The sequence below is a fragment of the Jatrophihabitans sp. genome (assembly GCF_036388195.1).
GTDB lineage: Bacteria > Actinomycetota > Actinomycetes > Mycobacteriales > Jatrophihabitantaceae > Jatrophihabitans_A.
Window position 1 is genome coordinate 1 of the sequence record NZ_DASVSG010000164.1, and the last position, 57671, is coordinate 57671.

A 57671-nucleotide genomic window follows, 5' to 3' on the forward strand; every position below is an offset into this window, starting at 1 on the left:
CCGAGGTCGATCAGGTCGGTCAACGCCGCGACCCGCTCCCAGCGCGGCAGCCGCGATTCGAAGTACCGGCCGAGGGTGACCTCCAGCAGGTCCGCAGCGGTGGTGATGCCCGGCTCCAGCCAGCCCCGGACCGGATCGACCGAGGCGTTGACGTCCGCCGCGGTCAGCAGCACCGCCTCCTGAGCGTCGGCCGAGCTCAGGCACACCGCCGAGATGTCGGGGTACTGGCGCAGGAACACCGCCACCCCGGCGGGCTCGCCGGCCAGCGGGGTCAGCCCGGCGGTGAACACCGCGACGCTGTTGCCGAGGGCGCTGCACTGGGCCACCGGAGACATCTCCGCCGACTGCCACTGCTTCCAGGCCGGCGCGTAGTCCACCACGACCTGCCGGTCGAAGCGCAGCTCCAGCTGGCGCAGCACCGCGGCCACCGGGTCCTCGTCCGGCACGACGGCGCGCGCCGGATCGGTCAGCCCCAGCCGGATCGCGACCGGATCGCTGTCCAGCGGCGGCAGCTCTGGCGCCCGGTCGGCCAGCGCCGCCACGATCGCGAACTGCTCGCTCAGCCGCCGCCGCTGATCGCCGGACAGGCCCGAGGTGTCGGGCTCCGGACCGCGTCCCCGGAGGAACAGCAGGTAGCTGTCGACCAGATCGCTGGCCAGGTCGTCGAACTCAGCTGCGTCCATGGCTCGTCTCCTTTCCGCCTGCCGCCGCGCGCTGGCGCTTCACGCACCGCCGCAGCGCGTCCAGCGCGCGCGAGCGCTGCCGGCTCACCGCCTGATGGGACGTGCCGGCCGTCAGCGCCCAGTCCGACAGCGTCTGGTTGCCCATCACCGTCGCCCGGACCACCGCCCGCTGATCGACGGTGAGGTACTCCAGGCACCGTTCCACCAGCTGGTGCAGCGCCTCCTCCTCGGCGGCGGCCAGGATCTCCCGCTTGTCCGGCAGGCTCGCGGCCACCTCCAGCGCGTCCAGGCTGGAGATGCGCTGGCGCTCCCGGAGGATCCGGCGGCCCTCGTCGATGCCGCGCCGGTAGGCGATCGTCTTCGCCAGCCCGACCGGCGAGGTCATCGCCGCCGGGTCGCCCCGCAGCAACTCCACGAACGCGGTGTAGACGACGTCGGAGACCCGGTGCTCGTCGGGCGGCTTGGCGAGCACCCGCTGGATGCCGCGACGGGCGCTCTGGTGCATGCCTTCGCGCAGCGACTCGTACAGGCTGCGGACGTCGCCATAGCCTGTCTGCCACCGCTCCACGAGCTCCTCGAGCTCGCGCGCATCGCTGTCCATCACGAATAGGTCGCCCGGACCCGGCAGGATGCAACCCCCTGGCGTGCGCTGGTGCGCGGGGCGCTGTTCGACGGCGCCGCCGGAGGGCAGGGGGCAGCAGCGGACAGCTCGCTCGGCTGCTGCAGGTCGGCGTCCATCGTGCTGCTGATCTAATCACGCGGCTCGTTCCGCGCGCGGCCAGTGCCGGGTCGGCCCGGTGCCGGCCCGCGGGCGTGCGAGGCTGGTCAGGACTGGCGGAGATGGGGGAGGACCGGATGAGCGCGACGGTCGAGGCGATAGTCCTGGTGGGCGGCAAGGGCACCCGGCTGCGGCCGCTGACGCTGTCGGCGCCCAAGCCGATGCTGCCGACCGCGGGCGTGCCGTTCCTGACCCACCTGCTGTCGCGGATCAAGGCCGCCGGGATCAGCCACGTCATCCTGGGCACCAGCTACCAGGCCGAGGTGTTCTCCGAGCACTTCGGCGACGGCGCGGCGCTGGGCCTGGAACTGGACTACGTGGTGGAGACCGAGCCGCTGGGCACCGGAGGCGCGATCGGCAACGTCCGCCACCTGCTGCGCGGCGACACCGCGATGATCTTCAACGGCGACATCCTGACCGGCTGCGACCTGACCGGCCTGCTCGACCACCATCGCCGCACCGGCGCCGACGTCACCCTGCACCTGACCACGGTGCCCGACCCGCGTGCCTTCGGCTGCGTGCCCACCGATGCCGACGGCCGGGTCACCGCGTTCCTGGAGAAGGACCCGAACCCGGTCACCGACCAGATCAACGCCGGCACCTACGTGTTCTCCCGCGCCGTGATCGACACCATTCCGGCCGGCCGGCCGGTGTCGGTGGAGCAGGAGACCTTCCCCGGCCTGCTCGCGGCCGGGACGCTGGTGGCCGGGTACCTCGACACCAGCTACTGGCGCGACCTGGGCAAGCCAGCGGACTTCGTCGCCGGATCGGCGGACCTGGTCCGGGGGATCGCGCCGACCGAGGCGCTGCCCGGGCTCACCGGCGAGGCGCTGGTGCTGCCCGGCGCGAAGGTGGCCGACGGGGCGATCCTGACCGGTGGCTGCACGGTCGGGCGGGACTGCGTGATCGAGGCCGGCGCGGTGATCGACGGCTCGGTGCTCTTCGACGGCGTCCGGGTGGCCGGTGGCGCGTCGGTGCGGGCCAGCATCGTCGGCCGGAACGCGTCGGTCGGAGCCGGCACGGTGCTGGACTCGGTGGTGATCGGCGACCGGGTGGTGCTGGGCGCCGGCATCGAGCTGCTGGCCGGCGCCCGGGTCTGGCCGGACGTCCGGCTGCCCGACGGCAGTGTGCGCTTCTCGGCCGAGGGTTAGGGCGGCGGGTTAACCTGCCTGCGTGAACAGCACACCCGCGGCCGAGCTGCGCTGGCAACCGTCCGCGCCGGTCGACCTGGTCCGGACGCTCCGGCCGCTGTGCCACGGCGCCGGCGACCCGGTCGCGCGGTTCGTCGACGGGACGTTCTGGTGGGCCTGCCGTACTCCCGAGGGCCCCGGCCGGCTCGCGATCAGCTCCGACGGCGGGCAGGTGCTGGCCCGGGCCTGGGGCGAGGGCGCGGACTGGCTGCTGGCCGCGGCGCCGGGCCTGGTCGGCGATGGGGACGACTGGTCGGAGCTGGACGTCAGCGGCCATCCGGTGCTGCGGCAGGTCCACCGGGACCGCCCCGGGGTCCGGCTGACCCGGACCGGCCGGGTGCTGGACTCGCTGGTGCCGGCCTGCCTGGAGCAGCGGGTCACCGGCGAGGAGGCGTTCCGGGCCTGGCGGCTGCTGACCCGGGCCTACGGGGAGCCCGCTCCGGGACCGGACGAGCCGCGGCTGTGGCTGCCGGCCGAGCCAGCCCGGCTGCTGGCGGTGCCGGTCTGGGACTGGCACCGGTTCGGGGTGGACGCCAAGCGCTATCAGGCGGTCCGGGCCGCGGCGACGGTGGCCCACCGGCTGGAGGAGTGCGTGGAGCTGGCGGCGAGCCAGGGGCTGGAGGCCGCCCGGCGCCGGCTGGCGCTGGTGCCCGGCGTCGGGCCGTGGACGGTGGCCGAGACCACGGTGCGCGCCCTCGGCGATCCGGACGCGGTCAGCGTCGGGGACTTCCACCTGTCCAACATCGTGGGTTTCGCGCTGACCGGGGCCGCGCGTACCGACGACGCCACCATGCTGGAGCTGCTCGCGCCGTGGGCGGGGCAGCGGGCCCGGGTGATCCGGCTGATCCGGCTCAGCGGCCTGACGCCGCCCAAGTACGGGCCCCGGTTCAGCCCGATGGACATGTCCCGGATCTGACGTCAGTCGGCGTATCAGACAGCGGACAGCCGGTCAGGATCACGGCAAACGAAAAGGCAAGGAGCTGAACCACTCCCTGCCACTTTCAACATATAGCGCACCGGGGGGCTTGCGGCAAGGCCCCGGTGGCGCCACAGAATCGCCCGGCACAGATCGGAGCTGATGACGTGACCCCCCTGACCACCAGCGCGTTCGACCTTCCCGACCACCTCGCCGCCAAGGCGGACCCGGCCCTGATCGGCGACGACGAGCAGCACTTCGCGGCGCTCGCGGCCAGCCTGGAGCAGACGATCGCCGACCTGTCCGGCCGCCTGGACGCCGAACGCAAGGCCCCCGGCGGCAGCGGGCAGCAGGCGCTGGACCGGGACCTGGAGATCCACCGGCTGACCGCCCGGCTGCGCGCCCTGCGCCGCTTCGGCCTGGACCTGTGCCTCGGGCGCATGGTGAGCGCGGACGACCCCGAGCCGGTGTACGTCGGACGGCTCGGCCTCACCGACAGCGCGGGCCGCCGGCTGCTGGTGGACTGGCGCTCCCCGGCGGCCGAGCCGTTCTTCGGCGCCACCCATGCCAACCCGATGGGCCTGGCAAGCCGCCGCCGGTACCGCTGGAGCGGGGGGAGGATCAGCGACTACTGGGACGAGGTGTTCACCCCCGGCGGGTTGGCAGGGCACGCCGCGCTGGATGACCAGTCCGCCTTCATCGCCAGCCTGGGCAGCAGCCGGTCGCCCCGGATGCGCGACGTGCTCGCCACCATCCAGGCCGACCAGGACGCCATCATCCGCGCGGGTTCGGCCGGCGCGCTGATCGTCGACGGCGGGCCGGGCACCGGCAAGACCGTGGTCGCGCTGCACCGCGCTGCCTACCTGCTCTACTCCGACCCCCGGCTGCGCTCGGCCGGCGGTCACTCCACCGGCGGGGTGCTGATCGTCGGCCCGCACCAGCCCTACCTGGACTACGTCGCCGACGTCCTGCCCAGTCTCGGCGAGGAGGGCGTGCGGCTGGGCACCCTGCGCGATCTGGTCGCCGAGGGCGCGACGGCGGCGATCGAGACCGACCCGGAGGTGGCGCGCCTGAAGTCCTCGGCGGACCTGGTGAGGGCGATCGAGGCGGCCGTCCGGTTCTACGAGGAGCCGCCCGCCACCCCGCTGACGGTGGAGACCGACTGGGCCGACGTCCGGCTGAGCGCCGACGACTGGGCGGAGGCGTTCGAGGCGGCCGAGCCGGGCACCGCGCACAACGAGGCGCGGGAGCAGGTCTTCGGAGCACTGCTCACGATCCTGGTGGACAGGCACGACGACGTCCCGGAGGAGCAGCTGCGCAGATCGCTGCTGCGCAACCGCGAGCTGCTCACCGCCTTCAACCGCGCATGGCCGCTGATCGACGCCGCCGACCTCGTCGCGGATCTGTGGTCGGTGCCCGCCTACCTGCGTACCTGCGCTCCCTGGCTCAGCCGCGAGGATGTCCAGGCGCTGCAGCGAAAGGACGCCCAGGCCTGGACGGTGTCGGACCTGCCGCTGCTGGACGCCGCCCGGCAGCGGCTCGGCGATCCGCAGGCAGCCCGGCGCTCGCGGCGACGGCAGGCCGAGATCGCTGCCCAGCGAGCGACGATGTCCCGGGTGATCGATGACCTGATCGCTGCCGACGACTCCGAGCTGCTCCTGATGACCACGCTGCGCCACCAGGACCTGCGGGACGCCCTGATCGACCAGGACGCGTTGCCCAAGGCAGGTCCGGACCTGCTCGCCGGCCCGTTCGCGCACGTCATCGTGGACGAGGCGCAGGAGCTGACCGACGCCGAGTGGCAGATGCTGCTGCTGCGCTGCCCGTCCCGGAGCTTCACCGTCGTCGGCGACCGCGCCCAGGCCCGGCACGGGTTCGCCGAGTCGTGGCAGGAACGGCTGCAGCGGATCGGGTTCGACCAGATCAACCTGGCGTCCCTGAGCATCAACTACCGGACGCCGGAGGAGGTGATGGCCGAGGCCGAGCCGGTCATCCGCGCCGTGCTCCCGGACGCCAACGTGCCGACCTCGATCCGCAGCACCGGGGTGCCCGTTAGGCACGGCTCGGTCTCGGAGCTGGGCTCGATCCTGGGCAGCTGGCTGGCCGCGCATGGTGAGGGAATCGCCTGTGTCATCAGCGCTTCCGCGATCGACGACGGCCTGCTCGCTGGGTCATCCCGGGTGCGGTCGTTGACTCCGGAGCTGTCGAAGGGGCTCGAGTTCGACCTGGTCGTCCTGATCGAGTCCCAGGGCTCCGCGACGGCCGCTCCGGACATCGAGGCGGCGGTCGACCGCTACGTGGCGATGACCCGAGCCACCCAGCAGCTCGTCCTGCTCACCAGCCCCTAGCCGAAGGCGTCGAGCACCGCGTCCGAGAGCTCGGGCCAGGCCTTGATCGCCCAGCTGCCGAAGCTGCGGTCGGTGAGGGCGACCAGCGCCAGCCCGGCCTGCGGGTCGACCCAGAACATCGTGCCGCTGCGGCCGAAATGGCCGTAGGTGGCGGGGGAGTTGCGGGGCGAGGTCCAGTGCGGGTGCTTGTCGCCGCGGATCTCGAAGCCCAGCCCCCAGTCGTTCGGACGCTGGCCGCCGTAACCGGGCAGGACGCCGAGCAGCCCGGGGAACTGGACGCTCCGGGCGTCGGCCAGGGTGTCGGCGTGCAGCAGCCCGCTGGGCCTCAGCAGCTCCGCCAGCAGCGCCTGCAGGTCCTCGACCGACGCGATGCCCTGGCTGGCCGGGGACCCTGCCAGCTCGGCGGTCTCCATCCGCAGCGGCTCGAACACCGCCTCGGCGAGGTAGCTGCCGAAGTCGATGCCGGTCGCGCCGGTCACCAGCTGGCCGATCAGGTCGTAGCCGACGTTGGAGTAGATCCGCCGGCCACCGACGTCGGCCCCCCGGCGCAGCCGCTCCGCGGCCAGGCCGGAGGCGTGCGAGAGCAGGTGGCGCAGGGTCATCGAGCCCAGCTCGGCGGCCAGCTCGTCGCCCAGCGCGGCGGGCGCGTACTCGGGCACCGGGCGGTCCAGCTCGATCGCGCCCTCCTCGACGGCGACCAGGGCGGCCAGCGCGGCCAGCGGCTTGGTCACCGAGGCGAGCGGGAATCGCCGTGCGGTGTCGCCCACCTCTGCCAGCACGCCGGCCGGGCCGAGCACCGCCGCGGCGGCATGCGGCACCGGCCAGTCCAGTACCTGTTGCAACGGATTCACCGGCTGCTCGCCACCCGGCGGACCGCCCGCTCGACGAAGACCGGCAGCTCGGGGGAGATGCCGGCCGGCAGGTCGTCCACCGCGAACCAGCGCAGGTCATCGGACTCGGCGCTGATCACCGGCTCGGCCCCGGCCGGCGCCCGCCCGACGAACTGGACGTCGTAGTGCCGGGTCGGCAGCCCCAGCGAGCAGGTGATGGCGTGCACGTCCAGATTGACCGGCAGCGGGTCCAGCGTGAGGCCGGCGATCCCGCTCTCCTCGACCGCCTCGCGGGCGGCGGCGGCCAGCAGCGACTCATCGGTGTCTTCCACATGCCCGCCCAGCTGCACCCAGGCGCCGACCCGGGGATGCAGGGTGAGCAGCACCCGCCGGCCCTCGGAGTCCAGCAGCAGCGTGCTGGCGGTGATGTGGCCGGGCACGCAGGCGAGCCGGGTGGCGTCCGGACGGGCCGCCAGCAGTCCGTAGAAGCCCTCCCGGATCGCGGCCTGGCCGGTACCGTCGGCCGGGTCCAGCGGCATCGCCGCCAGGGTGGCCAGCACGTCGGCGTGCAGCCCCGAGACGTCCGGCTGGCATGCATCGCCTTCCCCGGGGCCTTGGCCGCCGGCTTGGGCACGGCCGAGCGCCAGCGCCTCCGCGGTGCCCATCCGGAACAGGTCCCCGTCGGCGCCCCGGATCAGCGCGGTCGAGCCCCGGCCGTCGTCGGAGTAGGCCAGCCCGCGCACCACCGCGACCGGGATGTCGGAGAGCTTGCCCTTCACCAGGTCCGCGGCCGCGGCCAGCTCGTCGGCCACCGCCACCTCGGTGACCTCCAGCAGGTTGCCGTGCCGGTCCCGCGCGCCGCGGTCGTCGCGGACCGCGGTCAGGCCCGCGACGCCGATCGCGACATCGGTGATGCCGTGGCGCCAGGGCCGTCCCATCGAGTCCGAGATCACCACCGCGACGCTCAGGCCGGCGCGCTCGGCGAGCACGTCGCGCAGCCGGCGGGCCGAGCCGTCCGGGTCCAGCGGCAGCAGCGCGATCTCGCCGCCGGCCACGTTGGAGGCATCGACGCCGGCCGCGGCCATCACCAGTCCGTGCCGGGTCTCGACGATCCGCAGCGGGCCGCGGCGGGCGATCACCCGCACCGTCTCGTCCGCGATCGCCTGCTGCCGGGCCGCCTCCCGCTCCGCCGGGCCGCCGGACGTGCTGATCAGCCGGCCCTCGACCTTGGACACCGCCTTGGAGGTGATCACCAGGATGTCGCCGTCGGCGAGCCACGGGGCGCAGCGCAGGATCTCGGCGGCCAGGTCATCGCCGGGGCGCAGCTCGGGCAGCCCCTGCACCGCCAGCAGCTCGATTCCGGCTGGTGTGCTCACCGGCCCGCCAGCGTCACCGCGTCGGCGACCATGGCCGCGGTCGCCTCCGGGCTGGTCATCAGCAGGTCCCGGGCCAGCACCGCGACGCCGGGCAGCTCGGCGGTGTCGCCGGTGTGCACCAGCCAGCCGTCGAGCACCCCGCCCGCCGACCGGGCGCCGTACAGGCCGGCCACCCCGGCGGCCGAGGTCTCCACGCCGAGCACCGGCAGGCAGGCGCCGGCCATCCCGCGCACCGGCGCGCCGCCGATGATCGGGGACAGCCCGATCACCGGAGCGGTCCCGTCCCGCAGCGCCTCAGCGATGCCCGGGACCGCCAGGATGGTGTTGATCGAGACCACCGGATTGGACGGCGCGATCAGCACCAGGTCGGCCTCGGCGATCGCCGCCAGCACGCCGGCCGCCGGCCGGGCCGCGTCCAGCCCGACCTGGACGAACTCCAGCGCCGGGATCGCTGCCCGGTGCCGGACCCACCACTCCTGGAAGTGGATCGCCCGCCGGCCGCCGGAATCGGCGATCACCACGTGCGTCTCGCACCGCTCGTCAGTCATCGGCAGCAGCCGGACACCGGTCTGCCAGCGCTGGCACAGCGCCGCGGTGACGTCGGAGAGCGGGTAGCCGGCGGCCAGCATCTGGGTGCGTACCAGGTGGGTGGCGATGTCGAGGTCACCGAGGTTGAACCAGGTCGGCTCGGCCCCGTACTCGGCCAGCTCGTCCATGATCCGCCAGCTCTCGCCCTGCCGGCCCCAGCCGCGCTCGGTGTCCACCGCGCCGGCCAGGGTGTACATCACGCTGTCGAGGTCCGGGCAGATCCGCAGCCCGTGCAGGGTGACGTCGTCGCCGGTGTTGACGATCGCGGTGGCCTCGGAGCCGGGCCGGTCGGCCAGGTACGCCCGGACGCCCTGCAGGAACCGGGCGCCGCCGACCCCGCCTGCCAACACCGTGATGCGCACTCCAGGAACCTATTTCATCCGGCGACGGCCCTGCTCAGCGGGACAGCCGTTCAGCGGGACGGCCGTTCAGCGGGACGGCCGTTCAGCGGGACAGCCGTTCAGCGGGACGGGCGTTCAGGGGGACGGGCGTTCAGCCGGACAGGAACGGGACGGCGTTGGCCCGGCGCATCGCGGCCAGGGCGGCGTCGACGGCCACCAGGGTGGCATCGCCGCCGTGTCCGGCGCTGCGCAGGTGCGGCTCCAGCCAGGACTGCGCCACCCGCCGGCTGCGCCGGGGAGCGGGCCGGCCCGCGCCCGCGCCGTGCCCACCGGCCAGCAGCACCAGCAACGCCTGCTCCAGGCTGTCCGGAGCCTGCCTGACCGTCAGCTGCTCGATCACCCGCTGCTGCCGCAGCACGAGGGAGCCGGCGTCGGCATCGACGAGCCGGCGCGCCTCCGACCGCCACCGGCCGTCGGCGATCAGCGCGGCGGTCGCCGCGTTGCGGTCGGCGTCGACGTGGCCGTACCAGCGCCGCCACAGGGTGGGCCGGCGTCCGGCGACCGCCCGGTGCAGGGCATCGGCCAGCGGGCTGCCGGTGTCGGACTCGCCGACCACCTGCGGCCAGCGCACCCCGACCAGCCGGCCGCTGGCAGCGAGGTCGGTGAACAGCGCTGCCCGCACGGCGATGCCGACCTGGTGCGGGTGCCGGATCCGGCCGCTGACAGGGTTGAGCGCCAGCCGGCACACCTCGAGCGCCAGCTGCTCGGTGTCGTTGGGCAGCCCGGTCACTCGGACCCCTCGCAGCCAGGTGATGTCGGCATGCCGATCAGCTTAGGACGGCGCCCGGCGGCAGCGCCGGTGGTTAGGCTCTACAGGCGTGACGCAGCACCAGCCCTCCGAATCCGCCCTCCGCCGGGCGCTGCGGCGAGCCCGGGACGGCGCTGCGCTCGACGTCACCGAGGCCGCGGTGCTGATGGCGGCGCGGAACGGGCAGCTGACCGAGCTGATGGCGATCGCCGCCGGGGTGCGCGACGCGGGCCTGCTGGCCGCCGGGCGTCCGGGCGTGATCACCTACTCCCGCAAGGTGTTCGTACCGCTCACCCGGCTGTGCCGGGACCGCTGCCACTACTGCACGTTCGCCACCGTGCCGCACCGGCTGCCGGCTGCCTACCTGGAGATCGACGAGGTCCTCGCGATCGCCGAGCAGGGCGCCGCGCTGGGCTGCAAGGAGGCGCTGTTCACCCTCGGCGACCGTCCCGAGGACCGCTGGCCGCAGGCGCGCGAATGGCTGGACGAGCGGGGCTACGACTCGACCCTGGACTACGTCCGGGCAGCGGCGATCGCGGTGCTCGAACGCACCGGGCTGCTGCCGCACCTCAATCCCGGGGTGCTCAGCTGGGACGAGCTGCAGCGGCTCAAGCCGGTGGCCCCGAGCATGGGGATGATGCTGGAGACCACCGCCCGCCGGCTGTTCACCGAGCCCGGCGCGCCGCACTTCGGCAGTCCCGACAAGGACCCCGAGGTACGGCTGCGGGTGCTGACCGACGCCGGCCGGCTCAATGTCGCCTTCACCACCGGCATCCTGGTGGGCATCGGCGAGACCCGACTCGAGCGGGCCGAGTCGCTGTTCGCGATCCGGGCCAGCGCCCGGGAGTTCGGCGCGATCCAAGAGGTGATCGTGCAGAACTTCCGCGCCAAGGACGACACCGCGATGCGCAACGACCCGGACCTGGACCTGGACGAGTACCTGGCCACCCTGGCGGTGTCCCGGCTGGTGTTCGGGCCGAAGCTGCGGGTGCAGGCCCCGCCCAACCTGGTGGACCTGACCGAGTGCCTCCTGCTGCTCGACGCCGGGGTGGACGACTTCGGCGGCATCTCGCCGCTGACCCCGGACCACGTCAATCCGGAGCGGCCGTGGCCCGAGCTCGACAAGCTCACCGACCTGCTGGCCGGGCGGGGCCTGGCGCTCACCGAGCGGCTGACCACGCACCCGTCCTACGTGCTGGCCGGGGCGCCGTGGCTGGACCCGCGGGTGCTGCCGCACGTCCGGGCGCTGGCCGATCCGGCAACGGGGCTGGCCCGGACCCGGCCCGACGGGGGCGTGCTCAGCCCGGCCGGCCTGCCCTGGCAGGAGCCGGACCCGGCGTGGGAGTCCACCGGCCGTACCGACCTGCACTCGGCGGTGGACACCGAGGGCCGCAGCAGCGACCGGCGCAGCGACTTCAGCGAGGTGTACGGCGACTGGAACGCGCTACGGGACCGGGTCTTCTCACCCGGCTCCACCGCGCTGGACTCCGACGTCGCCCAGGCGCTGCGGGCCGCCGAGCGCGATCCGGCGGGGCTGTCGGACGCCCAGGCGCTGACCCTGATGCAGGCCGACGGGGCGGGGCTGGCGGCGGTGGCCGCGCTGGCCGACGACCTGCGGCGGGCGACGGTGGGCGAGGACGTCACCTACGTCGTCAACCGCAATATCAACTTCACCAACATCTGCTACACCGGCTGCCGGTTCTGCGCGTTCGCGCAGCGGGCCACCGACGCCGACGCCTACACCCTGTCCACCGGGGACATCGAGGACCGGGTGCGCCAGGCGCATGCCGACGGCGCCACCGAGATCTGCATGCAGGGCGGCATCGACCCGAAGCTGCCGGCGACGGCGTACTTCGAGCTGGCCCGGGCGGTCAAGCGGGCGGTCCCGTCGATGCACCTGCACGCCTTCAGCCCGATGGAGATCGTCAACGGCGCGTCCCGGGCGAACCTGTCGATCGAGGAGTTCCTGATCGGCGTCCGGGAGGCCGGGGTCGACTCGTTGCCGGGCACGGCGGCCGAGATCCTCGACGACGAGGTGCGCTGGGTGCTGACCAAGGGCAAGCTGCCCACCTCGGCCTGGATCGAGGTGATCACCACCGCGCACCGGCTGGGCATCCCGACCACCTCGACGATGATGTTCGGCCACGTCGACCATCCGCGGCACTGGGTCGCCCACCTGCGGCTGCTCGGCCGGCTGCAGGAGGAGACCGGCGGCTTCACCGAGTTCGTGCCGCTGCCCTTCGTGCACAACCAGTCGCCGATCTACCTGGCCGGGCTGGCCCGGGCCGGCGCCTCCCAGCGCGAGGTCAAGGCGGTGCACGCGATGGCCCGGATCATGCTGCACGGCAAGATCGACAACATCCAGACCAGCTGGGTCAAGCTCGGCGAGGAGGGCGCGGCCGAGATGCTGCGCGGCGGCGCCAACGACCTGGGCGGGACGCTGATGGAGGAGACCATCTCCCGGATGGCAGGCTCCGAGCACGGCTCCCGGCGCTCGGTGGCCGAGCTGGAGGCCGTCGCGGCGCGGGCGGGGCGTCCGGCGCGGCAGCGCAGCACCTCCTACGGACGGCTGCCCGAGCCGTCCTGAGCTCCGGGCCGCAGCTCGGACCGGCCTCGCTCGCGGGTACGGTGGGCGACACTGCAGACCCACTTGTCACAGCAGTCTCTTCACGTCACACAGCCGCCCTGTCTGCGGAATCTTTTTGCGCGATTAGCAGACTTCAGCTTGACTAATCGGTAACGACACGGGTGTAATTTCAAGTGTGTCGTACGGCTTACCTGATCATCGAGCCAGCCGATACGAACAGTGCGCCGGTAGGCCCCACATCCACATTCCGCAGTAGGAGAGCACCCGTGACCGATACCTCGTACCTGCCAGAAGCGGACCTGTCCAACATCTTCGGACTTCCCGACGAGCAGAGCTGGCAGGAGCGCGCGCTGTGCTCCCAGACCGACCCCGAGGCGTTCTTCCCCGAGAAGGGCGGCTCGACCCGCGAGGCCAAGAAGATCTGCGTCGGCTGCGAGGTGCGGGGCGAGTGCCTGGAGTACGCGCTGGAGCACGACGAGCGGTTCGGCATCTGGGGCGGCCTGAGCGAGCGGGAGCGCCGCCGGGTCAAGCGCCGCGTCAGCTGAGCCAGCTCACCGCTGCTCACTCGGGTGCGGGCGGGTCGATCTCCTCGGTAGAGCGGCCCAGCAGCCGGGCCAGCTGCTCCACCACCACGTCATGCACCAGGTCGGCCAGGTCCTCGCTCTGCGCGGCCCGGCTCTCCAACGGCCGCCGGTAGACCACGATCACCGGGTTCGGGATGCCGGCCACCCCGTTGCGGTACAGCCGCGACAGCGGCACCGCGTTGTCGTCGAGGATGTCCTCGTCGAAATCGAAGTCACCCGGGCCGGAGTGGCTGACGTCCGGCACGTCCTCCACCGCGAACTCCACCTGGGCCAGCTGCTCGGCCAGCCGCGGCTGCAGGTGATCGACCGCGTGCAGCACCATCGCATCGAAGGCATCGCCGCGGCTGTGCGCGAGCGGCACCGGCCGGGGCGCCAGCATCCCGCGCAGGCCACGCCCGTGCCGGTCGCGGCGGCGGCCCGGACGCCGGCCAGCCGGAGACTTCCCCTCGGTGCCCATGGTTGGCGAGCTTATGCGGTTGGCGGGCCTTGCGCGCCTGGCGAGCCTCTGCGGTGAGGCCGGCTCGGTGCGGTGGGACCGGCGACACGCGGCGGCGAACGGCGCTGACCGGCAAAGCCCTGACCGGGGGCTAGGGTCGGCCGTTGTGAGGCATGTCCGTCGCTGTACCCGCACAGGCTGCAGTCAGTCTGCTGTCGCGACGCTGACCTACATCTATTCGGACTCGATGGCAGTGGTCGGCCCGCTGGCCGCCTTCGCCGAGCCGCACTCCTACGACCTGTGCGAGGAGCATGCCGTCCGGCTGACGGTGCCCCGGGGCTGGGAGGTCGTCCGGCACGTCGGGGAGTTCCCGTCGCCGATCCCGCATGCCGACGACCTCGAGGCGTTGGCCGACGCGGTCCGGGAGGCGGCCCGGGTCGAGGTCCCCCGGCCGGCCCCTGGCGCCGACGACACCGGGCTGACCGGGCGGCGTGGCCACCTGCGCGTGGTGCCGCCACCGGTCTGATCCGGCGTCCCGCTCGGCGACCGGGGTGCGCCCCGTCCGGCCGGCTCGCCTAGGCTGGCAGGTCACGACCGGCGACGGAGCGGCGAACCGCCGTCCCGCGCATGCTGAGCAAGCCGCTGCTCAGCGTCGACCACCTCCGGGGAGAGGCATCTGCAAGGTGATCAACCTTTCCGACATCGTGAAGGCCTACGACGTCCGCGGCATCGTTCCGGAGCAGTTGAACCCCGAGGTCGCCCGCGCGCTGGGCGCCGCCTTCGTGACCGTGACCGGCGTCAGGGAGCTGGCCGCCGGCCACGACATGCGTGAGTCCGGTCCCGAGCTGCTGGCCGCCTTCGCCGACGGAGCCACCAGCCAGGGCGCCGACGTCGTCGACATCGGGCTGGCCTCGACCGACCTGCTGTACTACGCCAGCGGGCAGCTGCAGCTGGCCGGCGCGATGTTCACCGCGAGCCACAACCCGGCCCGCTACAACGGGATCAAGCTGTGCCTGCCAGGCGCCCAGCCGGTCGGGCAGGAGTCCGGGCTGACCCAGATCCGCGAGACCGCCCAGGGCTACCTCGACGGCGGCCTGCCGGCCCCGGCAGCCGAGCGGGGAACCGTCAGCAGCAGGCGGCTGCTGGCCGACTACGCCCGCTACCTGCGCGGCCTGGTGGACCTGTCGGGGTCGCGGCCGCTGAAGATGGTGGTCGACGCCGGCAACGGGATGGGCGGCTACACCGTGCCGGCGGTGCTGGGCGATGCCGAGCTGGAGCCGTTGCCGCTGGAGATCGTGCCGCTGTACTTCGAGCTGGACGGCAGCTTCCCCAACCACGAGGCCAACCCGCTGGAACCGGCGAACCTGGTCGACCTGCAGCGCCGGGTGGTCGAGGTCGGAGCCGACATCGGGCTGGCCTTCGACGGCGACGCCGACCGGTGCTTCGTCGTCGACGCCGAGGGGAGGCCGATCTCGCCCAGCGCGATCACCGCGCTGGTCGCGGTCCGGGAGCTGGCCAAGGCGCCGGGCTCGGTGGTTCTCCACAACCTGATCACCTCCAAGGCGGTGCCGGAGATCATCGCCGCTCATGGCGGCCGGCCGGTCCGCACCCGGGTCGGGCACTCCTACATCAAGGCCGAGATGGCCGTCACCGACGCGGTGTTCGGCGGTGAGCACTCGGCGCACTACTACTTCCGCGACTTCTGGCGCGCCGACACCGGGATGCTCGCGGCGATGCACGTGCTGGCTGCCCTGGGCGAGCAGGACGGCACGCTGGCCGAGCTGACCGCCGGCTACGAGCGCTACCAGGCCTCGGGCGAGATCAACTCCAAGGTTCTCGACCAGGCCGGCCGGGTGGCCGCGGTGCGCGAGCGCTTCGCCGACCGGACGGCGGCCACCGATACCCTGGACGGCCTCACCCTCGAGCTGGTCGACGGCTCCTGGCTCAACGTCCGGGCCTCGAACACCGAACCACTGCTTCGGCTCAACGTCGAAGCGCCCACCTCTGCCGCGCTGGCCGCGATCCGCGACGAAGCGCTGGCCGTGATCCGGTCCTAGGAGATTCGACGTGTCCATTTCGGCCGATCTGCTCTCGATCCTGGCCTGCCCCAGCGCTGACCACGCTCCGCTGCGGCTGGAGACCACCACCGCCGGCGAGCAGCTGGTCTGCACGTCGTGCCTGAGCCGGTTCCCGATCTCCGACGGCATCCCGGTGCTGCTCGCCGACGAGGCGACGCCGGGCCCGCGTGGCCTCGGCACCCCTGCCGCCGACCCCGATCAGCCCGCCGACCCTGCCCAGCCCGCAGGCGACCAGCCCGGGACGACCGGGTGAGCTCCTTCCAGCACGAGCTGCTGGACGACCCGCAGGCGCTGATCCAGGCCGATCGCGGCGGGCTGCTCCGCGCGCTGGCCGGAGCCGGAGCCCAGGTGCGCCGGGGCATCGAGACGGCCGGGGAGTTCGGTGTGGAACGGCTGCGCGGCTCGGAGCCGCCCCGGGCGGTGCTGATCGCCCCGGACGCCGCTGCCCCGTACCTGTCCAGCCTGCTGGCCGCGCTCGCCTCGGCTGATGCTCCGGTGCTCGACTGGCGGGACCCGGTCCTGCCCCGCTGGGCGGGCCCCGCCGACGCCCTGGTGGTGGTCTCGGCCGACGGCCGGCATCCCCGGCTGGCCGAGCTGGTGGCGCAGGCCGACCGGCGCGGCATGGTGGTGGCGGTGGCCGCTCCGGTCAGGTCCCCGGTGGGCGCCGCGGCAGGCCGGCATCCCGTGGCCGACGTCAGCTACCTGGCCTCGGTGCCGCCGCGAGCGGCCTGGTGGGCGCTGGCGACGCCGGCGCTGCAGGCGCTCGATGCGCTGGGCCTGGCGCCGACGGCACACCTGATGGCCGCCGTCGCCGACAGCCTGGACGGGGTTGCCGAGACCGACCGGCCGGACTCCTCGGCCTACACCGGACCCGCCAAGCTCTTGGCCGCCGAGCTCGCCGAGTCGGTGCCGGTGATCGCCGGCATCGGCCGGGGCGCCACCGTGGCCGCCAGGCGGTTCGCCGGGGCGGTCCAGCTGATCGGGGGGTCTACGGCGATGGCCGCGGCGCTGCCCGACGACGTCGCCCGGATCGGCTCGCTGCTGGAGTTCGCCACCACCGACGCCGACTTCTTCGCCGACCGGGTGTCCGAGCCCCGGGTGCGGCCGCGACTGGTGCTGATCGGCGACGACGACCGGTACGGCGAGCCGCAGGACACCCAGTGGGACAGCCTGGGCGATGACGCCGGCCGGCGCGCGGGATCGGCGCTGGCGGGCCTGGCCGCAAGCCGCGGCATCGGCAGCTCCCGGATCCTGGTGCCCGACGCGCCGCCGCTGGTCCGGTTCGCCGCCGCCTCGGCCACCGGCGACTTCGCCGCGACCTATCTGGCATTGGCCCGAGGAATAGATCCGTCCGCGCCGAGACTAGGGGAGCTGCCACATTGAACCGCTGCATCGCCGACCGCCGCACCGCCCATCCCGCACGCCGCCGCGCCGCCAATCGCCATAGCCACGGAGTCCCCGCATGAGCGCCCACAGCGGCACCAAGGCGGTGCTGGCCGCGCTGCTGGCCAACCTCGGCATCGCCGTGATCAAGTTCATCGCGTTCCTGATCACCGGGTCCTCCTCCATGCTGGCCGAGTCCGTGCACTCGCTGGCCGACTCGGGCAACCAGGGGCTGCTGCTGCTCGGCGGCCGGCGGTCCCGGCGGCGGGCGACCGCCGAGCACCCGTTCGGGTACGGCCGGGACCGCTACGTCTACGGGTTCCTGGTGGCGCTGGTGTTGTTCACCGCCGGTGGCCTGTTCGCGCTCTACGAGGGCATCCACAAGATCACCAATCCGCACCACATCGACTCGCCGCAGATCGCGATCGGGGTGCTGGTGGTGGCGATCATCCTGGAGTCGCTGTCCTTCCGTACCGCCATCCGCGAGTCCCGCGCCCCCAAGGGCGACGCCAGCTGGCCGGAATTCATCCGCCGGGCCAAGGTGCCCGAGCTCCCGGTCGTCCTGCTGGAGGACCTCGCGGCCCTGGTCGGGCTGATCCTGGCGCTGTTCGGCGTCGGGCTCAGCGCGCTGCTGGACGAGCCGATCTGGGACGGCATCGGCACCGCCGCGATCGGCGTGCTGCTGATCGTGGTGGCGATCATCCTGATCATCGAGACCAAGAGCCTGGTGCTCGGCGAGGCGGCGAGCCCGGAGGCGGTGTCGCGGATCGAGAAGGCGCTGGTCGGAGAGGGCATCACCGGGGTGATCCACCACCGGACCATGCACCTGGGCCCGGACGAGGTCCTGGTCGCGGCCAAGGTGTCGATGGCGCCGGACAGCTCGCTGGCCGACGTCGCCGCCGCGATCAACGCCGCCGAGTCCCGGATCCGCGGCGCGGAGCCCGCCGCCCGGGTGATCTACCTCGAGCCCGACATCTACCAGCCCGAGCTTCGCGAGGGAGACCAGCCCAAGCTCCGGAAGGGCAACCACCCCGAGCTCCGGGAGGGAGCCGCCGGATGACCTCTGCGGACCACCCGCGGCTGCTCGCGCTGGACAACGCGATCCGCGAGTACGCCTGGGGCTCGATCGAGGCGATCCCCGGGCTGCTGGGCATCGAGCCCACCGGGCGGCCGGCCGCCGAGCTGTGGATGGGCGCCCATCCGGCCGATCCGTCGCGCTGGTCGGAACATCCGGACCGGCCGGCCCTGGACGAGCTGATCGGCCGGTGCCCGCAGCGGTGGCTGGGCGAGGCGAGCCTGGCGGCGTTCGGGCCCCGGTTGCCGTTCCTGATGAAGGTGCTGGCCGCCGACCGCACGCTGTCCCTGCAGGTGCACCCGAGCCGGGCACAGGCCGAGGCCGGCTTCGCGGCCGAGGAGGCCACCGGGGCGCCGCGCGGATCGGCCGGGCGCAACTACCGCGATGCCAACCACAAGCCGGAGCTGGCCTACGCCCTGACCGAGTTCGACGCCTTCTGCGGATTCCGCCCGGTGCCGGCCACCCTGGAGCTGCTCGACGCCCTGGAGGTTCCGGAGCTGGCCGGCTACCTGCCGCTGCTGGCCGGCGAGGACGGGCTGCGGGCGACCTTCACCACGCTGCTGAGCCTGACCGGGACCGCTCGCGAGCGGCTGGTCGAGGCGACCGTCGCGGGCTGCCGGCGGCTGGCGGAGCAGGGCGGCCCGTGGGCCGGGGCGGCGCGCGCCTCGGCGCTGGCCGCGCAGGACTTTCCCGGCGACATCGGCGCGGTGCTGGCGCTGCTGCTCAACTACGTCCGGCTGGCCCCGGGCGAGGCGATCTACCTGGGCGCCGGCAACGTGCACGCCTACCTGCGGGGGATGTGCCTGGAGATCCTGGCCAACAGCGACAACGTGCTGCGCTGCGGGCTGACCCCCAAGCACGTCGACATCCCGGAGCTGCTCCGGGTGGCCGACTTCAGCAGCGTCGCCGACCCGCGCTGGCCGCCGAGCCGGCCGGCCGAGGGCCAGCTGGTGTACGAGGTCCCGGTGCCCGACTTCCGGCTGTCGGTGCTGGACCCGGCTGCCGGCCAGCTCCGGCTGCCGCCGGACGGCCCGCATCTGGTGCTCAGCGGCCCTGGCGAGGCCAGCCTGGCCTGCGGGACCGAAGACCGGACGATCCGGCGCTGGGAATCGGTCTACGTCGCTCCGGGAGAGCCCGCCTGCGCGGTATCGGGAACCGGCCAGGTCTTCATCGTCAGCACCAACCTGTGATCGCGGCGCTAAAATAGGGACGGCTCCGGCCGTGGGGCGTCCTGCCAGCGGTTCAGCAGTCCAGGTGCCACGATAGGACCCATGAAGCCCCGCGTTCTGGTAGTCGACGACGACTCCTCCCTGGCCGAGATGCTCGGCATCGTGCTGCGCACCGAAGGTTTCGAACCCGCGTTCGTGCCTGACGGCTCCAGAGCGCTGGCCGCCTTCCGCGAGGTCAAGCCCGACATCGTGCTGCTGGACCTGATGCTGCCGGGCATGAGCGGGATCGACGTCTGCCGCGCGATCCGGGCTGAGTCGGGCACCCCCATCATCATGCTGACCGCCAAGACCGACACCGTCGACATCGTGCTGGGCCTGGAATCGGGCGCCGACGACTACGTGGTCAAGCCGTTCAAGCCCAAGGAGCTCACCGCCCGGATGCGGGCCCGGCTGCGCCGCTACGACGAGGCCGGCGGCGAGACGCTGCTGATCGGGCCGCCGGAATCGCCGGTCAGCATCGACGTCCAGGCCCACCAGGTGGTCCGGGACGGCGTGCAGATCTCGCTGACCCCGCTGGAGTTCGACCTGCTGGTGGCGCTGGCCCGCAAGCCCCGGCAGGTGTTCACCCGCGAGGTGCTGCTGGAGCAGGTCTGGGGTTACCGGCACGCCGCCGACACCCGGCTGGTGAACGTGCACGTGCAGCGGCTGCGGTCCAAGGTCGAGCGCGACCCGGAGCGTCCCGAGGTGGTGCTGACCGTCCGCGGAGTCGGGTATAAAGCCGGGCCGCCGTGAACCCGGTCGCGCGGAGCTCGATCCAGAGCGGGCTGGAGACCCTGCCGGCCCGGCTGGGCCACCAGCTGCAGGGCGGCGCCGACTGGCTGAACCGCCGGTCCCGTCCCGGTCTGATGCGGCTGTCGGCCGCCTGGCGGCGCTCGCTGCAACTGCGCGTGGCAGCCACCACCACCATCGTCACCGGCCTGATCGTGTTGCTGATCGGGCTGTTCCTGGTGGACCAGATCGGCAAGGGCGTGCTGAAGGCCAAGCGCGATGCCGCGATCAGCCAGGCCTCGCTCGGCCTGGAAGCGGCTCTGGCCCAGTTCGAGGGACTCACCCCCGGTGACCTCAGCGGCATCCGGCAGGCCGTCGACCAGATCACCTCCGACCCCACCCGGTCCACCGGGGCGCTCGGCGGCGCGCTGTTCACCAAGGTGGTCCGCTCCACCGACCAGGCCGTGAACCGGCAGCTGGGGGTCACCCAGCAGCTCCCGGACGAGCTGCGCCGCCAGGTCGATCGGGGGACGATGGCGGTGCAGTACGCCCCCGTCCGGGTGCCCGGGCAGTCCGGTGAGGCGCCGGGCCTGATCGTCGGCCAGCCGCTGACCACCCAGGCCGGCACGTTCGAGCTGTACTACCTGTTCCCGCTGACCGCTGAGCAGAAGACCCTGGGGCTGGTGCAGCGCACCGTCCTGATCGCCGGGCTGGCCCTGGTGCTGCTGGTGGCCGCGATCGCGGCGCTGGTGACCCGCCAGGTCGTCCGGCCGGTCCGGGTGGCCGCGCAGACCGCCGGGCGGCTGGCCGGCGGCGCGCTGTCGGAGCGGATCAAGGTCTCTGGCGAGGATGACATCGCGCTGCTCGGCGAGTCGTTCAACGACATGGCCAACAGCCTGCAGCAGCAGATCCAGCGGTTGGAGAACCTCTCCCGGCTGCAGCAGCGGTTCACCTCCGACGTCTCGCACGAGCTGCGGACGCCGCTGACCACCATCCGGATGGCCGCCGAGCTGCTCTACGGCAGCCGGGAGGACTTCCCTCCCGAGCTGGCCCGCTCGGTCGAGCTGCTGACCAACGAGCTGGACCGGTTCGAGAGCCTGCTGGGCGACCTGCTGGAGATCTCCCGCTACGACGCGGGCGCGGCGTACCTGGAGACCGAGCAGGTCGACCTCCGCGGCATCGTCGAGCGCGCGGTGGCTGCTGCCGTGCCGCTGGCCGCCCGGCACGGGGTGGAGCTGCGGGCCGAACTCGGGGACCGGCAGGTGCTTGCCGAGGTGGACGCCCGGCGGGTCGAGCGGGTGCTGCGCAACCTGCTCGGCAACGCCCTGGACCATGCCGAGGGCCGGCCGGTGACCGTCCGGCTCGGCGCGGACGAGGAGTCGGTGGCGGTCACGGTGCGCGACGAGGGAGTCGGCCTGCGGCCCGGGGAGGCTGCCCTGGTGTTCAACAGGTTCTGGCGCGGCGACCCGTCGCGCAGCCGGCTGACCGGCGGCACGGGCCTGGGCCTGGCGATCAGCCTCGAGGACGTCCGGCTGCACCACGGCTGGCTGCAGGCCTGGGGGGCCCGCGGGCGCGGCGCGGTGTTCCGGATGACGCTGCCCCGGGTGGCCGGCGGGGAGCTGGACAGCTCGCCGCTGCCGCTGGAGCCGCCGGAGGTGCTGGCATGAGGGGTTTGATCGGGCTGCTGACGGCTGCGCTGCTGCTGGTCGGCTGCACGGGGGTGCCCACGGACTCGGCGCCGCTGGTGGTGCGCACCGTCGACCGGACCGATCCGGGTGGCCCGCAGCCGAACACCACTCCACGCGCCGGGGCCGCTCCGCGCGACATCGTCTACGACTTCCTGACCGCCGGGGTGGCCGCCAACGCCGGGCATTCCCAGTCCAGGCAGTTCCTCACCACCCGGGCATCCCGCAAGTGGCAGGACAGCACCGTGACGGTCGTCGATGAGACCACCGTCGGAGTGCCGACCATCACCGGCCGGGGGGCCACGGTCGAGGTCAAGGGGCGCCGAGCCGGCCAGCTGGATGCCACCGGCGTGTTCAGCCCCTCGTTGAAGGGCACCGGCGTCGGGGATCTGGAAACCTTCACCTTCGAGCTGGTCCAGGTCGATGGGCAGTGGCGGATCGACCAGCTGCAGACCGGGGTGCTGCTCAGCCAGTCGGCCTTCCAGCGGTCCTACCAGGCCCGCCGGCTCTACTTCTTCGACGCCGCCGAAGCGACCCTGGTGCCGGACGTGCGCTACAGCGCTCTGAGCGGCCAGGCGCTGGCCACCTGGTTGCTCGCGGCGCTGCTGGCCGGTCCGCGTCCGGAGCTCACCCAGGCGGTGACCAACGAGGTGCCCGACCAGGTCGGCCGGCCCACCGTCGTCGACAGCGACCCGATCGTGGTGGAGATGCCCGGCACCGGCCAGCTGGACGGCAACGCCCGCAACCGGTTGGCCGCCCAGCTCGCCTACACCCTGGCCCAGATCCGGTTCGTGCCCGGCGCCCAGGTCAAGCTGACCGACTCGGGGCGTGCGGTGGTCATTCCGCTCGCGCGCGGCTCGGTCTTCACGTCGGTGACGTTCTCCTCGGTGGGCCCGGACAGCGTCGCGCCCGGTGTGCAGCCCTACTTCCTGCGCGACGGCGCGGTCATCGACGGCATCGACAACAAGCCGGTCGGTGGCCCGCTGGGGCAGCCCGGCAGCGGCTTGACCTCGGTGGCGCTGCGCCGCAATGCCGCCGGTGACCTGCAGGTCGCCGCGGTGGCCGGCAACGTCCTCCAGATGGGCTCGACCACCAAGCTCTCCAGGGTGACGCTGCCCGCCGGCGCGTTGAGCCGTCCGGAATGGCGGCCGCACGCCAACGACGCCTGGATCGGCGTCGGCACCAAGGGCGCGATCTTCCGGATCAACCTGGACGGCGTTCCGGAGCAGGTCTCGATCACCTCGCCGGTCGGCGGGCTGCCACCCGGGCAGGTGCTGGCGCTGCGGTTCAGCTCGGACGGGGTGCGGCTGGCTGCCGTGCTGCGCGCCGCGGACGGGACCACCACCGCCTGGATGGGTTCGGTGGTCACCTCCGCCAGCGACGTCCGGATCGACTCGTTCGAGCCGCTGACCCCGGCCCGGCTGGTGGTCAACGACGTGGCCTGGGCAGATGCCACCAAGCTGCTGCTGGTGGCGCGGGTGCCGAACGACGAGACCCGGGTCTGGCAGGTCATGTCGGACGGCTCGGCGCTGAGCGGGCTGACCAACATCGGGCTGCCGGGCGCCCCGACCTCGATCGCCGCCGCGTCCCAGCAGTGGCCGCTGGTCTCGGCCAGCAACTCGATGTGGATCTTGGGACCCCGGAGCACGTGGACCACGTTCCCGGGCAACACCCCGACCCAGGGCACCAACCCGGTCTACGCGCCCTGACCTCGCGCGTTGGGCCGACGACCGGCGCGACAGCGGGCCGAGCAGAGCCCCGGTCGACGGCCTACAGTTCGGCAGCGCTCAGGCTGAGCTGGGCTGCCACGGCCCGCCGGTCGATCTTGCCATTGGCGTTGAGGGGCAGTTCGGCTGCCAGCACGAGTGACCGGGGGACCATGTAGGTCGGCAGCACCGCGCTCAGAGCGTCCCGCGCCGCGTCCTCCTCCTGCGCCAGCCCGGTGTACATCGCTCGAAGCTCGACCTCGCCGTCGCTGCCGGTCAGCGGCACTACCACCGCATCCATCACACCGGGCAGGTTGCGCAGGCACTGCTCGATCTCCGACAGCTCCACGCGGTAACCCCTGAGCTTGAGCTGGGTGTCCAGCCGGCCCCGGTGGAGCAATCCGTCCGGGGTGGTGCTGACCAGGTCGCCGGTGCGGTACCAGTGCAGGGCTGTCAGCGCCACGCTGCCGTCATAGGCGGTGAAACGGCCGTTGTCCTCGGTGTAGAACCGGCCGATGTCATCGGCGGGGTCGTGATAGCCGTCGAAGCGCTGCGGCCCCCGGACGCAGAGTTCGCCCTCCAGCGGGTCGGCCCGGCCGTCCTCGCCCACCAGCACGCATTCCAGGCTGGGGTAGAGGGCGCCGATCGGCACGGTGCCGTTGCTGGTCCTGGGCCAGTTGGCCGGGTCCTGCGGCAACCGGAATTCCGTGCAGCTGATGGTCAGCTCGGTCGGTCCGTAGATGTTTTCGATGACGCTGGTGGGCGCCGCTCGCTGCCACGCCTGAGCGGCCGTCTCGGTGAGCGCCTCGCCCACGAACATGCTCCAGCGCAGGTCGGGCATCACAGCTGGACCCAGGCCTCGCAGGCGTGCTGCGAAGGACACGATGGAAGGCACCGAGCACCAGTGGGTGATCCGCCTGCCGTTGACGAAACGGGCCGGGGACAACAGCTCCTGCCGGGAGGGCACCACCAGGGTCGCGCCCGATCCCCAGGCGGCGAAGAGGTCGAACACCGATGGGTCGAAGGTGAGGTCGAAGGTGTGGGAGAGCCGGCAGCCCGGCCCCAGCTCGTAGCGGGGGATCACGTGCCGCAGGTAGGCATCGACCGCGCGGTGGCTGATCGGCACTCCCTTGGGACGGCCGGTCGACCCCGAGGTGAACAGGATGTAGGCGATGTCGCCGGCGTCGGCAGCGCCGCAGGGGCCTTCGTACAGCGCGGGCTCGGGCAGCACGGTATCGGCTACCCGCAGCGTCGGCTGGTCACTGAAGGCGACCTGCTGGCCGGCTCCGGTCAGCACGACCTCCGGCCCGGCGGCCCGCACGATGGCGCCATTGCGCTCGTCGGGAAAGAGCGGGTTGAGGGGGACGACGGTGCTGCCCAACCGCAGGGCGGCCAGGTACCCGATGTAGGTGCTCAGGTCCCGGTTCGCCAGCAGGCCGACCCGCCGTGGCGGCACGCCCTGCCGGGCGGTCAGGATCTGCTCGGCAGCCTGGCGCACCAGCAGGTCCAAGCCGTGGTAGCTCACCTGGTTCCCGTCCACCTCGATCGCGCAGTCGTCCGGGTGGGCCGCGGCGCTTCGCCGGAACCAGGCGTCGAGGGTGTCAGACATGGGCGTTCTCCTTGTCGAGGGCGGCATGCTCAAGGTCGGCGAGCCGCTTGATGGTGAGCTGCGCGAGGCCGAGCCGGGGCCGGCCACGGGCGGCAGAGTCCGCCGCGAAGCGCATGGCGCGGGGCAGCTCGGCCCAGGCAGCCACCCGGTCGGCGGTGCGCTCATCGGACTCGGCGAGATCCTTCAGAGCGGCTTCGTGGTGGCGGGCCGCGGCCCACAGGTCCTGTTGCCAGAGGGACACCAACTCTGGTTGAGCCGCAAGCCGGGCGGTGATCCAGTCCAGGCTGGCTCCGGTGTCCGCCGTCCAGCAACCCACCTCGATCTGCCGCCGGGCCGGCTCGCGCCTGAGCCAGCGGTAACAGTGACTTGGCGGTGACGGCACCTGCTGCCCCAGCGCCATCTCATCGCGCGCCCGCAGGTGCGCTGGCTGGTCGCTGCTCGGATTCAGCAGCTCGGCCAGCCCGGCGTCGTCGACCACGGCCTCGGTGGCATGCGCGACGCCTTCGGGCAGCAGTGCTTCGAACGGGTCCAGCACCGACCAGCCACGCCTGGCGCGGGAGACCAGGACCCAGTGCGGTGAGCTGGCCCGGCCATGCAGCGGCGACCACGGCAACCTCGCGGCATCAGCCACTGCGATGACAGTGCCGTCGGCGTCGACGTCCGCGGCAAGCCGGTCCAGGGCGCCAGCCCAGTCGCCGGCGCCGGTGTAGCCGAGGGCGGTTGCCGCCCGAACGTCCAACCGGTCGTGCTGGGAGAACCGCGGCGCCACCGAGTCGGTTCGGACCCGGAGCCGCACCGCGGGGCCGAAGCGCTCGAGGACACCGGGATCGTCCCTGTGCAGAAGGGTGATCAGCGACGCCGTGTAGCAGCTGAGGCGGGCCGGCGCGAGGCCGGTGGCCTTCGACCGGGCTGCTTCACAGCCGGTCATCGAGCCACCTCGTAGGCACAGCTGAGCGGGATGCCCGACTCGCGCAACGCCTGCCAGCGGTACTCACCCCAGCGCCCGGTCACGGCTCCCGGCTGGACCTCGATCAGCCAGGGAGCACCGGCCATGCCCTGGCCGGACGCCTTGACACAGGCTTCCTGGATGCTCCAGATCCAGGCGAATTCGAGTGCTCGCTCGGCTGGATCGGATGGCAGCGGCGACCGGACACAGCGCTTGACCACGGCCTCGGACAGCTCGGCCGGCGGCAGCTGGATGTCGACACCGAGGCAGCCGCAGCGGCCGACTCCGGCCGCGATCCGGTCACCGTCATGGGACACGCTGACGGCGAGCCGGTCGGCTCCTGCCAGCACCGGGCGTCCGGACACCTCGGCCACGATGGCACGTTCGGCGTGCTCGGGCGCGACCGCCCGCAACAGCTCCCGCAGCAGGCGGCGGCCGGCCAGGAATTCCGCACGCCGCCACCGTGGCTGGTCGGGTGCGGCCTGCACGTCCGAGGGCGTTGCCATGCCGCGCACGGCGCCGGCCTCCTGGGTCGCCACCCACACCTCTGGATCCCCGCTCACCCGGATGACCTTCATGGCGTGCGGCTCGGCAGCAAGTCCGCTGCCCGGTCGGCGATAGCCGCCAGCATCAGATCCGTCGTCCCGCCACCGATGCCGAACACGGCGGCTTCGGCTTGCAGGCGCACCGCGCCACCGGGCAGATACCCTTGCGCGGCCTGCAGCCGGACGCAGGTCGAGAGCACCAGCTCAGCGGTCTGGGTCGCGGCCACCTTGAGGACCGCGGCGCCCGTGGCATCGAAGGTCCTGCCGAGGCGGTCCTCCTGGGCGATGACCAGACAGGCGAGCATCTGCTGCCGTACCAGCGCATCGGCGAAGCGCTGGCGCACCGCCGGGTTGTCCCAGAGCGGAGTGCCGTCGCTGGAACGCGACCGCAGCAGGGCCCGGGTCTGGTCCAGCGCCCGCGTGGTCATCGCCAGCGCCCATTGCGCGCCGGCGAGCCGCTCGCGGGTGATGTGCTGGGCGAAACTGGCCAAGCCGCGGCCCGGCCGCCCGACTACCCGGGTCAGCGGAACCTCCACGCGGTCGAACTCGACATCACCGATGCCCGCGCCGGCGAAGGCCTGCGCGGCCCCGGCGCGGACCTGGACACCCGGCGCCCCGGCAGGCACCAGAATCCAGGTGAAGGCGGTGAAATGCCGGCCCGGACGGTGCCGGGCGAGCACCAGGAACTCCGAGCAGGTCAGGGCGTTGGTGATCCACGTCTTCGTGCCGGTCAGCACCACCCGGTCGGCCAGCAGCTCCGCCGAGGTGGACATGCCGGTCAGGTCCGAGCCGGCCGACGCGGCATCGGTCGCGGCAAGGGCTACCAGCTGGTCTCCGGACAGCAACCGATCGAGCATCGGGCGCAGGAGATCCTGCCCGGCTGACAGCAGCAGCGGCAACGCGCTTGCCACCTGGACGCACACCGACAGCGTGATCCCGGCGTCGTCGCGGCGGTCAAGCTCGGTCAGCAGCGCCCGCAGCCGGTCAGCACGCACGCCGACCGCCTCGGCATCGGCACGGTAGAGCTCTGCCAGCAGGCCGGCTGACCCCAGCGCGGACCACACCCGCCCGGCATCGGCGGCAGCCGGAAGCGAATCCAGCGCTGCGGCAACCCGAGCGCGGTACCGGGCAGCGCCGGAGTCCGTGGCTTCCGGCGGTGCGGCGGCCGGCGTGAGCATGGCGCTAGACAAAGCGCACTGCCTGATCCAGCAGGGTGAACTTGCCGTCGACCTCGTGCAGCCGGTCGTTGCTGTAGTTCAGCGGGGCCGAGCGCAGGTCCCGCAGCGCGAACTCCAGCCGGGTCGGGGAATCGGCCAGATAGGCGTGCCGCATGCCGACGATATCCATCAGCGAGTCGACCACTCCCAGGCACTGCTCGGACGCCTGGATCTTGAGCGCGTTGAGCAGCAACTGGATGCGTGGCGAGCTGCGGTCGAGCGACTCCTCGACGACCGACCGGGTGTGCTGGAGCAGCGCATGGACGGTGTCCAGCCGGCAGCGTGCCTCGGACAGCCGGCGCAGCAGCAGGGGAGAATCAGTCGGATATTTCGATCGATTCGCCGGTTCGCGGATCAGGCTCAGCACCCGCGACAGCGCTCCCGCCGCGGTGCCGAGCCAGCATGCCGACCAGCCCAGGTGGGCCATCGGCCCGAACGTCTGCGTCGCGACCTGGCGGAAGCCGCCATGCCCGCCGATGACCCGGTCCGCCGCGACGCTGCCCCGCAGCTTCAGGGCGACGCTGTGACTAGCTCGCATTCCCAGCGGATTCCAGTTCCCGGACACCTGCAGGTCCAGCTCAGCTGCCTCGGCAAGCACCAGCGAAACCTCATGGGAGCCGCGGGCGAAGGGGCTCTGCATCGTGATCAGGAACGCATCGGCGTACGCGCCACCGGTGACGATCGGCGCGAAGCGGTCCAGCTGCAGCCGCCCGTCCTCGGCGCCGAGCTTGGCCTCGGAGGTCAGCAGGTGCCCGCCGGTGGCGAGCTCGGTCGTGATGGAGCCGAGGTAGAGCTGGCCGGCCGCGATCCTGGGCAACACCTGCGCCGCCAGGTCCTCGCCCGCGTGCTCGGTGATCGCGGCCACTTGCTGGCAATGCATGGCGAAGATCATCGCCACTGACATGTCCACCCGGCCGAGTTGCTCGGCGGCCTCGATCATCTCCCTCAGCCCGCCACCCATGCCGCCGAAACGGCCCGGAACCAGCAGGCCCAGCAGGCCGGTACGGCGCAGCTCGCCCAGCACCTCGACCGGAAAGGCCGCTTCAGCGTCGGTGCGACGGGAGTGCCGCTCTGCGACCGCGGCGACTTCGGCCACGGCCGCGTGCGGATCCGGAGCCGCCTGCGGCGCTGCCGCCAGCGGTGCGGTGGTCATGATCCGCTCGCCACAGCCGCGGAGCGCGCCATGTCCGTGCCGGCGCCTGGCTCGCTGCCGGCCATGCCGCTGCTTGCGGTGACCGCGGCCCAGAGGCTGCCGGCGGTCTCGAAGGTGGCGTCGACCATCAGCTCGTCAGGCAGCTGGTAGCCGAACTCGTCCTCGACGGCGAACAGCAGCTCGATGGCCTGCATGGAGTCCAGGCCCAGGTCGCGCAGGGAGGACTCCGGCGTTATCGGCTCGCTGCCGGCGAAGCGCAGGAAGGAACGCAGCAGCGCGTTGAAGCGAGGGTTCATGACGATGTTCTCCTTTGGGGGTACGGGGGCCGCAGTGATCGCGGTGTCGGAGCATGGGCGGGGGCGGACTGGGATGGGTGCGGGCTGGACGAGCCGTAGGGGCGGATCGGCCGGTCATGGGGCAGTCACAGTCGGGCTCCGGTGAAGGCTGAGCCGCGACGAGGAGACCACGGCGCTGCCGTGCAGATCGGAGTCGATGACCATCTCGGCCGGGAGCTCGTGACCGAGAAAGAGGGCCAGGCTCGCCGACAGGCCATACGCTCCCACGTTGGGCACCAGGAGGGCATCGCCGATCTCGACCCGGCCGAGTGGCTGGGCCCGGGCCCAGACATCCAGCGGCGTGCACAACGGGCCGCAGACCATGGTGGGCTCTGCCGGCCCGCCGGGCGGGCTGGACCCATCCGGGCTCTCAGCGGACCGTGTCAACAGCTGCGGCGAGAGCGGCGGCAGCCTGCGCAGCCCCGACATGCCACCGAGGTGATTGATCCCTGACTCCAGCACGACGACTTGGGTGCCCTGCGATGGTTTGACGTCGAGCACCCGGGTGATCAGCGCCCCTGCCGTGCCGACCAGGTATCGACCGCTCTCGTAACAGATCCGGTTGCCGGAGCCGAGGATCTCTTCGACCAGCTGGCTGAGCGGACGGCGCAACTGCGCGAAGTCGATCCGGCAACCCTCCTTGGCGAACGGCGCTCCGAAACCGCCACCGAGGTCGAAGGTGTCGATCCTGGCGCCGTGCTGGCCGAGCAGGTCGGCAAGCTCGCGGGCGGTGCGCAGCGCGCGCTCGAACTGCCTGAGCAGGTCGGCCACCGTGGTCAGGTTGGTGCCCATGTAGAGGTGCAGGCCGGTCACCGGTACCCGGGCCGAGCCGGCGAACCGGTCCGGCTGCGCGCGGATCCACCCCACGTCAGCGCCGAACTGCGAGCTGACCCCGGTCATGGTGAGTCCCTGGCCCGGCACCGGCTGGTCGTCATTGACCCGCAGCAGGCAACGGGCGGCGGTGTCCTGCTCGGCGGCAAGGCGGTCGATCTGCTGGAGGCCGGCCGGGGAGTCGACCGAGAATTCCACTACGCCAGCGCACAATGCCTGCGCGACGTCGCGGTCACGCTTGCCCGGTCCGGTGTAGAGCAGGTCGAGTCCCAGCCAGCCGGCATGCAACGCCGCTGCCAGCTCGCCACCAGAACACACCTCGGCCTTCACACCGATCGATCTGAGCTCGGAAAGCAGCACCGGATGGGGATTGGCCTTGAGCGAGTAGAAGATCTCGCTGCCTGAAGGCAACGCCTGCTGCAGCGCCTGGCAGTTGCGGCGGACCTCTGCGAGATCGTAGACGTAGGCCGGGCCATCGAGCGCGCTGGCCAGCATGGACAGCAACTGGTGGCCGGGGAGCGGCTGCCGTGCCATGAAAGCTGGCGGGTCCAGGATGTCAGGCATTGACAAGCTCCGGCAGCTCCGCCAGCTTGCGCCGGTTGATCTTGCCGTTGGAGGTCAACGGCAGCGCGTCGACGAAACGGATCCGGCGGGGAATCTTGTAGTCCTCCAGCTGGCCGGCAAGCGCTGCCAGCAGCTCCTCGTCGGATAGGCTGCCGACCGCGACCAGCACCGCCGGCCGGCGATCGGTGGGAACCAGGACGGCGCAGGACTGCACGCCCGGCACCCGCATGACCGCTGCTTCCACCTCGGTGGCGCTGACCCGGAAACCCCGCTCCTTGTAGAGGTCATCGCGGCGGCCGGCGAAGTACAGGTAACCGTCGCTGTCGCACCAGCCGTAGTCGCCGGTCCACAGCTCCGGGAACAGGCCCTCCCGCCGGACGAAGCGTTGTGCGGTGAGCTCGGGACGCCGCCAGTACCCCGCCATCACATGGGGTCCCCGGACGGTGATCTGACCGATCTCACCGGCCTCGACGGGATTGCCGTCGTCGTCGAGGATGGTGACCTCGGTGCCCGGAAGCGGCAGGCCGGAGCTGCCTGGACGCGCCAGGTCGCCATCGGGCGGCATGATGGTCGTGCGCTTGCACTCGGTCAGCCCGAACATCAGCTGGACCCGCAATCCCGGCACCGCTTGGCGAAGCTTGGCCAGCACGGCCGGTGGCATCGCGGCGCCGGTATTGGTCAGCAGCCGCAGCGGCAGCACCTGGGGAGACCGAGCCAGCAACCTGCTGAGCGCGTCGGCGACCATCGGCACCGCGGCGAGCACCGTTGCCTGGCTCGCGCGCAGGCTCCTCACCAGGGTCGGCCCGACATCAGCCGGCCGGCCCAGGTACACGTGGGCGCCGCTGAGAGCGCCGAGAAGGAGCTGGTACAGCCCGTAGTCGAAGGACAGCGGCAGGGGGCAGAACACCACGTCGTCGGCGCGGTACTCCAGCACGGACTGGATGGCCTGAGCCGCGAACAGGATCTGTGAGTGGGTGCTCACCACCGCCTTGGGCGCCGCGGTGCTGCCAGAGGTATAGATCATCAATGCCGGATCGACGGCCAGCACGGTACGTTCGGCTCGAGCTCCGGCGATCTCTTCCGCGCCATGGGCAACCGCCATCAACCGGGCGGCGTCCACGGCTGGGACACCGGGATCGGCTTCGGCTGCCGTCAGCGAGGCGACATCATCGATCACGAGCAGGGCAGGCTCGCTGTCGGTGAGCACATGCCGCAGCGGTTCGCCACGGACATGCTCGTGCTGGATGGCCAGAACCGCACCGGCTCGCGACGCGCCCCACAGCAGCGCTGCCACCAGCTGACCGCTGCCGCTCACCACGACGATCCGGTCTCCGCGCCCGACACCGTGCTGCGCCAACCAGGCAGCGATCCGGGCGGCCCGCAGGTGCAGCTCGGCGAAGGTGGTCGTCTCTCCCTGCGCGGTCAGGGCAGCCGCGTCGGGGCTGCGGCCGGCCGCGGCGGCCAGCAGGTCGTGGACGAGGGTCGGTGGCGTGCTCATGAGGCCTGCTCCGCGGTCCGGCTGCCGGGGCCAGGCGCTTGGCGTGCCAGAAGCCTCCGAAGGAAGCCGATGTCGTGCAGCTGAACGGGGTCGAGGTCCTCGGCGGCGAACTCGATCCCGAAGCTGCTCTCCAGCGCCTCCACCAGTTGCACCAGGCGCAGCGAGCTGTACCCGGGCAGTTCGGTGAGCGAGCTAGCTGCGGCGCAGTCACCGGCCGGGATTTTCAGCACGGTGGCGATAACGTCCAGCAGCGCCTGGTGATCGGCATCCAGCGCCGGCAAGGTGTTGGCCGCAGCGGGATCCACCGCTTGCCGGGCGTCCGCTGCTCCGGGCGGGGTGGTGGCCAGGACCGCGAGGTCGGCCCGCACCTGGCTGGCGAACATTCCGAAGACGCCAGCCGGAACCGTGCTGCCGCGTTCAGCCCGTCGCTGCGCCAGGTAGATCCGCTCGCAGACCAGCTTCCAGCTCTGCAGGTGCCGCTCGATGGCGGCCGGGTCGTGGCCGGGCCGCCCCGCCAGCCAGTGCGCTCGCAACCGGCGGGCGCGGCTGAGCAGCCAGGCCTCCAGCACCAGCGCGTCCAGGCCGGCCGGTGTGCCGGCCGCGGCCTCGAGACCGGTCAGGTAGTCCTCGATCGCCTGTTCGGTCAGCTCGACCTGATCCACCTCCGGTTCCAACGGCACGGCCACCAGCACGAGTGCGTGCTCCAGCCGGGCGGGCAGCTCTGCGAACTGCTCTGCGGCAACCACCCACCGCGCCGGCCGTGCCTGTCCCCACGGGGTGTCATTGACGTAGGCGTCTGCGAGCTCCACACCATCCGGGTGCCTCCTCACCAGGAAGCTGTGGGACATGTGCCGCTGCCCGGCGTAGGGAGTCCAGGCCAGATCGAAGGCGTCCGCCACAACGAATCGGGGTTGGCCGTCGGCAAGGTCGCCGAGCAGCTCGCCGGCGGTCAGGCCGGCCTGCGCGTGGGCAACCTGGAGGCCGAGATGGTCACGCGCATCGGCTAGCTGCTCGGCCAGGGTCGGCTCGACGGTATTGAGGCCGCCGGCGCCTCGCCGATGACGCAAGTGCAGCCGCCGGCCGAGCCGCAACTCCGTTGCCGAGCCGTGCGCGACATCGGCCAGCACTGCCAGATTGGCCTGCATGCAGTCCAAGGAATCGGCGTACCGAACCAGCTCGACGTCGATCGGGCTCGCCGTGCTGGCGACCGCTGCGGACAGGGTGTCTGTGTGCATCATGCCGTCACCTGCAGCCGGGAGATGTTGACGGCTCCGGTGAGCCCGGCCATGGCGGCGGCCAGCACCTCATCGCTGGGTCGCTCGTCCTGCAGCTGCCCTTGCAACAGCTGGTCATACGCCGCCAGATCGAGGTAGCCATGGCCGCTGACACAGACCAGCACCCCTTCCTGGCAGCGGTGCTCGGCATCCTGGCCGGTCGCGATCCGGGCGGCGGCCGCCAGCGCGTGGCCTGATTCGGGAGCGGGCAACACCGATTCGTGCAGGGTGAACAAGCGACCGGCCTCAAGCGCCTCGACCTGGTGGACCGCGGTCGCCGACAGCTGCTTGGCAGCGCGCATCGCCGAGATCACCTTGGCCGCGCCGTGGTAACGCAGGCCCGCCGAGTGTGAATCCGGCACCGCGTAGCTGCTGCCGATCGTGTACATGGCCTCCATCGGCCCGCTGCCGGTGGCATCGGTGTGGTCGTAGGCGTAGGTGCCACGGGTCAGCTTGGGAGTGCTCGCCGATTCGGCGCCGACCAGCAGCGGCATCGCCAGGTCACCGGCAGCGGCGGCGCAGGCGAACGGCAGCGCGATGCCGCCGAAGTTCGATCCCGCGCCCACCGAGCCGACGACGGCGTCCACCGTCGCCGACTGCTCGGCGAGCTGCTCAATGCTCTCCAGGCCGATCACCGACTGGTGGAGGATGCTGTAGGTCTCCCCGCTGCCGCTGCTGAAGGCGACGCCCTCCCGGGCCGCGGCGTACTGCACCGCCTCCCCGAGTGCCAGGCTCAACCCGTTCGCCTGATCGGCAACCACCTGACGCGAGATGTCGGTCAGCCCACTCGGGCTCGCGTGCACCTCAGCGCCCAGCATCCGCATCAGAACGCCGCGGTAAGGCTTCTTGCGCAGGCTGGATCCCACCATGAAAACCGTGCACGCGAGCCCGAACTGCGCGCAGGCAGCGGCTAGCGCGGTGCCCCATTGACCGGCGCCGGTTCCGGTGACCAGCTCGCGGACACCGGCTTGCTTGTAGTAGTACGCCTGGGCCAGGGCGGTGTTGTACTTGTGGCTGCCTGAGATGTTGCCGCCCTCGTACTTGGCCCAGATGGGGACCTTCGCCCCGATGGCCCGCTCGAAGCCGACGGCCCGCCACAGCGGAGTCGGCCGGTACCGGCGATAGGCTTCGAGCACCGGCTCAGGAATGTCCCAGAATTCCCGCTGACCGACCTGCTGGCGGGCCAGCGACATCGGCAGGTTGACCTGGACCGGCGCGCCGGTCGTGCGGTGCGGCGCGCGGTCCGCGGGCAGGTCATATCCCAGGTGCGGTATCACGCTGCGCCATTGAGCCGGGACGCTGCCCATCACGCCGTCCCCGCATCAGCGACCTGGGCCAGCACGATGTCGACCACGTCGGCCACCGTGGTGAATCGACGCCCGACGAACAGGTCATCCGGCAGCACGATGCCGCAGTCATCCTCCAACTGCATCATCATCCCGAGGAAACCCATCGAGGTGACCGACAGCAGCTCACCGTTCAGTGGCTCGTCGTCGGCAACCGCGCTCACCGGGGCCGATACCCGGGATTCGGTGAGCGCGACCCGCTTGACCGCGTCGTTGATGGATGTGCGCAGCTCCAGGTCAGTGGACATTGAGGGGCTCCTTCGAGGCGAGGTCCTGTGAGGCTGGCGCGCGGCCGGCATCGGCCCGCGCGCGTAAGGTGCCCCCGGCGTCGATGACCCAGCTGCGGGTCACCAGGTGGGACAGCGTCAACGGGCCGCGAACGTGCAACCGGCCGGTGCTGATGGACAGCTCGGGGCCGAGGCCGAGCGTCGGGCCGTCATGCAGGCGAAGGGATCCGTTGACGACCACCGCCGCCGCGTCCACGCCGCTGCAGAACCGCCGGACAGCGACCGGGTCGGCCGAGACGATCCCTTCGGTGTGGCCGGTTCCATGCGTGGTGATGTGCGCGATCGCAGCGTCCAGGTCCGGCACCGCCACCACGCCCAGGTGCGCGTCCGCGAACTCCCTGTCCAGGTCGCGAGGCTTCAATTCATGCCAGGTCACCGCTGAGCCGGCCAGCGGGCCCAGCTGGCCGGCCTCCACGTCGGCACCCACCACCCGCAGGGCGACCGGAGTGTGCTGCTGCGCCGCGGCCTCGGCCAGTGCCCGCAGGAAGGGTCGATAGGCGGATTGCTCCACCAGCGCGAATTCCAGCGTGTTGCAGGCCGTCGGCTCGCCGAGCTTGCTGTCCAGCGCGATCCGGGCCGCCTCGGTGAGCTCCGCAGTCGCGTCGATGTACAGGTGATTGATGCCGCCGCCACTGGCGATCACCGGAATGGTGCTGGCTCGCCGGCAGTACTCGATCAAGCTCGGACTGCCCCGCGGAATCAGCACGTCGATGGCGTCGGGACGTTGCAGCAGCGCCCGCAGGCCCGCGCGGTCCGGGTCGTGGAGCACCTGCGCCAGCCCCGGCGGCAGGCCGGCGTCGGCCAGCGCGTCAGCGAGCACCCGTCCCATGACCGAATTGGTGGCCGTCAGCTCCTGACCGCCCCGGAGGATGACGGCGTTGCCGACCGAGCACGCCAGCAACGCCGCCTCGACGGTCACCGTCGGCCGTGCCTCGTAGACCATGAGCAGCACGCCTAGCGGCTTGGGCAGCGCGCGCAGCGATCCCCAGGTGCCGGCCGGCCGGGACGGGCCCGCGGCGACCACGTCCTCCAGTGCGGCCGCCACCGTGCCGGTCAGCTGCAACAGCTGATCCAGCTGCGCGTCGCCGAGCCGCAGTCGATCGACAATGGCCTCGGGCAGACCCTTGCCGATCGCGGACTCGATGTCCTGGCTGTTCGCTTCGATGAGTGCCGGCCACCCCCGGACGAGCGCGGCAGCGACACGGGAGGGCAGCAGCCGGTAGCGGTCGTCGTCCAAGGGCGGTGCGTCGGTGAACGCTTTTCGTGCCCGTTGCAATAGCTCATCCATGACAAGTCCTCACCACATGAATTGGCCGCCGTCGATGATCAGCCGTTGCCCGGTCATGTAGGAGCTGGTCTCCGCGACCAGGAACTCCAGGGCAGCGGCGATCTCATCTGTGGAGGCGATTCGCCGTTGCGGGATCTCCGCTTCGACGGCCGCGCGTTGCACGGGATCGCGCAGCGCGTAACGTTCGATCAGCTCGGCTGTCTCGGTCATGCCTGGGATGAGCGCATTCACCCTTACAGCAGGAGCTAATTCCAGCGCGAGGCATTTGGTCAGCTGGAGCAGGCCTGCCTTGCTGGCACAGTAGTTGGCGCCGTTGAGGCGCGGGCGCATCCCCGTGGTGGCGCCGACGTTGATGATGTTGCCGCGGCCCCGGCTCACCATCGCGGGGGCCACCGCGCGGGTGAGGTGGAACGTCCCGGTCAGGTTCGTGTCGAGCACTGCTGACCACTGCTCGGCCGACATCGTCAGGAACGGCTGATCGATGTTTATGCCTGCGTTGTTGACCAGAACGTCCGGAGCGCCGCGCTCGGTGATCTGCGCGCTGATCACCGCCGAGGTCGCCGCGCCGTCGCGGATGTCGACCTGGGCGGTCAGCACCTGATCGGGAAAGCACGCGGCGACCTCGGCCGCGGCCGAGGCGTCAGATCGGTACAGCACCAGAACCTGGTAGCCGAGCTTGACCAGGCGCTCGGTGAAAGCGCGTCCCAGGCCGCGACTGCCACCGCTGACAATCGCCCATGCGTCACTCATGGTCTGTCCAGAGAGCGCTCAGGAACCGTTCGATCCTGTCGAGCATCAGGGGCCTCACGGTGTCGTGGAAGACGTCGAAATGCTCGCCGGGCAGCCGGTCGATACGTAGCTCCGGCGCCAGCGCTGCCCAGTTCCCCAGCCGCTCAGCGGGCGCGGGCTCGGAGCCGCAGGCGAGCAGCAGCGCCGGCGTGGCCGAAACCGTCCGCACCTGGTGGGCCATCGAAGCGATGACGTGCGCCCGGGTGGTCGCCACGGAATTCGGGTTGTGCGCATCGGAGCCGACCCCGTGCGACAGGATGGTGGCCGTCCAGTCATCGAGTGGATCTGTGCCGGCCTGGCCGCTGGTGACCGGATCGACTTCCGGGTCGCACATGCTGTCGATCATCACCACTACCGGCCGGACGCCGTATTCGGCCAGCAGCGCGGAGACCTCCCACGCCAACACTCCGCCCATCGACCAGCCGAGCAGAACAGCCGGTGGGCGCTGCAGGGTGAGGATCGCCTCCGTATAGGCAGCCGCCATAGCGGGGACGTCGCAATGCGGGTCTTCCCCAGGAACCAGCCCTGCGGCGCGGATTCCGCTGACCGAGCCCCAGGTAGCCAGCAGCGGAACCAGCGGCAGGTACTGCAGCAGGCCGCCACCGGCCGGATGAATCAGCACCGAGTCATGCCGGCCGCCGGAGCGTGCCTTGCTCAACCGCACCAGCAAGGACGCCGGTTCGGTCCTGACGGGCTGGACCGGGGGAGCCGGGTGCACGGCGCCGCTCATCGCTGCTCGGAACGGATCATGTCAGCAAGGCTGCGGACTGTCGGATTGCGGAAGAAGTCGACGATGGTCACCGAAACGCCATGGTCGGACTCGATCTGGGCGACAGCCTGCAGAACGTTCAGCGAGTGCGCGCCCAGCGCGAGCAGGTCGGCATCGACGCCGATGGGCGGGCAGCCGAGGATGTCCGACCAGAGCTCGACCAACCCGGTTTCCAGCGCGTCCGACGGCATGGCGCCGCCACTGCCGTCAGCAGCCTCCCGGCGATGCTGTAGCTGTCGTGCGGCGGTGGCGGCAAGCTGCCGCCGATCGATCTTGCCGTTCTCCGTCCGCGGTATCGCCGGTACCGTCAGCGTGGCAGCCGGGACCATATAGCCGGGCAGGCGACCGGCGAGGGCGCCGGCTTCGATGTCCTCCGTGCCCGGCTCGACGGTGACGCAGAGCAGCAGGGCGCGCTCGCCCCGGTCGTCGACGGCCACCGCCGCCGCCTCGCGGACACCTGGCAGCAGCAGTCCCGCGGCCTCCACCTCGCCCAGCTCGACCCGGTGGCCGCGAATCTTCACCTGATCGTCGTTGCGGCCGAGGAAGACGAGCTGACCGGCGACGTCCCAGAGCACCGAGTCACCGGTCCGGTAACGGCGGCCGCCCCGGACGTACGGGTCCTCGATGAATTGACCCGCGGTCTGCTCAGGATCATTGACGTAACCCAGCGCGGGGCATTGGCCTCCCAGCAGCAACTCGCCAGGAACCCCTGGCGGGGCCAGGCGGCCGGCCAGATCGATCACCTGGGCACTGACGGCATCGATCGGGCGCCCGATCGGTACCCGGTCCGGCCATTCGGCCGGGTCGCCCGACATCGAGTAGGTGGTGACGGCATGCGTTTCGGTAGGCCCGTACAGGTTGATGAGCGTCAACTGCGGCCGGTCGGCAAAGAACCGGCGGATATCAGCATCGATGTAGAGCTGCTCACCGGAGACGCACACCACCCGCAGGGCCGCCATCGGCAAGCTCCAGTCGGTACCGGCAAGGCAGAACGACCGCAGCGCAGCGACGGGCAGGTAGATGTGGGTCAATCGATCCTGCTCGACCTGGCGAGCCACCCTGGACAGCTCACGGCGGTCAGCAGCGGTTCGCGCGACGACACAGCCACCCGAGACCAGGGTCGGCAGGATCTCCTGGAAGGAGACGTCGAAGCCGAGTGGGGCGTACTGCAGGAATCGGGTGTGCTGGTCCTGCCCGAGAGCGGCGATCTGCCATCGGGTCAGGTTGTTCAAGGGCCGCCCGTGCATCTGCACACCCTTGGGCTGTCCCGTCGAACCCGAGGTGAACATGATGTAGACGGGGGATTCGTCCGTATCAGGATCGGCTGCCAGCGCGTGCTGGCCGGCATCCCGCCCGGCCGTCATCAGCGCTGCCACGGTGGTGGCTCCGGCGGCGACGCCGGGCGAGTCGCCGACGATCACCCGGCAGCCGCTGCGCTCGATCATGTAGGCCATCCGCTCGGCGGGAAGGCCGTAGTCAAGTGGCACGAACGCCGCTCCCAGGCGCAGGGTCGCCGCAATCAGGCGCACGGTGTCGCCCAGCCTGGTGGTTGCCAGGCCCACCACATCGCCGGCCGTTACTCCACCGGCGGCCAGCCCGGACGCTGTGAGCAAGGCGTCGTCGTGCAACTCGGCGTAGCTGATGGCACGGTCGCCGTCGCGCACGGCGGCCCGGTCGCCGTGGCTGGCCAGCGCGCGCCAGAGTTGCCCGGCCAGTGACTCGGCCTGCTCACGAGGAGCGATATCGAGCTGGTCGGCTGGCTGGCGCTGGTCGTCGAACAACTCCGCGACGGTCACGGCCGATTCGGTGACGGCTCGGCGCAGAGCTGTGAGCAGGCTGCGCTCGATTCCGGCCGCGATCTCCGGCGGAATCAACCGGGTGTCGTGCTCGATCTCCAGCAGCCAGCCCTCGGGAGTCAGTGTCACGCCGAGCCATAGGTCGAACTTGGCCGTGCCGGTGCCGTGCTCGCGCACGGCGCGAACCGCGGATCCTTCGGTGATGACGGTGGAATCCTGCATGGCGATCATGCAGGAGAACAGCGCGTTGCGCGTGCTGCTTCGGTCGGGTGCGGCATGGCGGACGATCTGCGGCCAGGGGACGTCGGCATCCCGGCGCACCGCCTCGACCTGGCTGGCCACGGTGTCGCGCAGGAAGGTGTCGAAGCGGGAATGGACATCGACATCCACGATCAACGGCAGGGTGTTGACGAACAGCCCGCACAGGTCGAAGGCGGCCAGCGACCGCCGGGACACCACCGGAGTGCCGAGCACCACCGTGGGCGCACCGCCGTGCCTGGCGACCGTGGCGGCGAATAGCGCGCTGAAGAAGGAGAACGGCGTCGTGAGCAGCTCCTCGCAGCGCGCCTTGACGGCGCAGGCGAGTTGCTGGTCGGTCTGGATCGCACGGCGCCGGCCTCCGAAGTCGGTGTCGACGGAACGGTCGGGCAGTGGATACAGCACCAGCGGCGCCACCGCGTTGAGCCGCTGCGCCCACGATCGAGCGCGGTCGTGGGTGTCCTGGGCATCGGCGAGCGAACGGGCCTTGGTCACCTCACGTACCAGCGCTGCCTCCCGGCGAGGGGCCAGGGACGCCGGATCCAGCGTCCGGTCAAGGGCCGCGGACAGATCCCGGACCACGGCGTCGATGGACCAGCCGTCGAAGACGGTGTGATGCACGCACAACAACAGGCTGGTGGGTACGCCGTCATCGGTCTCCGCAGCGACGGACCGCCACTGGACCAGTGGGGGCTGCTGGAGGTCGAATTCGATGCGGCCGAGCTGCTCGGCATGGTGGCGTACCGCAGCCGACAGCTCCGCGGCCGGTGCGCGGACCTCCAACCAGGGCAGCTCACCTGCGGTGACAGGTTCGTGCAGCACCGCATGCGGGGCGGGCAATTCGTGCAAGGTGCATCGCAGGCTGGGCTGGACGGCCAGCACGTCGGCGCACGCTTGCCTGAGCTGCTCGACCGAGACCCTGGCGTCGATCTCGAACTCGACCAGCACGTTGTACAGCGCTCGATGGGCGCTTCGGTGACCCACCAGCAGGCCGGCCTGGGTGTCGGTCAACGGCAGCGTCCGCACCTCGCCCGGATCCCTCGGTGGCTGGCGGTCCAGGGTGGCCGTCATGATGCGGGTTCCGTAGCCGTCGCTGCGCTTTCCTCCGCCGATCGGAGCCATTCCGCGAGCTGATCGACCGTGCGGACGCTGCCGAGCGAGACCGGGTCGATGTCGATGTCGGCGTCCGGGTCGAGCACCGCGCTGATGATTCTCAACAGGGTCAGTGAATCGATGTGCAGAGCGGCCAGGCTGTCAGAACCCGAGCGTGGCGTCACGGCCAACCGACGCATTGCCAGGTGGAGCCGGTCACCAACATCTTGGTGGGCATCACGGCAGACATCCGGTGTGGAATCGATGGTCACGAAGGTCCTTTCGGGCAGGGGGTATCCAGCTGTGTGGGCACGGTCGATCGAGGATGCTGTTCAGTACTCGGTGAACTGCCGCACGGCAGCCGAGGTCACCCCGGTGCTGGGTTGCCTCCGGCAAGCACGGGGTCGGTGTGGGTCGAGTTTCTGTCGGTAGGGCTTGCTGAACCGTCGGCGTCGGCGATCTCCGCGGCCCGGACCGCGGCGGGGGTGATGATCTTCAGGAACGGCGGCACCAGAAGCAGCACGGCGAAGGCAAAGGGGATGAACGCCTGGCGCAGCCCGAACAGCTCGCCCAAGGTGCCCGCCAGAATGGCGCCCACCGGCAGCGCTCCCCAGCTGAACAGCCGCCAGGCTGCCCAGAACCGGCCCATTATCTCGTTCGGCACCAGTCGTTGCGCCAGCGTCCGGGCGTTGACCGTCCACAGCGTCCCACCCATGCCGCCGAGAAACGCCGAGGCGGCGATGACCCAGAAGTTCCTGGACAGGACCGGGGCAGCCACCATGCAGAAGGTGCCCCCCAGGTCGGCAAACATGGCCCAGCGCCTGCCGATCAATCGGTTCAACGGACTGGTGAGCACGACGCCGGCGAAGCCACCGAGACCCAACGCCGACAACAGGATTCCGTACCGGCTGGGCGAAGCGTGCAGGACGTCGGTCGCCAGGAGGGGTATCAGCCCCATCCAGGCGCCCCAGCACATGCAGAGCACGGTCAGCGTCAGCGCCATCATCCGCAGCAGGGGCGTGGTCCACAGGTGCCGCAGCCCGACAGCTATCTGGGTGCGGACGGGGGCGGCAGCCGCACTGGACGGGGCTTTCCGGAACGAGCCGGACAGCAGCAGTGGCAGGAGGAGCGTGACGGCGAAGGCGAGCGTCGCGCTGGACAGGGCGAGGGTGTACCCGATCACGACCAGCATGCCGCCGAGGAACGGGCCGCAGAACTCGTTGCAGACCGTTTCGGCTCCGGTCATCCAGGCATTGGCCCGTTCCTGCCCGTCCCGCGAGACGACCGCCGGAACCAGCGCTGCCGAAGCGGTCAGCGCCACCACCTCGGCGACCCCTAGCGCGGCGCCGCACAGGTACAGCGCCGGCAGCGTGATCTCTGACCAGGTGAGCAACCCGATCAGTGCTGTCACAGCTGTCACCCGCAGCACGTTCGCCACTATCAGCAGAGCCTTGCGGTTGGCCCGGTCCACCAGGACCCCGACATGCAGGGCTGTCACCAACCACGGCAACGTCAAGGTCAGGGCGACCAGGCTGACCGCCAGTGGCGAGTGGGTGATCCGGGCTGCCAGCAGTGGCAGCGCGACCTTGGTCACGCCGTCGGCCAGATTCGTCAGGGCGGTGAACCCGACAAGGACGCCGGTATTCATCCGATCCCGGTTGACCGGTGAGGCCTCGGCTGCCCGGGCGGTTGCCGTTCGATGCCTTCGCCCGGCCGCCCCGTCCAGGATCACCATGGCATGTGCGGCGACACCTGGCCGTGCCCGGTCGACAACACGGGCAAGCGGAGATGGCAGGGGCTGCTACGCCTTGTCATTATGCTCCCTTAACCCAATAAGTCGGACATCTGGCATTATCTTGCCTTGTGATGCTGCACAGGGGTAGACCCAACTGGGCATGAATTGACCTTCGGCTGGCAACATGTTGCCTGGCGTCTCAGATCCATCTGCGATGCGCCGCCTCTGCTCCGGCCTCGAACCTGCTGCTGGCCTCCAGCAAACCCATCAGCCGGGCGACCCGCCTGCGCAGATGCCGAACCGACACTCCCAGCTGCCTGGCCGCTGTCTCGTCGGTGCAGCCGGCGGCCAGCAGGGTCAGGATGCGCCGGTCCTCATCAGAGACATCGGAGTCTTCTGCCACTTCGGCCCAGGGCACCGGATCCGACTCGTTCCACGTCGTGTCGAAGACCTTGAGGAGGTTGTTGACGAGGCCGGCTTCGCGAATGACCAGGACCCCCCGGCTGGCGCGCCGGGGGTCTATCGGCACCACGGCGATCTTGGAGTCCACGATGATCAGCCGCTCGAGGCGGGACTTGTTCAGGCGTAGGTGCGCGCCGTCGGCAGTCAACTCGTCGAGGTAGGCGCGGTTCACCTCGTCGTCGAGCACCGCGTGTTCGTAGACCGTCCGGATCAGCAGCCCCCGGCGAAGGCTTCGCTGGTCGACCGGGCGCCCGGCGTTCAGCGCGACGGTGGGTTTCGGGCCATCAGGGTGTATGGCGAAGACGCTGTCCCTGGCGAAGAAATACAGCTCATCGAGCCGCTCGTGCACGTCGGGCAGATGGAGGATCTGTTCGATCCCCACCGGGCTGGCTTGGCTGGTAGCGGTGGCGCAGCTCTGCACCCGGGCCAACTCCAGGGCGACGGCACGGGCGTCGGCCACCCGGCGTTGCTGGCGCAGCAATCGATCTTCGACCGTTTCGATGAGCTGGCCCAGCCCGACCAGGACGTTGACCAGCCGAATCCCCCATGGGTGGAGGGGCGCGGCGACAGCCAACCCGAAGTCGACGAGATCGGCAAGCGCCTGCCGGGCTTCGTCCTCTGACAGTCCCGTGAACTCGCACACTTGGCGCAACGACATCGTGGGCCGCTCGATGGCAAGCCGGTACAGCAGCTCGTGAGTCTCGGACAGCCCGAGATCCTGAAGTGACATCATCACCCCCGGAGCGACATGCCACCTCGCAGGCCATAACGAATATAACGTAAGCGTGTGAACAATATGTGCTTTAGTCGATATTGCTCAATAGCCATACAGGTCCTTTTCCACAGATCCGCGGTGCCCCGGCCCGCCTCCTGAGATCCGGGGCAAGCTCCTGGCATGAGGTTATTGCCCGACTTGCTTGATCTGGTGTTGCCGTCCCGCTGCGTGTGTTGCGGCCGGGGCGGGCTGCCGTGGTGCCTGGACTGCCGGCCGGACTCAGAGCCCAAGCCCGTGGCGTTGCCGTCGCCGCCCCCGGTCGTGGCCGCCGGGGAGTACGGCGGCGGGCTGCGCAGCGCGCTGCTCGCGTACAAGGAGCGCGGCCAGCGGGCGCTGGCCGGTCCGCTGGCGGCCTACCTGAGCGACGCCGTCGACGTGGGCCATCGGCAGTTCTGTCAGGGCGAGCCGGCCCCGCTGCTGGTGCCGGTTCCGTCCAGCCGCTCGGCGGCTCGCCAGCGGGGCGGTGACCACCTGCTGCGGCTGGTCGCCGAGGTGGCTCCGCAGAACGGCCTGGACGTGCTCCCGGCGCTGCGCCTGCTCGGGCGCGGCCGGGATTCGGCGGGATTGTCGGCGGCCCAGCGATCGGCGAACCTCAGCCATCGGATGCGCGCGATCCCGGTTCTCGGCGGCCGTCCGGTGCTGATCGTCGACGACATCGTGACCACCGGAGCCACTCTCACCGAGGCATCCCGGGCGCTGCAGGCGGCCGGCTGGCGGGTGTCGGGCGCCGCGGTGATCGCCGCGACCCCGCTGCGCCGGCCCCGGCACAGCAGGCCGGTCGCGCTGCCAGCACGCCGCCGGCACGTTTCGGCTGGGCAGATTCAGGACGAAGGGCTAGCGTTCACATGACCTACCGAAAAAGGCGCCAGCGAGCTGGGGCGTGGCGGGCCAGCTGGGGGGAAGGCCCGTCCGGCCGGTTGCGGCTCGCGAACGTCTCGAGCAGCCAGGAGGTCGCGTGGACATTGTTGTGAGGGGCCGTAACGTCGAGGTGCCCGATCACTACCGCCAACATGTCGCAGACAAGCTAGCCAAAGTCGAGCGTTACGACAACCGGATAATCCGGGCCGATGTCGAACTCCTCCACGAGAAGAATCCCCGGCAGTCCGAGATCTGCCAGCGCGTCGAGATCACCTGCCGAGTCCGCGGCCCGGTCGTCCGGGTGGAGGCCTGCGCGGCAGACTTCTACAAGGCCCTCGACCTCGCCGTCGAGCGGCTGGCACGCAAGTTCCGGCAGGCAGCCGATCGCCGCCGGGTGCACCACGGCCGGCACACCCCCACCTCGGTGGCCGCCGCCACCGGCGCCCTGATCGAGCCCGAGCCGGTGATCGAGGCCGCATCCGACGGCCCGCCGGAGGACGACGAGCTGCCCGACGGCCCCGGCCGGGTGGTGCGCGAGAAGGAGCACCCGGCCAAGCCCATGACCATCGACCAGGCGCTGTTCGAGATGGAGCTCGTGGGTCACGACTTCTACCTGTTCTCCGATGCCGACGGCGGGCACCCGAGCGTGGTCTACCGGCGAAAGGGCTACGACTACGGGGTGATCCGGCTGGTCGAGTGACCACGCCCGGCCGGCCGGGCGGTCGTGAGGTAAGCCGCCCCCGGAATGCCCGGTATTCTGGGCAATCATGACCGCTACCGACACCGCCATCTCCTTCGCCCGGATCGCCGGGGACGCTGCCGCGGACAAGCTCGCCACCGACATCGTGCTGATCGACGTCAGTGACCGGCTGGCCATCACCGACGTCTTCGTGATCGTCACCGGCAGCAACGAGCGCCAGGTCGAGGCGATCGTCGACTCGGTGGAGGAGAAGCTCCGGCTGGCCGGCACCAAGCCGTTGCGCCGCGAGGGCAAGCGCGACGGCCGGTGGGTGCTGCTGGACTACGCCGACATCGTGGTGCACGTCCAGCACGCCGAGGAGCGGGTCTTCTACTCCCTCGAACGGCTCTGGAAGGACTGTCCCCGCATCGAGTTCGACGACGGCCGGCCACCGGTCGCGGGCAGCTCGTCCAGAGCCGGCGGGGCGGGCCAGGCGGACGAGGCCTAGTGCTGCGCCGGCTGGTCATCCTTCGGCATGGCCGGACCGCCTGGAACGCCGAGCGCCGGTATCAGGGCCAGGAGGACCCGCCGCTGGATGCCGTCGGCCAGGCCCAGGCGCTGGAGGCCGCGGCGCTGGTCGCGGCGATGAACCCGGATCTGCTGGCGTCCTCGGACCTGCTGCGGGCCAGGCAGACCGCCGAGAAGATCGCCGCCCTGACCGGCAAGCAGCTGATCTATGACCAGCGGCTGCGGGAGCGGCACCTCGGTCACTGGCAGGGACTGACCCGCGACGAGGTGCAGGCCCGGTATCCGGAGGAGTACGCCGACTGGCTGGCCGGCCGGGATGTCACCCGCCGGGGCGGGGAGAGCCGGCAGGAGGTGGCCACCCGGGCGGTCAAGGCGCTCGATGAGCTGCCCGAGGTGGAGCTCACGGTGCTGATCAGCCACGGCGCCACCTCGATGTGCCTGGCCGCGGCGCTGCTCGGGCTGCCCCAGACGCCGTCCATCCTCGGGCCGCTGGCCAACTGCCACTGGACCGAGCTGCGCGACAGCGGCGACGGCTGGACGCTCCGGGCCCACAACGCCGGGCCGCCCGGGCCGGTCATCCCGTCGCTGGCGCCGGACGGGGACCACTCCGACGCCGATGCCTGAGGCTGCCACCGAGATCCTGCTGCTCACCGACTCGCTGGCCTTCCACGGCCCCGGGATGGGCGAGCTGACCACCGAACCGAAGCTGTGGCCGAATGTGCTTGCCGCCGCCCTGAGCACCCCGGACCGGCCCTGCCACGCCACCATCTTCGGCCGCCGCGGCTGGACCGCCCGGGACGCCTGGTTCGCCCTGACCCGCGATCCGCACGTGTACTCGGTGCTGCTGCCGCGCGCCGACGTGGTGGTGCTCGCGGTGGGCGGCATGGACTACCTGCCCGCCATCCTGCCGTCGCACCTGCGCGAGGGCATCCGGCTGCTGCGCCCGCGGCCGCTGCGCATCGCCGCCACGGCGCTGTTCCGCCGGGCCCAGCCGGTGGGCGCGGCGCTGCTCCGGGGCCGGTGGCGCACCCTGCCCCAGCCGCTCACCAACCACTACCTGAGCCGGTGCGTGGCCGGCATCCGCTACTTCCATCCGCACATCCGCATCCTCGGCGTGGTCCCGCCACCACACGACGCCCCGGGTTACGGCCGGGTCCGCGCCGGCCACCCACCGGCCGTCCGGGCGGCGCTGGACTGGGGCCGGCAGGCCGGTGTCGAGCTGCTGCGCCTGGACGAGTGGGTGCGGCCGTTCCTCGGCACGCCGGGCATGAATGTCGACGGCATCCACTGGGGCTGGGACTGCCACCGCGCGGTGGGCGAGCAGGCGGCGGCCGTGCTGCGGGCCGTCGGACCGGCACAAAGCAGGTGAGCCCGCCCGGTAGTATCGCTGCCATGGGCACGCACCTGCTCCTTACCGGGCCGCGCTGAGGTCAGCTTTCCACCCAGCGCGGCTTGAGCCTCTGCCTTCTTCGCAGGGGCTCTTCGTCTGTCCGGGGCCGGCGCGCCAGCCGGCCAACGATGCATTCCGATCGGGAGAGGCCCCACGATGACCGCGAGCACCGCGCAGCCCAGCGACACCGCGCAGCCCGGCGACACCGATGCCCCGCCGTTCCGCTACACCGCGGCCCTGGCCAACCAGATCGAGTCCCACTGGCAGCAGGAGTGGGCCAGCCGGGGCACCTTCAACGCCCCGAACCCCGCCGGTGAGCTGAGCGAGGGCTTCGAGCGGATGGCGGGCAAGCCGCACACCTTCGTCATGGACATGTTTCCCTACCCGTCCGGCGCGGGGCTGCATGTCGGGCATCCGCTGGGCTACATCGGCACCGACGTCTATGCCCGCTACCTGCGGATGCGGGGGGTGAACGTCCTGCACACCATGGGCTTCGACGCCTTCGGCCTGCCCGCCGAGCAGTACGCGCTGCAGACCGGCCAGCATCCGGCGACCACCACCGACAACAACATCGTGGCCTTCAAGCGGCAGCTGCGCGCGCTGGGGCTGGGCCACGACCAGCGCCGGGTGGTGGCCACCACGGACCCGGAGTTCTACCGCTGGACGCAGTGGATCTTCCTGCAGATCTTCAACTCCTTCTATGACCGCGAAGCCGATCGGGCGCGTCCGATCAGCGAGCTGATCGCCGAGCTGGATTCCGGTGGCCGCGAGCCGGAGGCCGGGACCAACGACTTCGGCAAGCCCTGGGCCGAGCTGGACGCCACCGAGCGGCGGACCGTGATCGACCGGCACCGGCTGGCCTACGTCGCCAAGCTGCCGGTCAACTGGTGCCCGGGCCTGGGCACGGTGCTGGCGAACGAGGAGGTGACCGCGGACGGGCGCTCCGAGCGCGGCAACTTCCCGGTGTTCCGCAAGCCGCTGGCGCAGTGGATGCTGCGGATCACCGCCTACGCCGACCGGCTGCTGGCCGACCTGGACTCCATCGACTGGCCCGAGAAGGTCCGGACGATGCAGAAGAACTGGATCGGGCGCTCGGTCGGCGCGCACATCTCGTTCGGCACCCCGGCCGGCGACCTGACGGTGTTCACCACCCGTCCGGACACGCTGTTCGGGGCGACCTACCTGGTGCTGGCGCCCGAGCACCCGCTGGTCGCCGAGCTGACCGCGCAGCAGTGGCCGGCCGGCGTCGCGCCGGAGTGGACCGGCGGCCATGCCACGCCGGCCGAGGCGGTCACCGCGTACCAGGCCGCGGCCGCTGCCAAGACCGACGCCGACCGGTCGGGCGCGGATGCCAAGGTCAAGACCGGCGTGTTCACCGGGACGTTCTCGACCAACCCCGTGACCGGCGCCCAGCTGCCGATCTTCATTGCCGACTACGTCCTGATGGGCTACGGCACCGGGGCGATCATGGCGGTGCCGGGCCAGGACGAGCGGGACTGGGAGTTCGCCGAGTCCTACGGCCTGCCGATCGTGCGGACCGTCCAGCCGAGCGAGGGTTTCGAGGAGGCCGGTGGCAAGGCCTTCACCGGCGACGGGCCGGCGATCAACTCGGCCAACGACGAGCTGGACCTGAACGGTCTGGGCGTCGCCGAGGCCAAGGCCGCCACCATCTCCTACCTGGAGCGCACCGGGGCCGGGCGCGGCGCCACCACCTACCGGCTGCGGGACTGGCTGTTCAGCCGGCAGCGGTACTGGGGCGAGCCGTTCCCGATCGTCTACGACGAGAACGACCAGCCCGTCGCCCTGCCCGAGAGCATGCTGCCGCTGCTGCTGCCCGAGACCAACGACTTCACCCCGAAGTCCTACCCGCCCGACGACGCGGGCTCCGAGCCCGAGCCGCCGCTGGGCCGGCTGACCGACTGGGTCACCGTCGAGCTGGATCTGGGCGAGGGACCCACGGCCTACCGGCGCGAGACGAACACCATGCCCAACTGGGCGGGCTCCTGCTGGTACGAGCTGCGCTACCTGGATCCTGCCAACACCGCCGCGCCGGTGGACCCGGAGATCGAGCGGTACTGGATGGGACCCTCGCCGGAGCGGCCGCTGGGCGGCGTCGACCTGTACGTCGGCGGGGTCGAGCACGCGGTCCTGCACCTGCTGTACGCGCGGTTCTGGCACAAGGTGCTGTTCGACCTGGGCCACGTCTCCAGCCGCGAGCCGTTCCACCGGCTGGTCAACCAGGGCATGCTGCAGCTGCCGGCCTACACCAACGCCGACGGCTTCTACGTCGAGGCAGCCGAGGTGACCGAGCGCGACGGCGGGTTCTTCCATGACGGCGAGCCGGTCAACCGGGAGTTCGGCAAGATCGGCAAGAGCCTGAAGAACGTGGTGACGCCGGACGAGTTCGTGGCCGGCTACGGCACCGACACCTTCCGGTTGTTCGAGATGTTCTCCGGCCCGCTGGACCAGTCCAGGCCGTGGGACGCCAAGGCCATCGTCGGGCCGTACCGGCTGCTGCAGCGGATCTGGCGGGTGGTGCTGGACGAGCAGACCGGCCAGCCGCACGTGGCCGACATCGAGGTGCCGCTGGAGCTGAACCGGCTGCTGCACCGGACCATCGCCGCCGTGCGGGAGGGTTATGAGACGCTGCGGTTCAACACCTCGATCGCCCGGATCACCGAGCTGAACAACGCCGTGACGCAGGCCTATCCGGACGGCGGCACGCCGCGGGCGGTGGCCGAGGCGCTGGCGTTGATGATGGCGCCGCTGGCCCCGCACGCCGCCGAGGAGCTGTGGGCCCGGCTGGGCCACCAGGAGTCGCTGGCCTACCAGGAGTTCCCGCAGGTCGACGAGGCGATGCTGGTGGAGGAGACCGTCGAGGTGCCGGTGCAGGTCAACGGCAAGGTCCGCTCCGTCGTCTCGGTCCCCGCCGACGCCGATCCGGCCGCGATGGAGGCTGCCGCGAGGGCCGATGACAAGGTTCTGGCGGCGTTGCAGGACAGGCCGACCAAGCGGGTGATCACCGTCCCGGGGCGGTTGATCAACTTCGTCGTCTAACGTTCGGCAGATGGCAGCTCAGCAGCAGGTCGCGGTGGTGACCGACTCGACCTCGTACCTGCCGGTCGGGCTCGCGGAGGAACTCGGCGTACGGGTGGTGCCGCTGCAGGTGCAGTTGGGCGGCCGGACCGGCCTGGAGGGCCAGGACGTCACCCCGGCCGACGTCTGCGCGGCGTTGCGGGTCCGGACGACGGTCACCACCTCGCGCCCGACGCCGGCGGAGTTCGTCGAGGTCTACCGGGCGGCGCTGGACGCCGGGGCCAGCACGGCGGTGTCGCTGCACCTGTCCGCGGAGCTGTCGGGCACCTGCGACTCCGCGCGGCTGGCCGCGGCCGAGTTCGAGCCGGGAGTGATCCAGGTGATCGACTCGCGGTCGGCGGCCATGGCGCTGGGGTTCGCGGTGCTGGCCGCCGCCCGGGCAGCCGCCGCCGGCGCCGCGCCGGAGGCCGTGGAGCAGGCCGCCCGGACCGCGCTGGAGCGCACCTCGGCGCTGTTCTACGTCGACTCGCTGGAATGGCTGCATCGCGGCGGCCGGATCGGCTCGGCGGCGGCCAGGTTCGGCACCGCGCTGGCGGTCAAGCCGCTGCTGCATCTGTCGGACGGGCGGATCATGCCGCTGGAGAAGGTCCGGACGGCGTCCAAGGCGATCGCCAGGCTGGTGGAGCTGACCGTGCTGGCCGCCGGCAGCGATCCGGTGGACGTCGCGGTGCAGCACCTGGCGGCGCCGGAGCGGGCGGCCGAGGTCGCCGGCCGGCTCAAGGAGGCGCTGCCCAACCTGGGCCAGCTGTACGAGTCCGAGGTGGGCGCGGTGGTGGGCGCGCATGTCGGCCCGGGGCTGCTCGGCGTGGTGGTCACCAAGCGCTGATCCTATTAACGGGCGGCTGCGGTTTTAGTCCTGAAGCGCAGCTACCTCTGCATCTACCGCTCGCCGTAGGGCTTTCTGATACATGCGTCGTGAGTCTTGAAAGTACCGGGCATGGGTTTGCTTGAGAGCGTCGGCAGACTGCGCACCTAGCACCACGACTTCGATGTCCGGGTTATCCCTATGTAAACGTTCGGCTTCGAACCGGCCTGCCATGGCCGCACTGCGGACATCGAACTCTTGCTTCGACAGAACTCGACCTTCGCGACGGTCGAACACGAGTAGGAAATGGATCATGATCTACTCTCCGACTCCATCTCACCAAGCTGGCGGATCTGATCTAACAAGGTAGTCCTGAACGTCTCGGTGATGGCCTCCAGTTCCATCAACATACCCTGAACTTCAGACAGGCTCTCCCTCATCGATTGTTCCGCTTGTACGAGTTCCAGCCGATCGCCACTGACGTCGTCACCTTGCAACTCGAGTGCCTCTATGTCGTATAGGCGCCCCTCGATCACCTGAGTGCGATGTTCGCGCTCCGCCTTGAGCCGATGAAGCCTAAGCATCAAGTTCTCTGTCGTGGCGATCGCTTGCGCTACTCGTTCTCGATGGATAGTCACGACCTCCAAGCGGACGGCGTCCTGCTTGGGATCACCGGTCGGCAAGGGCGGTCCTCCGTACCGGATGGCACGCCCGAACCGGTCACCCATCCGCTCTGAAACCTGCGCCCATAGATCTTGGAGTACGGTTCGGATCTGTATCTCTACAGGGACGCCGAGTACCGTCGCGATCAAGTGGACCGCATGGTATCCATGGGATGGTCTCTCGCGCCGGTCCACCACTCGGACCGGGCATCCAGATGCCTCCAAGGCTGATCGAATCCGATCAACGGCCAGGTCCTGTTCTACACGGTTCTCTACCGTCACGCGCAGACCCGCTACGTCCTGCACGCTTGGAAGCTTCGTCTGAGGGTCACGCGCCAGCTTTTCAATGAGCGTGCCGCGCGTCTTGAGTCTCGACGTCGACGGATAGCCAGCCTGAGTGACTAGTTCCTGGACCATCGCCGCAGGTTCGTCGTAGGACAGGATGAAAGCGTTCAGTAGCGCATCATCAGCTGGAGTCGGGTCCGCTCCAGAGCTCAAGCGGTCGCCGAGCTTCTTCAGAGCGTTCTTGCTTGCAGGTAGGCCCACAGAGCCGAACGGTACTGGTCGAGGCCATTAGGGCTCGTCCATTGTCCACAGGCTCATCATGGTCGGCTCGATGGGCAGTGCCCGGTGCCGATCGGGAACCGGGAGTTGAACGTGTAGTTGCCGCCGCGCCCGGTGTGCAGCGTGACGTACAGGCCGTCCTGGGCGATGCAGGCCTGCTTGTCCTGGCTCTCCATGCCCAGCCAGCGGTACCACCGCAGCCGCACCCGGACCGAGCTGTTGGCCGGCACCGACACCACGATCGCGTCGGGGTGCTGGCTGAGCACCTGGGACGGGGGGTCGACCAGCGGCGAGAAGTCCAGCACCTCGTACAGCGTCCAGTGCGCGTTGCGCCAGACCGGGCGCAGGTACGGCAGGTTGGTCGAGATCAGCGCCAGCTCGTCCTTGCCGAACCGGGTCAGCTCGGCGTCGGGCACCGCGACGTACTGCACCGCGTTGTCGGTGAGGAACGTGCGGTAGGACTCCACGGTCGGCTTCTGCTTGTAGAACACCGCGTCGTTGAGCCGGACGTCGGTCTGGCGCAGCCAGCCCCGGGCCAGCGGAACGCCGCGGGCCAGGTAGACCGAGTCCCAGTGGCCTGCCATCTCGGGCACCTCGACCCGTCCGGTGAGCGGGCCGCGGGACCGGATGCCCTCGATCAGCGCGTTGTAGTAGGCGCTGTAGCCACTGGCCCGGCCGGTGCTGGCGACGGTGGCCGGGTTGATCGGCAGCTGTAGCGCCAGGATCGCCAGCAGCGCGAGCGCGGTCAGCGTCCGGGTGCGCCAGTGCACGAACGAGGCGGCGACCGGCAGCGCGAACAGCACGCCCAGCCTGGTGGCGTTCGAGCCGACAGGCGTGGGCAGCACGAACGCCGCGATCAGCATCACCATCCCGAGCCCGGCGCCGAGCCGGATCGGGTGGCAGCGCCGGGGCACCGTGGCCAGCACGATCGCCAGCGCGGTGAGGGATTTCAGGCAGTCCCAGAACGTGAATGGCTGGTGGCCGCCGTCTCCGAAGATCAGCGAGGTGACCGCCATGGTCAGGCCCGAGGGCACCGTCAGCACCGCCGCGGCCAGCGGCCGGCGCAGCAGCAGCGCCACTGCGCCGGCCACCCAGAGCAGCAGGCCGGCGACCGGGCTGGCGCCGCCGCAGAGCAGGCTGAACAGCACCGCAAGCGGCACCGCCAGCCAGCGCGGCACCCGGGTGGTGGTGAACAGGGTGATCGCGATCAGCCCGCAGGCCAGCCCGCAGGCGAAGGTGATCCGGCCCTCGACGACGTTGGCCACCTGGGTCACCGCGGCCGCCAGGCCACCCAGGACCGGCCGGGTGGGGCGCAGCCGGTGGAGCAGCCGGGTGGTGTACCAGGTGCCGATCACCGCGGCCAGCGCGCCGGTGACCTTGGTGCCGAGGTGGGCCATCAACGCCGAGGCCCACAGGGTGTAGCCGTACTCGACGGTGCCGCCGAACCACCGGAAGTCGATGATCGAGACCGGGTACCTGCTGGCGAAGTCGGCGCGGGCCAGCTGGGCGGCCAGGTCGGTGTTCATGGGTGGCAGCAGCAGGAAGCCCCAGGCCAGCAGGCTGGCGAACCCGGTGGCGATCAGGGCCGGGCGGTAGCCGGAGTTCCAGAGCCGCCGGGCGAAGTTGACCGGGCGCCATGACGTGCCGGCCGCCGGGGCGGCCGGTGCGGTGGGCACGGACACAGGCACACCCGGCAGTCTCCCACCTCAACCCATGTGCTTTTTCCGGCACGCGCCAGCGGCTGCCTGAGCGGGGGGCCTGCGGTTCGTCCGGGATGCCAGACCCGGCACGAGCCGCCCTGCTGCGGGCTTCGTCGTCACGGGTGGAGTTGTTCTCAGCGACCGGGTCGCCCCCGCATGGGGGCGTAGGGCATCCAGCCGCTGAGGTGTGCCGCAGGCCCTGCACGCGATGGCTGGGCGATGCCGCTCCCGTCGGTCGCGTTCCCGTCGGAGGCGTCCGGGCCGCCGCTGACGCCGAGGAGGTTGCGGGTGACCTGCTGGCTGGTGTCGAGCAGGTCATCGACCGCGCGGCGCAGCTGGTCGCCGGTCACCGACGTCAGCGGTGAGGCGTCGTGCAGCGACTCCACGACGGCACGGCGGACCAGCTCCTTCAGGAAGGACGCGGTGACACCGGCAGTGCGTTCGAGAACGTCGTGGATATCGTCATCGCTCCATTGCACCGGCACGCCCGCGCTATAGAGGGCAAGCAGTTGCCGTCGCGCCTCGGTGTCCGGCAGGCCGATCTCGACCGCGACGTCGACCCGGCCCGGCCGGGCTGCCAACGCCGGTTCGAGCAGGTCGGCCCGGTTCGTGGTCAGCAGGAACAGCAGGTCCGCGTCGGCGTCGGCGCCGTCCATCGCGTCCAGCAGGTCGAACAGCACCGGACTGGACCCGGGACCGTAGGAGCGGTCCTCGGCCACCAGGTCCACGTCCTCCAGTACCACCACGGCCGGCGCCAGCTCCCGCGCGAGCTCGCTGACCGAGCCAACCGCGTGGAGGGACTGGCCGGTCAGCAGCAGCCGGGTGTAGCCGGCCATCCGCGCCACGATGTAACGGGTGGTGTGGGTCTTGCCGGTGCCGGGCGGCCCGTACAGCAGCAAGCCGCGTTTGAGGTGCTGCCCGGCTGCCAGCAGCTGCGCGCGATGTTCGGCGATGCCGAGCGCATGCCGTTCCACCCGGGTCAGCACCGCCTCAGGCAGCACGACCGCCTTTCGGGGCGTCGACGGCAGCTCGGCGAAGGTCAACACGAGGCCGCCCATGGGGCTCATGCCCACGTCCAGGACGTGGCCCCGGTACACGTTGAGCTGCGACCTGAGCGCGTCCAGCTCGCCGTGCACAGCCTGCGCCGCCTCGATCGGCAGGCCCGCGATCTCGACGGTCAGCCCCTGATGGTGTTCCGACGGCCCGGCGATCAGCACGACGTACTGGCCCGCCTGGTCGGTGACCAACAGCAGTCCCAGCTTCAGGCAGGCCAGTGTCGAGGACGGCCCGTTGGGCAGATCGACCAGCGCGGGCGCGGTCAGCCGCAACGGTGGCAGCGCCTCGCCGCTGATCAGCTGCTGTAGTGACAGCGGACTCCAGTGCGGCGGCAGGACGATGCCGTGCACCGCCACCGTGCGACCTTGGGCTTGCGACCATGCGTTGACGGCGGTCTGGAAGTTCACGTGCTCGAACGGCGGCAGCTCGCGCGCTACCACTGACTGACTCGCCCCGTCGATGCCCAGCCAGCCATTCACCAGTGTGGCGATCTCGTTGCCACCTCGGGCACCCCCCGCACCGGAGTGCACCCACTCCAGGAACGACCGGAACGCCGCGCCGAAGGCACGTGCCTCGGATTCGCTCGGTCCCTCCAACGACAGTTCCCCCATCTCATGCTCAATCACCCGTTCAGCGGCTCTTTCCGGAGCTTGCCACGGCGGACCGACAATCGCGTGTGGCGGACACAATCGACCGACCTGCGGGGCTGCCGCAGCCGGTGGTCCACCCACGCTGATCCGTCGTCATCCACAGCCATGGACCTTTTCCACAGCTGTCGTCCAAGCCGGTTCGCGGCGGCGTCGGCTCCCTAACGTCGTCCTGGTGGAACGGGGTTATGAGGGGCGCGGGCTTGCGGCCAGGCTGGCCGGCGCGGCCGGGTTGATCGGCCGGTTGCTGGGCAGTTCTGCCTCCGCGCAGCTCACTGCCGTGGACGCTGCCTCGCCGGCGCGGCTGGCCGGCGCTCGGATCAATCCTGGCCGCCGCGGGCTCCTGGCGATGGCGGTGGTCACCGTCCTGACGGTGCTGGTGGCCGGTGGTTGGGTGCTGGCTGCGCGGCCGCACCCGATGCTGGCCGCCGCGACTCCTGATGCCTCACCGACCGGCAGCGTGGAGCCGTCGCTGGTACCGGGCGGCTCGTTGAAGTCGCCCCGTGCCGGCCCGGCCGGGTCGTCCGGGGCTGGGCCGACCCAGCTGGTGGTCGATGTGGCGGGCAAGGTGCGCAAGCCCGGGGTGTACCGGTTGCCGCCCGGCGCCCGGGTCGACGACGCGGTGCGGGCGGCCGGTGGCTTTCTGAGCGGGGTCGATCCGGTGACGGTGAACCTTGCGCGCAAGCTGGTCGATGGGGAGCAGGTGCTGATCGGTGTCCCGGGCCGTGGCGCCGCGGGTGCCGGGACTGGCTCGGCTGTGGCGCCGGGCGCGGCGACCGGCCTGCTGGATCTGAACGCGGCCACCCTCGCGCAGTTGGACAGCCTGCCCGGCGTCGGCCCGGTGCTGGCCCAGCACATCCTCGACTGGCGTACCGAGCATGGCCGCTTCGACTCCGTCGATCAGCTGAACGGCGTCTCCGGGATCGGTGACAGCAAGTTTGCCGACCTCAAGCCGCTGGTGGCCGTCGGATGAGCGAGCAGCGCAGCGGAGCGAATCCCGCGATGGGCGCTCGCGCGAAGGGCCGGGGGCAGGGATGACCGAGCCGGTGGACCTGCGGTTGGGCGTCGGTGCCCTGACGGGCTGGGCGGCGGTGCTCTGGGGGCTCGGGCACAGCGGCAGCGCGGTCGGCGTGGTGGCGGGCGCCGCGGTGCTTGCCACGGTCCTGCTGGCGCTGCCGGCTCGGCGCTGGCCGGTGTTGCTCATCGGGGCGTTCGCCGCGTGCTGCGCTGCCGCCCTGCTCGCTCCGCTGGCGGTCCGCCTGCACCACGCCCGCGACGGTGAGCTGTCCCGCCTGGCCCGGGCCGGCGTCGAGGTCACGGCGGAGCTGCGGGTGCGCGGCGATCCGCGGCCGCTGGGCTCCCGCGGAGCGGCCGGCTCGCCTCGGACGGCCGTCGATGCCCAGCTGCGAGCGGTTCTGATCGGCGGCCGGTGGACGCAGGTGTCCGGTGCGGTCCTGGTGCTGGGACCCGCCGATGCCTGGCGCGGTGTGCTGCCGGGCCAGCTGGTCCGGCTGGACGGCCGGCTGAGCCCGCCGCTGCCGGACAACCTGCTGACCGCCACCATCCTGGCGCGCTCGGAGCCGGAGCTGCTCGGCCGGCCGCCGTGGTGGCAACGCGGCGCCGGCCGGATGCGGTCGGGCCTGCGCCAGGCGGCAGCGGGGCTGCCGATGTTGCCGCGCGGCCTGCTGCCCGGCCTGGTCGTAGGCGACACCAGCGAGCTTGACCCGGTGCTCGCCGAGCGGTTCCGGGTGGCCGGCCTGACACACCTCACCGCGGTCAGCGGCACCA

The 57671-nt window shown here is 71.3% G+C and carries 51 protein-coding genes (1 of these 51 running past the window's edge); 23 read left to right on the plus strand and 28 right to left on the minus strand.

Annotation, left to right across the window (positions count from 1 at the left end):
- Both VF612_RS16500 and VF612_RS16505 read right to left on the minus strand, forming a co-directional pair.
- Positions 1-683 (minus strand): hypothetical protein (locus tag VF612_RS16500; protein ID WP_408660942.1); only part of this gene is annotated, 683 nt, incomplete at its 3' end.
- Positions 670-1284 (minus strand): RNA polymerase sigma factor, encoded by a 615-nt coding sequence (locus VF612_RS16505; protein WP_408660943.1) that lies wholly within the window; start codon positions 1282-1284, stop codon positions 670-672. The genes VF612_RS16500 and VF612_RS16505, both read right to left, overlap by 14 nt.
- Before the next feature lie 254 nt (positions 1285-1538).
- Here VF612_RS16505 and VF612_RS16510 point away from each other — a divergent pair, with 254 nt between their 5' ends.
- The 3 genes from VF612_RS16510 (at position 1539) to helR (ending at position 5915) form a co-directional block, all read left to right on the plus strand.
- On the plus strand, positions 1539-2612 hold the full coding sequence (locus VF612_RS16510; protein WP_408660944.1) for a sugar phosphate nucleotidyltransferase: 1074 nt from the start codon (positions 1539-1541) through the stop codon (positions 2610-2612).
- A 22-nt stretch (positions 2613-2634) separates the two neighbouring features.
- Positions 2635-3567 carry a DNA-3-methyladenine glycosylase family protein gene (locus VF612_RS16515; RefSeq protein ID WP_408660945.1) on the plus strand — a complete coding sequence of 311 codons (933 nt, stop codon included), beginning with the start codon at positions 2635-2637 and terminating at the stop codon, positions 3565-3567.
- 167 nt (positions 3568-3734) lie between these two features.
- Positions 3735-5915, plus strand: a complete 2181-nt coding sequence (gene helR / locus VF612_RS16520) for an RNA polymerase recycling motor ATPase HelR (protein ID WP_408660946.1) — start codon at positions 3735-3737, stop codon at positions 5913-5915.
- On the opposite strand, the gene VF612_RS16525 is transcribed toward helR, so the two are convergent.
- From VF612_RS16525 to VF612_RS16540, 4 genes are all read right to left on the minus strand, one after another.
- A complete protein-coding gene (locus tag VF612_RS16525; protein WP_408660947.1) occupies positions 5912-6766 on the minus strand; it encodes a serine hydrolase domain-containing protein in 855 nt (284 codons plus the stop codon). The two genes, helR and VF612_RS16525, sit on opposite strands and share 4 nt — an antisense overlap.
- Positions 6763-8121 (minus strand): coenzyme F420-0:L-glutamate ligase, encoded by a 1359-nt coding sequence (locus VF612_RS16530; RefSeq protein WP_408660948.1) that lies wholly within the window; start codon positions 8119-8121, stop codon positions 6763-6765. The genes VF612_RS16525 and VF612_RS16530 overlap by 4 nt, the downstream gene beginning before the upstream one ends.
- Positions 8118-9071 (minus strand): 2-phospho-L-lactate transferase, encoded by a 954-nt coding sequence (gene cofD / locus VF612_RS16535; protein WP_408660949.1) that lies wholly within the window; start codon positions 9069-9071, stop codon positions 8118-8120. Before cofD ends, VF612_RS16530 begins: the two co-directional genes overlap by 4 nt.
- Before the next feature lie 130 nt (positions 9072-9201).
- Positions 9202-9840 (minus strand): hypothetical protein, encoded by a 639-nt coding sequence (locus tag VF612_RS16540; protein WP_408660950.1) that lies wholly within the window; start codon positions 9838-9840, stop codon positions 9202-9204.
- Positions 9841-9928: 88 nt separating this feature from the next.
- Here VF612_RS16540 and VF612_RS16545 point away from each other — a divergent pair, with 88 nt between their 5' ends.
- Positions 9929-12445, plus strand: a complete 2517-nt coding sequence (locus tag VF612_RS16545; RefSeq protein WP_408660951.1) for a bifunctional FO biosynthesis protein CofGH — start codon at positions 9929-9931, stop codon at positions 12443-12445.
- 284 nt (positions 12446-12729) lie between these two features.
- On the plus strand, positions 12730-12990 hold the full coding sequence (locus VF612_RS16550; RefSeq protein ID WP_408660993.1) for a WhiB family transcriptional regulator: 261 nt from the start codon (positions 12730-12732) through the stop codon (positions 12988-12990).
- A gap of 16 nt (positions 12991-13006) precedes the next feature.
- On the opposite strand, the gene VF612_RS16555 is transcribed toward VF612_RS16550, so the two are convergent.
- A complete protein-coding gene (locus VF612_RS16555) occupies positions 13007-13486 on the minus strand; it encodes a metallopeptidase family protein (RefSeq protein ID WP_408660952.1) in 480 nt (159 codons plus the stop codon).
- Positions 13487-13631: 145 nt separating this feature from the next.
- On the opposite strand from VF612_RS16555, the gene VF612_RS16560 reads away from it, so the two are divergent.
- The 9 genes from VF612_RS16560 (at position 13632) to VF612_RS16600 (ending at position 23332) form a co-directional block, all read left to right on the plus strand.
- On the plus strand, positions 13632-13991 hold the full coding sequence (locus VF612_RS16560) for a DUF3499 domain-containing protein (RefSeq protein WP_408660953.1): 360 nt from the start codon (positions 13632-13634) through the stop codon (positions 13989-13991).
- 157 nt (positions 13992-14148) lie between these two features.
- Positions 14149-15522, plus strand: coding sequence for a phosphomannomutase/phosphoglucomutase (locus VF612_RS16565; protein WP_408660954.1), 1374 nt, complete (start codon positions 14149-14151; stop codon positions 15520-15522).
- A 10-nt stretch (positions 15523-15532) separates the two neighbouring features.
- Positions 15533-15796 carry a Trm112 family protein gene (locus tag VF612_RS16570; RefSeq protein WP_408660955.1) on the plus strand — a complete coding sequence of 88 codons (264 nt, stop codon included), beginning with the start codon at positions 15533-15535 and terminating at the stop codon, positions 15794-15796.
- Complete coding sequence (locus VF612_RS16575; RefSeq protein WP_408660956.1) at positions 15793-16926, plus strand: SIS domain-containing protein; 1134 nt, start codon at positions 15793-15795, stop codon at positions 16924-16926. Before VF612_RS16570 ends, VF612_RS16575 begins: the two co-directional genes overlap by 4 nt.
- 79 nt (positions 16927-17005) lie before the next feature.
- A complete protein-coding gene (locus tag VF612_RS16580) occupies positions 17006-17986 on the plus strand; it encodes a cation diffusion facilitator family transporter (RefSeq protein WP_408660957.1) in 981 nt (326 codons plus the stop codon).
- Positions 17983-19191 (plus strand): mannose-6-phosphate isomerase, class I, encoded by a 1209-nt coding sequence (gene manA, locus VF612_RS16585; protein WP_408660958.1) that lies wholly within the window; start codon positions 17983-17985, stop codon positions 19189-19191. Before VF612_RS16580 ends, manA begins: the two co-directional genes overlap by 4 nt.
- 81 nt (positions 19192-19272) lie before the next feature.
- Positions 19273-19962, plus strand: coding sequence for an MtrAB system response regulator MtrA (mtrA, locus tag VF612_RS16590; RefSeq protein WP_408660959.1), 690 nt, complete (start codon positions 19273-19275; stop codon positions 19960-19962).
- Positions 19959-21605, plus strand: coding sequence for an MtrAB system histidine kinase MtrB (mtrB, locus tag VF612_RS16595; RefSeq protein WP_408660960.1), 1647 nt, complete (start codon positions 19959-19961; stop codon positions 21603-21605). Before mtrA ends, mtrB begins: the two co-directional genes overlap by 4 nt.
- Positions 21602-23332, plus strand: a complete 1731-nt coding sequence (locus VF612_RS16600) for a GerMN domain-containing protein (protein ID WP_408660961.1) — start codon at positions 21602-21604, stop codon at positions 23330-23332. Before mtrB ends, VF612_RS16600 begins: the two co-directional genes overlap by 4 nt.
- Positions 23333-23393: 61 nt before the next feature.
- On the opposite strand, the gene VF612_RS16605 is transcribed toward VF612_RS16600, so the two are convergent.
- The 18 genes from VF612_RS16605 to VF612_RS16690 form a co-directional block, all read right to left on the minus strand.
- On the minus strand, positions 23394-24938 hold the full coding sequence (locus VF612_RS16605; protein ID WP_408660962.1) for an AMP-binding protein: 1545 nt from the start codon (positions 24936-24938) through the stop codon (positions 23394-23396).
- A complete protein-coding gene (locus tag VF612_RS16610) occupies positions 24931-25866 on the minus strand; it encodes a hypothetical protein (RefSeq protein ID WP_408660963.1) in 936 nt (311 codons plus the stop codon). The genes VF612_RS16605 and VF612_RS16610 overlap by 8 nt, the downstream gene beginning before the upstream one ends.
- Positions 25863-26447, minus strand: a complete 585-nt coding sequence (locus VF612_RS16615; RefSeq protein WP_408660964.1) for a 4'-phosphopantetheinyl transferase family protein — start codon at positions 26445-26447, stop codon at positions 25863-25865. The genes VF612_RS16610 and VF612_RS16615 overlap by 4 nt, the downstream gene beginning before the upstream one ends.
- A gap of 11 nt (positions 26448-26458) precedes the next feature.
- Positions 26459-27607 carry an acyl-CoA dehydrogenase family protein gene (locus VF612_RS16620; RefSeq protein ID WP_408660965.1) on the minus strand — a complete coding sequence of 383 codons (1149 nt, stop codon included), beginning with the start codon at positions 27605-27607 and terminating at the stop codon, positions 26459-26461.
- 4 nt (positions 27608-27611) lie between these two features.
- Complete coding sequence (locus tag VF612_RS16625; protein ID WP_408660966.1) at positions 27612-28799, minus strand: acyl-CoA dehydrogenase family protein; 1188 nt, start codon at positions 28797-28799, stop codon at positions 27612-27614.
- On the minus strand, positions 28796-29095 hold the full coding sequence (locus VF612_RS16630; RefSeq protein ID WP_408660967.1) for an acyl carrier protein: 300 nt from the start codon (positions 29093-29095) through the stop codon (positions 28796-28798). Before VF612_RS16630 ends, VF612_RS16625 begins: the two co-directional genes overlap by 4 nt.
- A 114-nt stretch (positions 29096-29209) precedes the next feature.
- Positions 29210-30460, minus strand: coding sequence for a type III PLP-dependent enzyme (locus VF612_RS16635; RefSeq protein ID WP_408660994.1), 1251 nt, complete (start codon positions 30458-30460; stop codon positions 29210-29212).
- Between the two features lie 61 nt (positions 30461-30521).
- Positions 30522-32027 (minus strand): class I adenylate-forming enzyme family protein, encoded by a 1506-nt coding sequence (locus VF612_RS16640; RefSeq protein ID WP_408660968.1) that lies wholly within the window; start codon positions 32025-32027, stop codon positions 30522-30524.
- The gene (locus tag VF612_RS16645) at positions 32024-33265 is read right to left on the minus strand and encodes an acyl carrier protein (protein ID WP_408660969.1); all 1242 of its coding nucleotides are present in this window, start codon (positions 33263-33265) and stop codon (positions 32024-32026) included. The genes VF612_RS16640 and VF612_RS16645 overlap by 4 nt, the downstream gene beginning before the upstream one ends.
- Entirely contained in the window at positions 33262-34608 is a 1347-nt protein-coding gene (locus VF612_RS16650; RefSeq protein WP_408660970.1) for a TrpB-like pyridoxal phosphate-dependent enzyme, read from the minus strand. The genes VF612_RS16645 and VF612_RS16650 overlap by 4 nt, the downstream gene beginning before the upstream one ends.
- Positions 34608-34895 (minus strand): acyl carrier protein, encoded by a 288-nt coding sequence (locus tag VF612_RS16655; protein WP_408660971.1) that lies wholly within the window; start codon positions 34893-34895, stop codon positions 34608-34610. Before VF612_RS16655 ends, VF612_RS16650 begins: the two co-directional genes overlap by 1 nt.
- Complete coding sequence (locus VF612_RS16660; protein WP_408660972.1) at positions 34885-36222, minus strand: glutamate-5-semialdehyde dehydrogenase; 1338 nt, start codon at positions 36220-36222, stop codon at positions 34885-34887. Before VF612_RS16660 ends, VF612_RS16655 begins: the two co-directional genes overlap by 11 nt.
- Positions 36223-36231: 9 nt before the next feature.
- On the minus strand, positions 36232-36972 hold the full coding sequence (locus VF612_RS16665) for an SDR family NAD(P)-dependent oxidoreductase (protein WP_408660973.1): 741 nt from the start codon (positions 36970-36972) through the stop codon (positions 36232-36234).
- Entirely contained in the window at positions 36965-37741 is a 777-nt protein-coding gene (locus tag VF612_RS16670) for an alpha/beta hydrolase (RefSeq protein WP_408660974.1), read from the minus strand. Before VF612_RS16670 ends, VF612_RS16665 begins: the two co-directional genes overlap by 8 nt.
- A complete protein-coding gene (locus VF612_RS16675) occupies positions 37738-40905 on the minus strand; it encodes a non-ribosomal peptide synthetase (protein ID WP_408660975.1) in 3168 nt (1055 codons plus the stop codon). Before VF612_RS16675 ends, VF612_RS16670 begins: the two co-directional genes overlap by 4 nt.
- Entirely contained in the window at positions 40902-41198 is a 297-nt protein-coding gene (locus VF612_RS16680; protein WP_408660976.1) for a hypothetical protein, read from the minus strand. The genes VF612_RS16675 and VF612_RS16680 overlap by 4 nt, the downstream gene beginning before the upstream one ends.
- Positions 41199-41293: 95 nt before the next feature.
- Entirely contained in the window at positions 41294-42574 is a 1281-nt protein-coding gene (locus tag VF612_RS16685) for an MFS transporter (protein WP_408660977.1), read from the minus strand.
- A 286-nt stretch (positions 42575-42860) separates the two neighbouring features.
- A complete protein-coding gene (locus tag VF612_RS16690; RefSeq protein ID WP_408660978.1) occupies positions 42861-43853 on the minus strand; it encodes a hypothetical protein in 993 nt (330 codons plus the stop codon).
- A 165-nt stretch (positions 43854-44018) separates the two neighbouring features.
- Here VF612_RS16690 and VF612_RS16695 point away from each other — a divergent pair, with 165 nt between their 5' ends.
- The 7 genes from VF612_RS16695 to VF612_RS16725 all read left to right on the plus strand — a co-directional run bounded on the left by VF612_RS16695 (position 44019) and on the right by VF612_RS16725 (position 51275).
- Entirely contained in the window at positions 44019-44747 is a 729-nt protein-coding gene (locus VF612_RS16695) for a ComF family protein (RefSeq protein WP_408660979.1), read from the plus strand.
- Between the two features lie 106 nt (positions 44748-44853).
- Positions 44854-45456, plus strand: coding sequence for a ribosome hibernation-promoting factor, HPF/YfiA family (gene hpf, locus VF612_RS16700; protein ID WP_408660980.1), 603 nt, complete (start codon positions 44854-44856; stop codon positions 45454-45456).
- A gap of 67 nt (positions 45457-45523) precedes the next feature.
- Positions 45524-45943: a ribosome silencing factor gene (rsfS, locus tag VF612_RS16705; RefSeq protein ID WP_408660981.1), complete on the plus strand. Its 420-nt coding sequence runs from the start codon at positions 45524-45526 to the stop codon at positions 45941-45943.
- Positions 45943-46587 carry a histidine phosphatase family protein gene (locus tag VF612_RS16710; protein WP_408660982.1) on the plus strand — a complete coding sequence of 215 codons (645 nt, stop codon included), beginning with the start codon at positions 45943-45945 and terminating at the stop codon, positions 46585-46587. Before rsfS ends, VF612_RS16710 begins: the two co-directional genes overlap by 1 nt.
- A complete protein-coding gene (locus tag VF612_RS16715) occupies positions 46580-47332 on the plus strand; it encodes an SGNH/GDSL hydrolase family protein (RefSeq protein ID WP_408660983.1) in 753 nt (250 codons plus the stop codon). Before VF612_RS16710 ends, VF612_RS16715 begins: the two co-directional genes overlap by 8 nt.
- A 177-nt stretch (positions 47333-47509) precedes the next feature.
- Positions 47510-50410 (plus strand): leucine--tRNA ligase, encoded by a 2901-nt coding sequence (leuS, locus tag VF612_RS16720; protein WP_408660984.1) that lies wholly within the window; start codon positions 47510-47512, stop codon positions 50408-50410.
- A gap of 10 nt (positions 50411-50420) precedes the next feature.
- Positions 50421-51275 carry a DegV family protein gene (locus VF612_RS16725; protein WP_408660985.1) on the plus strand — a complete coding sequence of 285 codons (855 nt, stop codon included), beginning with the start codon at positions 50421-50423 and terminating at the stop codon, positions 51273-51275.
- A gap of 290 nt (positions 51276-51565) precedes the next feature.
- Here the strand turns inward: VF612_RS16725 and VF612_RS16730 are convergent, their stop codons facing one another.
- The 3 genes from VF612_RS16730 to VF612_RS16740 all read right to left on the minus strand — a co-directional run bounded on the left by VF612_RS16730 (position 51566) and on the right by VF612_RS16740 (position 55862).
- Positions 51566-52462 carry a hypothetical protein gene (locus VF612_RS16730; protein WP_408660986.1) on the minus strand — a complete coding sequence of 299 codons (897 nt, stop codon included), beginning with the start codon at positions 52460-52462 and terminating at the stop codon, positions 51566-51568.
- 56 nt (positions 52463-52518) lie between these two features.
- Complete coding sequence (locus VF612_RS16735) at positions 52519-54156, minus strand: hypothetical protein (protein ID WP_408660987.1); 1638 nt, start codon at positions 54154-54156, stop codon at positions 52519-52521.
- Between the two features lie 158 nt (positions 54157-54314).
- Positions 54315-55862, minus strand: coding sequence for an AAA family ATPase (locus VF612_RS16740; RefSeq protein ID WP_408660988.1), 1548 nt, complete (start codon positions 55860-55862; stop codon positions 54315-54317).
- A gap of 196 nt (positions 55863-56058) precedes the next feature.
- On the opposite strand from VF612_RS16740, the gene VF612_RS16745 reads away from it, so the two are divergent.
- Positions 56059-56856, plus strand: coding sequence for a helix-hairpin-helix domain-containing protein (locus VF612_RS16745; RefSeq protein ID WP_408660989.1), 798 nt, complete (start codon positions 56059-56061; stop codon positions 56854-56856).
- Between the two features lie 61 nt (positions 56857-56917).
- Positions 56918-57671 carry the 5' portion of a ComEC/Rec2 family competence protein gene (locus VF612_RS16750; protein ID WP_408660990.1) on the plus strand. 1571 nt of this gene lie beyond the right edge of the window, so 754 of the gene's 2325 nt are visible here — the first part of the coding sequence; the start codon lies at positions 56918-56920; the stop codon falls past the right edge of the window.

What these genes read in the sequence shown, in the direction of transcription:
- VF612_RS16690 (WP_408660978.1), bottom strand. Translation starts at nt 43,853, where the DNA reads ATGTCACTTCAGGATCTCGGGCTGTCCGAGACTCACGAGCTGCTGTAC.
- VF612_RS16665 (WP_408660973.1), bottom strand. Translation starts at nt 36,972, where the DNA reads ATGAGTGACGCATGGGCGATTGTCAGCGGTGGCAGTCGCGGCCTGGGA.
- VF612_RS16580 (WP_408660957.1), top strand. Translation starts at nt 17,006, where the DNA reads ATGAGCGCCCACAGCGGCACCAAGGCGGTGCTGGCCGCGCTGCTGGCC.
- VF612_RS16725 (WP_408660985.1), top strand. Translation starts at nt 50,421, where the DNA reads ATGGCAGCTCAGCAGCAGGTCGCGGTGGTGACCGACTCGACCTCGTAC.
- VF612_RS16650 (WP_408660970.1), bottom strand. Translation starts at nt 34,608, where the DNA reads ATGGGCAGCGTCCCGGCTCAATGGCGCAGCGTGATACCGCACCTGGGA.
- VF612_RS16695 (WP_408660979.1), top strand. Translation starts at nt 44,019, where the DNA reads ATGAGGTTATTGCCCGACTTGCTTGATCTGGTGTTGCCGTCCCGCTGC.
- VF612_RS16675 (WP_408660975.1), bottom strand. Translation starts at nt 40,905, where the DNA reads ATGACGGCCACCCTGGACCGCCAGCCACCGAGGGATCCGGGCGAGGTG.
- VF612_RS16605 (WP_408660962.1), bottom strand. Translation starts at nt 24,938, where the DNA reads ATGTCTGACACCCTCGACGCCTGGTTCCGGCGAAGCGCCGCGGCCCAC.
- VF612_RS16660 (WP_408660972.1), bottom strand. Translation starts at nt 36,222, where the DNA reads ATGGATGAGCTATTGCAACGGGCACGAAAAGCGTTCACCGACGCACCG.
- VF612_RS16670 (WP_408660974.1), bottom strand. Translation starts at nt 37,741, where the DNA reads ATGAGCGGCGCCGTGCACCCGGCTCCCCCGGTCCAGCCCGTCAGGACC.
- rsfS (WP_408660981.1), top strand. Translation starts at nt 45,524, where the DNA reads ATGACCGCTACCGACACCGCCATCTCCTTCGCCCGGATCGCCGGGGAC.
- VF612_RS16505 (WP_408660943.1), bottom strand. Translation starts at nt 1,284, where the DNA reads ATGGACAGCGATGCGCGCGAGCTCGAGGAGCTCGTGGAGCGGTGGCAG.
- leuS (WP_408660984.1), top strand. Translation starts at nt 47,510, where the DNA reads ATGACCGCGAGCACCGCGCAGCCCAGCGACACCGCGCAGCCCGGCGAC.
- VF612_RS16655 (WP_408660971.1), bottom strand. Translation starts at nt 34,895, where the DNA reads ATGTCCACTGACCTGGAGCTGCGCACATCCATCAACGACGCGGTCAAG.
- VF612_RS16685 (WP_408660977.1), bottom strand. Translation starts at nt 42,574, where the DNA reads ATGAATACCGGCGTCCTTGTCGGGTTCACCGCCCTGACGAATCTGGCC.
- VF612_RS16555 (WP_408660952.1), bottom strand. Translation starts at nt 13,486, where the DNA reads ATGGGCACCGAGGGGAAGTCTCCGGCTGGCCGGCGTCCGGGCCGCCGC.
- VF612_RS16510 (WP_408660944.1), top strand. Translation starts at nt 1,539, where the DNA reads ATGAGCGCGACGGTCGAGGCGATAGTCCTGGTGGGCGGCAAGGGCACC.
- VF612_RS16620 (WP_408660965.1), bottom strand. Translation starts at nt 27,607, where the DNA reads ATGCTCACGCCGGCCGCCGCACCGCCGGAAGCCACGGACTCCGGCGCT.
- VF612_RS16625 (WP_408660966.1), bottom strand. Translation starts at nt 28,799, where the DNA reads ATGACCACCGCACCGCTGGCGGCAGCGCCGCAGGCGGCTCCGGATCCG.
- manA (WP_408660958.1), top strand. Translation starts at nt 17,983, where the DNA reads ATGACCTCTGCGGACCACCCGCGGCTGCTCGCGCTGGACAACGCGATC.
- VF612_RS16610 (WP_408660963.1), bottom strand. Translation starts at nt 25,866, where the DNA reads ATGACCGGCTGTGAAGCAGCCCGGTCGAAGGCCACCGGCCTCGCGCCG.
- VF612_RS16635 (WP_408660994.1), bottom strand. Translation starts at nt 30,460, where the DNA reads ATGCTGGCCAGCGCGCTCGATGGCCCGGCCTACGTCTACGATCTCGCA.
- VF612_RS16600 (WP_408660961.1), top strand. Translation starts at nt 21,602, where the DNA reads ATGAGGGGTTTGATCGGGCTGCTGACGGCTGCGCTGCTGCTGGTCGGC.
- mtrA (WP_408660959.1), top strand. Translation starts at nt 19,273, where the DNA reads ATGAAGCCCCGCGTTCTGGTAGTCGACGACGACTCCTCCCTGGCCGAG.
- VF612_RS16630 (WP_408660967.1), bottom strand. Translation starts at nt 29,095, where the DNA reads ATGAACCCTCGCTTCAACGCGCTGCTGCGTTCCTTCCTGCGCTTCGCC.
- VF612_RS16645 (WP_408660969.1), bottom strand. Translation starts at nt 33,265, where the DNA reads ATGATGCACACAGACACCCTGTCCGCAGCGGTCGCCAGCACGGCGAGC.
- VF612_RS16640 (WP_408660968.1), bottom strand. Translation starts at nt 32,027, where the DNA reads ATGAGCACGCCACCGACCCTCGTCCACGACCTGCTGGCCGCCGCGGCC.
- VF612_RS16715 (WP_408660983.1), top strand. Translation starts at nt 46,580, where the DNA reads ATGCCTGAGGCTGCCACCGAGATCCTGCTGCTCACCGACTCGCTGGCC.